This window comes from Microbacterium sp. K24 (genome assembly GCF_004794465.1).
In the GTDB taxonomy this organism is placed as follows: Bacteria; Actinomycetota; Actinomycetes; order Actinomycetales; family Microbacteriaceae; genus Microbacterium.
Window position 1 is genome coordinate 1 of sequence record NZ_SSDJ01000124.1, and the last position, 54,352, is coordinate 54,352.

Here is a 54,352-nt window from a genome sequence, read left to right on the forward strand (position 1 = left end):
CGGCATCCGGCTTGTCGGCAGCCTTCTCCGCCTTCGCGGCGGCCGTCGCCGTGGTGGCGCGACGCGGTGCGCGCTTGCGCGCCGGTGCGGCCGTCTCGGTGTCGGTCGCGGCCGCAGGTGCGGACGCGGCAGACGTCTGATCGTTCTGGGTCTCGGAGAGGTTCTCCACGAGTGCTCCCTTATATGTCATGGGGAATGAGCGTTGAACGCGCACAACGGGTGCTGCGCACGATCGCACGGGCTGACGCTCGGCGCCAGCCAGCCTCGGCAGGAGCTCTGGAAAGAGCAGTGCCACAGGGGTTTGCGTGCGGGTCTTGCAAGAGTTGCAATGGGGCCAGATTCACGAAACTACGTGGAGCCCTCCGCTCGATCCCCCACTGTACCACCACGCACGTCGACGGCGAGCAGGAGCGCCTCCCACGGGGTGTCGGTGATGCGATCGGCGAGTTCGACGGCGTCCTGCCGGCTTCCGGGGCCATCGGCCAGCACGAGCACGCTGGGGCCGGCGCCCGAGACCACGGCGGCGAACCCCGCGGCACGCAGCGCCTGCACCAGCCGCTGCGTCTCGGGCATGGCTCCGGCGCGGTAGTCCTGGTGGAGACGGTCCGCGGTGGCGTCGAGCAGCAGCTCGGGGCTCTGCATGAGGGCGGCGATCAGCAGCGCCGATCGCGACACGTTGAACACGGCATCCGCCGTCGACACGTGCGGGGGCTGCAGGGAGCGGGCCTGCGACGTCGACATCGTGTAGGCGGGCACCAGCACGAGCGGCGAGACTCCGCGGTGCACCAGGAGCTTCTTGTGCTGCGGACCGCGCTCCCCCACCCAGGCGATCGTCAGTCCGCCGAACAGCGCAGGAGCGACGTTGTCGGGGTGGCCTTCGAGCTCGGTCGCGAGGCGCAGGAGATCGGCGTCCTCGATCTCGACGTCGCCTTCCAGAAGACCCTTCGCGGCGAGGACGCCGGCGGCGACCGCAGCACCGGAGGAACCGAGCCCGCGGCCGTGCGGCACGCCGTTCTCTGCGACGATCCGCAGCCCCGGAACGGGCCGGCCCACGTCGGCGAACACGTACGCGATCGTGCGGACGATGAGGTTCGAGGCGTCCCGCGGGATCTCCTGCGCGCCGGAGCCGGAGACCTCGATCTCGAGCTGTCCGGCGGGGAGCGCCGTCACCTGCAGCGTGTCGTAGATGCTGAGGGCGAGCCCCAGAGTGTCGAATCCCGGGCCGAGGTTCGCGCTCGTGGCGGGAACGCGCACCTCGACGGTGCGGCCCTCGACGGGAGCCGGCGCCACCGTCACTCGCCTTCCACGCGCAGCACGGAGACGACCCGCTCCACCACCGCGCTGTCGGCGAGGGCGTCGACGGTCGCGCTGAGCGCCTGTTCGGTCGCGCGGTGCGTGCCGATGATCAGGCGGGCGGTCGGCTCGTCCTCGCCTTCCACGGTCTGCACGACCGTCGCGACCGAGACGCCGCCGTCGCTGAGCGTGCTCGCGACCGTGGCCAGCACACCCGGCGCATCCGCGACCTCGAGCGTGATCTGGTAGCGGGTGTGGACGTGGCCGATTGGGACGACGGGAAGGTTGGCCCTCGTCGATTCACCCACGCCGACTCCACCGGCGATGTGCCGGCGTGCCGCCGAGACGACGTCGCCGAGCACGGCAGAGGCCGTCTGCACGCCGCCCGCACCGGCGCCGTAGAACATCAGCGATCCGGCGGCTTCCGCCTCGACGAAGACCGCGTTGTTGGCTCCGTGCACGGAGGCCAGCGGATGCGAGGCCGGCACCAGCGCCGGATACACGCGCACCGAGATGGACTCCGCGCCGTCGACGTCGAGGCGCTCGCACACGGCCAGCAGCTTGATCACGAATCCGGCGGCGCGCGCCTCGTCGATCATGGAAGCCGTGACGGAGGTGATGCCCTCACGGTGCACGGCGTCCAGCGGCACAGCGGTGTGGAAGGCGAGGCTGGCGAGGATCGCGGCCTTCTGCGCGGCGTCGTATCCCTCGACATCGGCGGTCGGGTCCGCCTCGGCGTAGCCCAGGCGCTGCGCATCGGCCAGCACGTCGGCGAAGTCGGCGCCCTCGGTGTCCATCCGGTCGAGGATGTAGTTCGTGGTGCCGTTGACGATGCCCATGATGCGCACCACCCGGTCGCCGGCGAGCGAGTCGCGCAGCGGGCGGATGATCGGGATGGCGCCCGCGGCGGCCGCCTCGTAGTAGACCGAGGCGCCGACGCGATCGGCCGCCTCGAAGAGCTCGGGGCCGTGGGTCGCGAGCAGCGCCTTGTTGGCCGTCACGACGTCGGCGCCGGAGCCGATCGCCTGAAGGATGTTCGTGCGCGCCGGCTCGATGCCGCCGATGAGCTCGATCACGATGTCGGCGCCGAGGATCAATGTCTCGGCATCCGTCGTGAACAGCTCCTTCGGCAGGTCGACGTCGCGCGGGGCGTCGACGTCGCGCACGGCGATGCCGGCCAGCTCCAGCTCGGCACCTGCGCGGTCGGCGAGCTCGTCGCCGTGGCGCAGCAGGAGAGCCGCGACCTGCGAGCCGACCGCTCCGGCGCCCAGCAGCGCCACACGAAGTCGTCGGTAGTCAGTCATGGTTGCTCCTTCGGAGGTGGGTCATTTCTCTCCCTCGGGGGCCTGAGCCCCGTCGATGCCCGCGTCTCGGGCCAGCAGGTCGTCGATGGTCTCGCCGCGGACGATGACCCTCGCCCGACCGTCGCGCACGGCGACGATCGGCGGACGCGGCACATGGTTGTAGTTGCTCGACAGCGAGGCGCAGTACGCGCCCGTCGCGGGGACGGCGAGCAGATCGCCCGGCACGAGGTCGGCGGGCAGGTACTCGTGATCGACGACGATGTCGCCCGATTCGCAGTGCTTGCCGACGACACGGCTGAGCTGCGGCTCTCCGCCGCCGGCCCGTGAGGCGAGTCGTGCCGAGAACTGCGCGCCGTACAGGGCGGTGCGAGCGTTGTCGCTCATGCCGCCGTCGACGCTGATGTAACGGCGAACGGCGCCGGACTCGACCGTGACGTCCTTCGTGGTGCCGACCTCGTAGAGCGTGACGCCGGCCGTGCCGACGATCGCGCGTCCGGGTTCGAACGACAGGGCGGGAACGGGGATGCCGCGTGCGGCGCAGCCCTCGGCCACGGCCGTGACGATCTCGCCCGCGAGCACGTCGATCGGCGTCGGGTCGTCGACGCGGGTGTAGGCGATGCCGAAGCCGCCACCCAGGTTCAATTGCGGCACGGGCCCGCCGTCGAGGAGCGTGGCGTGCAGCTCGAGCACCCGCGATGCCGATTCGCGGAATCCGGCGACGCCGAAGATCTGCGAGCCGATGTGGCAATGCAGACCGGCGAACTCGAGTCCGGACAGTTCGCGGATGCGCGCGACCGCCTGCTCCGCCTCGGCGAGGGGGAAGCCGAACTTCTGATCCTCATGCGCCGTGGCGAGGAACTCGTGGGTCTCGGCGTGCACGCCGCTGATGACCCGCACCAGCACCCGCTGGACCGCGCCGGTGCGCGCGGTGATCGCGGCGAGACGCTCGATCTCGATCGCGCTGTCGACGATGATCGTGCCGACGCCGGCGACCACGGCCCGCTCCAGCTCCGCCGTCGACTTGTTGTTGCCGTGGAATCCGAGCGACGCCGGCGCCACCCCGGCGGCGAGCGCGACTTCGAGCTCTCCTCCGGTGCACACGTCGACTCGCAGTCCTTCGTCGACGACCCAGCGTGCGACGGTCGTCGAGAGGAATGCCTTGCCCGCGTAGTAGACCTGCGCCGTCGTGCCGTTCTCGGCGGCGGCCTGGTCGAACGCCGTGCGGAAGGCCCTGGCGCGGCTGCGCACCTCGTCCTCGTCGAGCACCAGCAGCGGCGTGCCGTAGGCGCGCGCGAGATCGTTCGCGCTCACGCCGGCGATGTCGAGGACTCCGTCTGCGTCGCGCACCGCGGAGGCGGGCCACACGCCGCGCGCGAGGTCGTTCGCATCTTCGGGGACGAGGAGCCATTCCGGGGCGAGCGAATCGGCAGGGGGAAGCACTGAGCACCAATCGTGGGACGGATCTCGGGCTGAACACGCACATCGAGGTTGACCCGATTCTAGGGCACCGCCTGCGACCGCCTTGTCACGGTGACGCCTGACGTCAAGCCCCTGCGGCGGTTCGTCGCGGGCTCATAGGGTGGGGTCGTGATGAACACCGAATCGCCTTCTGAGACCCCTGATCGCCCCGGCCTCATCGCGCGTGTCAGCGAGCCGCTCATCGCCTGGGCCCTGCGGCGGCGCCTCGTGCGCGCCGCTCTGCTCTACACCGAGCGTCGTGGCCCGATGCTGGCCGACAGCGTCACCTATCGCGCACTGTTCAGTGTCTTCGCCGGCGTGCTGCTCGGGTTCTCCATCGCGGCGCTCTGGCTGGCGGGAAACCCGGACGCGTGGCGGGCGATCATCGATTCCGTGCAGTCCGTCGTGCCGGGGCTCATCGGCGACGGCGGCGTGATCGATCCGGACGACCTGCAGCGACAGCCGGCATCCTTGTCGATCGCCGGCATCATCTCGCTCGTCGCCCTCATCGGTGCGGCACTCGGTGCGATCGGCTCGTTGCGCACCGCGGTGCGGGTGATCGCCGGGACCGTGCAGGACGACACCTTCTTCCTCTGGGTGATCCTGCGCAACCTCGCTCTGGCGATCGGCATCGGCGTCGCGTTCGTCGCCGCAGCCGCCGTCACTTTCGTCGGACGCCTCGGGGTCGACTGGATCAGTGATCTGCTCGGGCTTCCCGCCGACTCGCCGCTCGTCAGCTGGGCGGCACCGGTGCTCTCCCTCGTGGTGGTCTTCGCGCTCGACACGGTTCTCCTCGTCGCCGTGTTCCGTCTGCTCTCCGGCGTGCGCCCCGCGGGCCGCTCGCTCTGGGGCGGGGCGTTGCTCGGCGCCGTCGGTCTCGTCGTGCTGCAGCAGCTTTCCAGCCTGTTCGTCGGCGGCGCGACGAGCAATCCGCTGCTCGCGACCTTCGCCTCGCTGCTCGCGCTCCTGATCTGGCTGAACCTGTCGACGCAGGTGATGCTCCTCGCCTGCGCCTTCATCGTCACGACGGAGGAGGAGCGGACGGACCGCGTGCACCAGCGCTTCGGAGCCACCACCTTCCCGCAGCGGCGGCTGCAGCGCGCCGAGGTCGATGTCCGCATCGCGACGGCCGAGCTGCGCGCGGCGCAGAAGGCGGCCGGTAGTGGCACCGGCACGGACACCGACGAGGCCCGCGCGGACGACAAGACTTCCTGACCGTCCGACGTTGTGACCGGAAATGCTAATCTGGTCACAACGGGAGGACGGCATGGAACCTCGACGCGGACAGGTCGACGTCTCGGGCGCGGCCGTCTCCTTCCTCGAATGGCGGCCGGCCGAGGAGTCCGGATCGGTGGTGCTGCTCCTCCACGGAGGCGGCGCCGACAGCGCGGAACTCTCGTGGGGCGCGGTCGGGCCCGCGCTGGCGGACGTCGGCCATCGGGTCATCGCACCCGACCACCCCGGATTCGGGCGCAGCGCCCGCGCCGCCTGGCCACTCACGCAGGAGAATCTCGTCCGCTATGTCGGGGAGTTCATCGACGCGGCGAAGATCGACGACTATGCGGTCGGCGGGCTCTCCCTCGGCGGCGGCATCGCGCTCGGACACCTCCTCGCGCAGCCTGGACGCGCTCGCGCCGCGATGCTGCTCGGATGCTATGGACTCATGCCCCGGCTCGCCGACGGCCCGCGGGGTGCCGTGGTCCACTTCAGCAGCTACGCGCTTCTCCGCACCGGCCTCCTCGCCGCTCTCACGCGCTCGTACCTGCGCGATCGGTCGGCGATGGAGCGCGGCCTCCGCGACCTCGTCCGTGATCCTGCCGCCCGCACGCCCGCGCTCGTCGACGCGGTCCTCGCGGAGGCCGCCACCGGCACCGGCACGGCCGTCTTCGGCGAATGGCAGCGCGACCAGGTCCTCTGGAACCGTCTGCGCACCGACTACACCCCGCAGCTGCCGTCGATCCGCACACCGACGCTGCTCGTGCATGGCGATCACGACCGAGGAGTGCCCCTTCTGCGCATCCAGACGGCCGCAGAACTACTGCCCGACGCCGAACTGACCACCGTGATCGATGCAGGACACTGGGTGCAGCGCGACCGACCCGATGTCGTCATCCCGGCGATGCTCGCCCACCTGCGGAGGAACGACGATGCCTCGACCACTCATCCCGAATAGACGCGATCGCGTGCTCGACGCCGCTGAGCAGCTCGTGCTCGATCGCGGTTTCGATGCGATGAGCGTCGCGGCGATCGCCGCAGGCGCCGGAATCGGCAAGGGCGCGGTGTACCTGGAGTTCCCGGGCAAGAACGACATCCTCGATGCTCTCCTGCAGCGCGGCACGGCGCGCCTGCGCGAGCGGGTGCGGAACGAGATCGGTGAGCATCCACGCCTCGGCGACGCCTACCGTGCATCGGCACGCGCGCTGATCGAGGATCCGCTGATGACGGCCGCGTTCCTCGACGACCGTGGTGTGCTCGGTGATCACGTGATCGAGGTGCGGGACGGGCGCTATCGTGAGCGTCACCTCGGCGTCGTGGCGTGGCTGCGCGATCTGCAGGACAGCGAGCGCCTCGATCCGGAGGTCGATGCGGAGGCACTGGCCCTGGCCCTCTCGAGTGCGACGATCGGACTGCTCTCCGCGGCACGGCTGCTCGGCCCGCTCACGGCGGCGCAGCTCGACGGTGCCATCGATGCCCTGGGCCGCATGGCCGCTTCCGTCGAGATCGGGTGAACCAGGGTCGACGGCCCGGTCAGCGCGGGCAGACGCCCTTCTCCAGCAGTGCCGGATCGGTCGCGATCGCGCCGTCGACGTCGATGTCGATCACAGCCGCACTGCCGACGATCTCCAGCCCCGTGAGCGTGAGACCCGCCGGAAGCTGATCCGCGATGCAGACGCGCTGCGTCTGGGTGAGGCTGTCCGCCACCGACCCGAGCATCGAACCCACCCCGTCGACGTCGACGTCGAGCCCGCCGACCGACAGGCCCACCGGCGTCAGCTCGAGGTCGCCCTCGGCAGCACCGGGCGTGAGGGTGAGGGTGATCGGCACGGCAGTGCCGAAAACGGTGAACGATCCCCCGAGCGTGGCGTTGGGCGCATCGAACTCGACCGAGTCGACGGGCAGATCCGTGCCGGCGAGAAGCGTCGTGAACTCGGCCTGGTCGATCCTGATCGTTCCCGACGCCCCGCCCAGGTCGCCACCCTGGAGCGGGATGCCCGTCGCGGTGACATCCGCCGCTCCGGTGATGCCCTCGAGAGTCACGGCATCCGTCGACAGGTGCAGCTCATCGAGCCGTCCGCTGATCAGCTGCGGCAGCAGGATGCCCTCCGCCTCGACGTCGAGCTGCTGATCCGCCGGCAGGTCGAGCTGTTCGATCACGAGCGATCGCACGATTCCCGGCAGCACCGAGCGCGCGATGAACTCCGCCGCCACGACCAGCGCGGCCAGCAGCACCACGATGATCAGCAGCACCCACGGCCAGCGGCGTCGACGGCGCTTCCCCGGCGCAGCATCCGTCCCGCGGTCCGCATCGGAGCCCGGGATCACGAGCGTCGGATGCTCCGCGGAGGCGTCCGGATACGGCAGCGTGTGGTTGTCGTCGCTCATGCTGCCATCCTGCCCTACCGATATTCCGGCAGCGTGCGCTACATGCGCTCGGGAGCCGACACGCCGAGCAGCGCGAGCCCGTTGCGGAAGACCTGACCGGCGGCATCGTTCAGCCACAGGCGGGTGCGGTGCACGCTCTCGATCGGGTCGTCGCTCAGCGGGATCACGCGGCAGCTGTCGTACCAGCGGTGGTACAGGCCGGCGAGCTCCTCGAGGTAGCGGGCGACGCGGTGCGGCTCACGCACCTCGGCGGCGAACGCCACGATGCGCGGGAACTCCTGGAGCGCGCCGAGCAGCGCCGCCTCGGACTCGTGCGTGAGCGTCTCGGGGGCGAACTCGGAGCGGTCGACTCCGGAATCGGCGGCGTTGCGGGCCACGTTGTGCGTGCGCGCATGGGCGTACTGCACGTAGAACACGGGGTTGTCGTTCGTGCGCTTCTGCAGCAGCTCGGGGTCGAGCGCGAGTGGCGAGTCCGCCGGTGAGCGCTCCAGCGAGTACCGCAGGGCGTCGGTGCCGAGCCATTCGCGCAGGTCGTCCATCTCGATGATGTTTCCGGCGCGCTTGCTCAGGCGCGCGCCGCCCACCGAGACCAGCTGACCGATGAGCACCTCGACGTCCTTCTCGGGATCATCGCCGGCCGCCCCGGCGAGGGCCTTCAGGCGGTGGACGTAGCCGTGGTGGTCGGCTCCGAGCAGGTAGATCTTGTGCGCGAAGCCGCGGTCGCCCTTGTTCAGGTAGTAGGCGGCGTCGGCCGCGAAGTAGGTGTACTCGCCGTTGGAGCGGCGGATCACGCGATCCTTGTCGTCGCCGAAGTCGGTGGTGCGCACCCACACGGCGTCGTCCTGGTCGAAGACGTGGCCCTGCTCACGCAGTCGGTCGACGGCCTGGTCGACGAGGCTCACGCCGTCGGCGTTCTTCGCGTGGAGCGTGCGCTCCGAGAACCACACGTCGAAGTGCACGTTGAACTTCGCCAGGGACTCCTGCTGCTCGGCCAGCTGGTACTCGTAGCCCAGTTCGCGGGCGACCAGCACCTGCTCGGCGTCCGGCAGCTCGAGGAAGTCGGGTCGGGCCGCGACCACGCGGGCGGCGAGATCGTTGATGTAGCTGCCGGCGTAGCCGCCCTCCGGCGTGGGCTCGCCCGTGGCCGCGGCGACGATGGAGTGCGCGAAGCGCTCCATCTGCGCGCCGGCGTCGTTGATGTAGAACTCGCGGGCGACCGTGGCTCCGGATGCCGCGAGCACCCGGCCGATCGCATCGCCGAGCGCAGCCCAGCGGGTGTGACCGATGTGCAGCGGTCCGGTCGGGTTCGCGCTGACGAACTCGATGTTGATGCTGCGTCCGGCCTGGGTCTCGTTCGTGCCGTAGGCGGTGCCCGCGTCGACGATCGTCTTCGCGAGTGCGCCTGCTGCGGCGGCGTCCAGACGGATGTTGATGAATCCCGGGCCGGCGACTTCGGCACTCGCGACACCCTCGATGCCGGCGAGCCCGTCGGCGATCTGCTGCGCGAGCTCGCGCGGGTTCGTGCCGAACGGCTTGGCGAGGCGCATCGCGATGTTCGACGCCCAGTCGCCGTGGTCGCGGTTGCGGGGACGCTCGAAGACGATGTCGGATGCTGCGAGCTCCAGCGGCTCGCCGGGACGTCGTTCCTCGTTGATCGGTGCGAGGACGGCGAGGAGGGCTTCGGCGAGCGTTTCAGGGTTCATAGCCTTCCCAGTTTAGGGCGCGCGATGATGGTCTCCGACGCCGGTGCGGCGCGTGGAATTTGCGTTCGCGTTCCGGTGATCTACTCTCATGCAATGCACGCCTCCGCCGCCCGACGCCGACTGCGCACCGCGGGAATCGCCATCGCCCTGCTTCTCGCCGTCTCGGCAGGCGTTCTCGGCGTGTGGCGACCGTGGACTCCGCTCCCCGCGGCGGCTCCGATCGGTGCGGCGGCCGACGGTCAGGGAAGCGCGGCCTCGGTGGTCGCACCGGCACCGCTCAGCCTGCCCGATCATCCCCGCGTGCTGGTCTTCGGCGACTCCTGGACCTACGGTTCCGCAGCGACGGATCCGACGCTCGGCTACGCCTACGTCCTCGCCGATCTCATCGACGGAGAGACCATCGTCAACGGCGTCCGCGGCAGCGGCTACCTGAAGCCCGGACTGGACGGTCCGACCTTCGGCGAGCGCATCGCCCTGCTCGACCCGGCGCTCGCACCCGACCTGATCATCATCCAGGGATCGATCAACGACCGGGCGCAGGGTGTGGCCGGCTACCGCGAGGCCGTCACCGCCGCCTGGGACGCCCTGGTCGCGAAGTACCCGGATGCGTCGATCGTCGTGCTCGGACCCGCTCCGCACGAGCTTCCGGTCGGCGCCGCGACCGCGCGCATCGACACCGACCTGTCCGAGCTCGCTGCGGCGCGCGGCTGGTGGTACATCTCCCCCATCGCCTTGAACTGGATCACCGACCAGAACTATCTCTCTGTGATCGATGTGGACCTCGGGCACAAGCATCCGTCCACCGAGGGTCACCGCTACCTGGCCGAGAAGCTGGCTGCTGCACTCGGCGAGTTGCGCGGCGCTCCGGTCACCGAGGCCGGCGGGTCGGAGACCACCCCCGACGAGTGATATCGTCGTTCGGTACGCCTCCGTAGCTCAGTGGATAGAGCGCCGGTTTCCGGTACCGTAGGTCGCAGGTTCGACTCCTGTCGGGGGCACGGAATCGCAGAAGGGGACCGCCCGCCAGGGCGGTCCCCTTCTGCATTCTAGGTAACCCCCTACCGAGGGGCCCCAGTGAGCGGAGTCTGGCCGCGCTCTCACGCGATGCCGGTCGTGCCGAGCAGCGTGCCGATCGCGAATGTGACCACCAGCGCGATGGCCCCACCGAGCACCACCCTGATCGTCGGCCTCAGCGCGGGGTTCCCGCCGATCCGCGCACTGATGAATCCGGTCAGTGCGAGGGCCAGCAGCACCACCGCGAACGCGACCTGCACGCGGATCTCCGGAGGCGGGAGCAGGATCGCCAGCAGCGGAAGCATCGCCCCGAGGGCGAAGGCGAGCGCAGAGGCGCCCGCCGCCGCCCACGGGCTGACCACCTGGTCCTCCGAGATGCCGAGCTCCGCTTCGAGGTGTGCGCTCAGCGGGTCGTGCGCGGTGAGTTCCTCCGCCACGAGACGCGCCGTCGCCGGGCGCAGCCCCTTCGCCTCGTAGATGCCGACCAGCTCCTCGAGTTCGATCTCAGGGTCCGCGGCCAGCTCCCCGCGTTCCTTCTCGATCAGAGCCCGTTGGCTGTCTCGCTGACTGCTCACCGAGACATACTCCCCGAGCGCCATCGAGATGGCACCGCCGACGAGTCCGGCGGCGCCCGCGGCGAGCAGCGTCGCGGAATCCGTCGTCGCACCGGCGACGCCGACCACGAGCGATGCGACAGAGACGATGCCGTCGTTCGCGCCGAGCACCCCGGCCCTGAGCCAGTTGAGACGCCCGGCGAGGTCGCCACGGTGAGGTTCGCCCGGATGGATCGCCGACATCATCATCGTGCGACGGTCTCCGGCAGCACGGCGAGGGAGGTGGGGGAAGACGGAGTCATCGGGCAAGAGTACGCCCGCGTCCCGACGGATTCAGGGAGACGAATCCTCGAGCACGTCCTCATCCGCACGCGTGCGCGTCGAGCCCGCGCCGAGACTGATGGTGGAGAGCAGGCCCAGCGCGAGGAAGCTCGCCGCCGTCCACGCGGCGTACCGGGTGCCGTCCGAGAACGCCTGTTTGGCATCGTCGGCGATCGCCGAGGTCTCGGGTTTCGCCTCCAACCCGGCGATCGCCGCGCCCGCACTGTCGACGACCGCGGAGACCACCTGGTCCCGCTGCGCGGCCGGGAGCCCGCGATCGTCGAGCGCAGAGCCCAGCAGACCGGCCGTGCTGCTGAACAGCACCGTCCCGAGGATCGCGACGCCGAGCGCGGCCCCGAGCTGGCGCGACGTCGACTGGGTGCCCGAGGCGGCGCCGCTCTCTGCGACGGGGACGTCGGCGAGCACCACACCGGTCAGCTGCGCCGTCGCCAGGCCCACCCCGAGTCCGTACACGAACAGGAAGGGAAGCAACGGCACCCACGACGCATCCGGCCCGATGACGAAGCCGACGCCGGCGACGCCGATGATCTCGGCGATCAGCCCGACGCGCACCACCCACACCGGAGCCAGCTTCCCGCTCGATGCTCCCGCGACGCCACTCGCCACGAAGGAGCCGCCCGCCAGCGCGAGCAGCAGGAAACCGGTGTGCAGCGCATCGAAGCCCAGCACGAACTGGAGCCACAGCGGAAGCGCGAGGATGATGCCGAACTCCCCCAGGGAGACCACGGCGGCGGCGATGTTGCCGTTGCGGAACGACGGGATCGAGAAGAGGCGGAGCGCCAGCAGCGTCGATTTCCCCGCCCGTTCGCGGTGCACACCCCACACGATGAATGCGATGAGGGCCACGACGGCGAGCAGGAAGGCGAACGGGATGGGCGACAGGTCGAGCGGCCACGTCCAGTCGCCGAGCCTCGGTCGCTCGTCGACGAGCCACCAGCCGTAGGTGCGTCCCTCGATGAGTCCGAAGACCAGGCTTCCCATCGCCACCACGGAGAGCGCGGCGCCGACGACGTCGATCCGGGCGGTGCGGTCACTCCGCGATTCGGCCACGGTCAGCAGCACGCCGATGACGATGATGATGCCGAGCGGGATGTTGATCCCGAATGCCCAGCGCCAGGAGAACGCCGTCGTCAGCCACCCGCCGAGCAGCGGTCCGACCGCGGCCATCCCGCCGATCGTCGAACCCCACACGGCGAAGGCGATCCCCCGCTCGCGACCGCGGAACGTCGCGTTGATGATCGACAGCGTCGTGGGCAGGATCATCGAACCGCCGACGCCCTGCACGAGCCGGGCGAGGATCAGCATCCCGCCATCGGGTGCGAGCGATGCGAGAACGGATGCCGCGGCGAAGACGACGATGCCGATGAGCATCACCCGTCGTCGTCCGAATCGGTCGGCGAGGCTGCCGAAGACCAGCAGGAGCGCGGCGAAGACCAGCGTGTAGGCCTCCTGCACCCACTGCACCTCGGTCGAGGTGATGCCGAGATCATCGACGATCGCGGGGATGGCGACGTTGACGATCGTCGAGTCGACGATGATCAGCGAGACCGCGATGCTGATGAACACCAGCCCGATCCACCGGAGGCGAAGTTGCTTTTCCACAATCGCTAGCTTAGTTAGCTAAATCGCATCCGGATAGACCGGGTCTGTCAGAGGAGAAGATCCTCCAGTTCCTCCAGTGACAGTGTGCGCCCGCTCGCGGCAGGATTCCCGTCCTCGACGCGGAAGTGGTACTTGTCACCCTCGCGTGTCAGGTGAGCGGCATAGTCGATGTCGTGCGCGCGGTGCACGTCCCACTCACCCGGAGCGACGTACGTGAACCGGTAGGTGTTGTTCGCGCTGCTCCATTCGGTCACGCGATCGGGCAGGTCTTCCAGTTGGATCGAACTCATCCCCGAATCCTATGAGCAGTGCCATCGGGACCGCTCAGTCGTCGAAACCCGCCGACACCTTCGCCACGACGTCTGCGGCCTCGGTCTGCGCCAGGGCGAAGCGCTCGACAGCCGCGACCAGCGCCGGGTGATCCGCCCGTCGAGCTCCATGCCGTGCCGCCGTCTGCAGGTTCGCGCGGAGATTCGTCGATGCACCCCGGATGCCGGTCGCGAGGGCATCCGCGGCGATCGACAGGTCTGCCGCGAGGTGACGATTGCCGATCTCGACGAGCAGCCGCAGCTCGGGAAGAAGGCCCTCGCCCGCCTCGCCGAGTGCCGCAGAGGAGGCTGCAGCGCTCAGCGCGGCCCTCCGGACGGCGGTGTCACGGTCGGGATCCTCGGAGTCGAGCGCCAGTGCGGCGCCGAACTCGGCTGATCGCACCTCGTCGGCCTCTGCCGCGGAGAGGACGTCACTGCGCCGCCGTGCGAGCCGGACGGCGGACGCGGACGCCCGCTCATCGTCGGTGTACTCGGCGACCATCCGCAGCAGCGCCGCCGAGATCCCGAGCATCACCCCGCAGGCCGCTCCCCCACCGGGAGCGCCGGTGGGCTGAGCGAGTTCCGTCAGCCAGTCGGACAACGGCACGGACGTGGGAACGGGAACGGAGTCATCCATTCGCGCCACGATATCCGTTGCGGCCGCCCCCGGCACTTGTACAGTGAGCGCGTGGACCCCGTGACCGAGCCTCCGCCGCAGAAGCGCCCCGTCGTCGTCAGCATCGTCGTGGTCCTGGTCGTGCTGAGCGGGCTGTCGAACGCCCTGCTCGGCCTCACCGTGCTGCTGAGCCGCTACCAGGTGCCCGACGGCGATGTGCTGGTCGTGTCGCTCATCGGCGCCGGCGTGATCCTCTTCGGTCTTCTCACCCTCGCGGTGGCGGGGGGCATCCGGCGTGGCAGCAGGGGCGCCCGCCTGCTCGTCACGATCTATCTCGGCATCCAGCTCGCACTGCACGTGGTGACCGCCCTGACGACCGCCTGGGACTGGGCGGTGTTCGTCCAGGCCGTCGTGGAGCTGCTCGTGCTCGTCGCGGTCTGGGCGCCGCCCTCATCGCGACGGTTCTTCACCCGCTGAGACCTCGCTCGCTGAGACCTCTCCCGCCGCGGCCTTGGCGAGGAAGCGACGGTGCACGAGCCGCACGATCTCGATCGCGAGGATCGTGACGATCGTGATGAGCGAGATCAGATACGCGGCGCCTTCGCCCGGGTCGACCAACTGGAAGAACTCTCCCGCCAGCGGCACGGTGAAGAGGATCGACAGCGCGATGAACATCGCGCCGACGACGAGCACCTTGTAGCGGTTGAGCGGACGTGCGAGCACGGCCAGCACCCAGATGCCGACGATCGCCAGGATGATGGTCGACCCGGTCCGCAGCTGCGGTTCGGTGATGCCGAGCGCCATCGCGCCGCGGGTGTAGACGGTGAGCGCGATCGCGATCAGCAGCCCGGTCGGGATGGCGAAGGCCAGCGAGCGACGCAGGAACCCCGGGACGTAACGGCTCGCGTTCGGCATCAGGGCGAGGAAGAACGCGGGGATGCCGATGGTCAGCCCGTCGGTGATCGACAGCTGCCGCGGCAGGAACGGGAACTCCAGCACCATCACGCCGAAGAGGACCGCGAGCGTCGTCGCGTAGATGGTCTTCGTGAGGAAGAGCATCGAGACGCGTTCGATGTTCGCGATCACCTGTCGCCCCTCCGCGACCACGTCGGGAAGGTGCGAGAACTGCCCGTCGAGCAGCACCAGGCGTGCGACCGCCTTCGTCGCGGGCGATCCGGAGTTCATCGCGATGCCGATGTCGGCCGTCTTGATCGCCAGGGCATCGTTCACGCCGTCACCCGTCATGGCGACCGTGTGTCCCCGCGCCTGGAGACCGACGACCATGCGCTTCTTCTGCTCGGGGGTCACCCGGCCGAAGACGGTGTGCGCTTCGAGCACGGCGCCCAGTTCGTCGTCGCCTTCCGGAAGCTGCCGGGCGTCATAGCCCTCCCCCACGTCGAGACCGACCTGGCGGGCGATCGCCGCGACCGTGCGCGGATTGTCGCCGGAGATCACCCGGACGCCGACGCCTTGGGCTCGGAAGTACGACAGCGTCTTCGCAGCATCCGGCCGCACCTTCTCGCTGAACGTGATCACGGCCACCGGCGAGAGGCCGGCGGGGAGGTTTTCGCTCTTCTGGGCGGATGCCGGATACGGTTCGATCGTGCGGGCGAGGACGAGGGTGCGCAGGCCCTCGGCCGCCAAGCGCATGACGGCTTCGCCGACGTCGGTCGTGGCGTCGGTCGCCGCGTCGCCCAGAACCATCTCCGGAGCGCCGAGCACCCAGGTCTCGTCGTCGCGGTCCGCGAACGACAGGGCGCTCCACTTCCGGGCGGACGAGAACGAGATGTAGTCGGATGCCTCGCGCGGCCCCGCATCGGGGAACGGTTCACGCAAGCAGCGGGCGGTCGCATTCGCGTCCGGCGCACTGCCGAACCAGGAAAGCGCGTCCTTCCACCCGTCCACGCTCCGATCGATTCGGACCAGGTCGCGATAGGCCAGCTCGCCCTCGGTGAGCGTCCCCGTCTTGTCGAGACAGATGATGTCGACCCTCGCGAGACCCTCCACCGCGGGCAACTCGTTCACCAGCACCTGGCGCGCTGCGAGGCGAGCCGCGCCGACCGCGAAGGCGATCGAGGTCATCAGCACGAGGCCGAGCGGGATCATCGCGGTGAGCGACGAGATCGTGTTGACGATGGCCTGCGTCCACGTGCCGGTCTCCCACGCCGTCACCCACCCCCCGGCCACCATCATCTGCGCGTTGAGCACGAGCAGTCCGATCGGACCGATGCCCCAGCCGACCCATTTCAGGACGCGGTCGATCGAGGTGCGCAGTTCGGACGCCACGAGCGAGAACCGCTTCGCCTCCGCGGCGAACCGGTTGGCGTAGGAGTCCGCGCCCACCCGCACCGCACGGGCGATCCCTTCACCGGCGACGACGATCGACCCCGAGAGCGCTTCGTCGCCGTCCTGCTTGTCGACGGCATCCGACTCCCCGGTGAGCATGGACTCGTCGACCTGCAACGATCGGTGCTCGAGCACGACGGCATCCGCGGTGACCTGATCCCCGGCCCGCAGCACGAGGATGTCGCCCTGCACGACCTCCGCCGGGGCGATCTCGATGTCCTGCGAATCCCGGCGCACCCTGGCGCGCGGGGCGTTCAGCAGAGCGAAACGGTCGAGAGCTGCCTTGGCGCGGAATTCCTGCCAGCAGCCGATGATCGCGTTGCCGAACGCCGCGAGCCCGAACAGCGCATCCTGCCAGCGTCCGAGCACCAGCAGGATGAGGAAGCAGGTTCCGACGATGGCGTTGAACAGCGTGAAGACGTTGGCCTTGACGATGTTCCACGCGCTCCGGCTCGAATCACCGGTGAAGGCGTTGGTCTGGCCCTGCGCCGTGAGCTTCGCGACGCGCGCGGCCGTCAGTCCCGTTCCGGGATCGGTGTCGACCTCATCCGCATCCCGCACCGCCGCAGTCGCCTCCATGCGCCTCATCCTAGAGCGACGTCCATCTATTGAGTTGTGCACAATTGAATTGCGTGACATGGTTGAGGGATGGCCGTGACCGATGAGATGGTGTGCTTCTCGCTCTACTCCGCCGCCCGCGCCACCACGCAGGCGTACCGCACCCTTCTCGCACCCTGGGGACTCACGTATCCGCAGTACCTCGTCCTCGCGATCCTCTGGCACGAGGGCGATCAGACCATCGGCTCGCTCGGCGACGCCATGCAGCTCGACTCCGGCACGCTCTCCCCTCTCGTCCGCCGCCTCGAACAGGCGGGCCATGTCGCGCGCGCACGCCGGAGCGACGATGAGCGCGTGGTCACGGTCGCCCTCACCCCCGCCGGACAGGCGCTCCGCCACGACCTCGCGTCGATCCCCGCGCAGGTCGCGCGCCTCTCCGGCATCCGCGATGACGCGCACCGCCGCCGCCTGATCGCCGAACTGCAGGAGCTCACCGCTCTCCTCCAGGACGCCACGACCGACGCCGCCGCGCACGCGCGCAGCGGCGCATGACCACCACGACAGAAGGAAGAACCGCACCCATGGAAGCTCTCTACACCGCCGAAGCCCTCGCCACCGGAGCCGGACGAGACGGGCACGTCGCCACCAGCGACCGCCGCGTCGAGTTCGATCTGGCGATCCCGAAGGAGATGGGCGGCAGCGGCGACGGCGCGAACCCCGAGCAGCTGTTCGCCGCCGGATACGCGGCGTGCTTCCATTCCGCCCTGCAGAGCGTCGCGCGGGCGCAGAAGGTGCGACTCTCCGACACCTCCGTGGGCGCCCGCGTGCAGATCGGATCGAACGGACAAGGCGGATTCGGTCTCGCCGTCGAGCTCGAGGTCGTGATCCCCGAGCTCCCGCACGAGCAGGCCCAGGCCCTCGCGGATGCCGCGCACCAGGTGTGCCCGTATTCGAACGCGACCCGCGGCAACATCGACGTCACCATCACGGTCTCCGACGACTGACCCGAAAGGCACACACATCATGCGCGCACTCATCCACCCCGAATTCGGCGCCCCCGAAGACGTCCTGACCGTCGAGAACCGCCCGGTCCCCGAGCCCGGTCCCGGTCAGGTGCGCCTGCGCATCGTCCTCTCCCCCATCCACAACCACGACCTGTGGACCGTCCGCGGCACCTACGGCTTCACACCCGAGCTGCCCGCGGCATCCGGCACCGAGGCGCTCGGCGTCGTGGATGCGCTCGGCGAGGGGGTCGACAACCTCGCCGTCGGTCAGCGCGTCGCCACCGGAGGCACCTTCGGAGCGTGGGCCGAGTACATCGTCGCCAACGCGGCCGGCCTCATCCCGGTTCCCGACTCCCTGCCCGACGAGAGCGCCGCACAGCTCGTCTCGATGCCGTTCAGCACCATGACGCTCCTGCAGTTCCTTGACGTGAAGGAGGGCGACTGGATCGTCCAGAACGCGGCGAACGGCGCGGTGGGACGGATGCTCGCACAGCTCGGTCGAGCCCGCGGCGTCAACGTGCTCGGTCTCGTCCGGCGCTCCGCAGGTGTCGACGAGCTCCGCGCTCAGGGCATCGAGAACGTCATCGCCACCGACCAGGACGACTGGCGCGACCAGGTCGCCGCGATCACCGCGGACGCGCCCATCGTCGCCGGCATCGACTCGGTCGGCGGCGCCTCGGCCGGACAGGTGCTGTCGCTGCTCGCGGAAGGCGGCACCCTCGTGGCATTCGGTGCGATGGAGTCGCCCACCATGGAGATCGCCTCCTCCGACGTGATCTTCAAGCAGGCCACCGTGAAGGGATTCTGGGGCAGCAAGGTGATCCCCGCGCTCGAACCGGCGGTGCGGAACGCCCTGTTCGGAGAACTGTTCCAGCGCATCGGCGACGGCACGCTCACGCTGCCGGTCTCCGGCGTGTTCGATGCCGCAGACATCGCCGACGCCGTCCGCGCGAGCGGCACCCCCGGCCGCGTGGGCAAGGTGCTGCTGCGCTTCTGAGCGCGCCGGATGCCGAGATCGGGGCTCAGTCCTCGGTCTCGGCATCCTTCGTCTCGGCGCTCCCGATCTCGGCGAGCGCGGCGAGCGGTATCCGCACCCAGGTCGGTCGGTTGCGTTTCTCGTAGACGGCCTCGTACACCGCCTTGTCGGCGACGTACGCGTCGAGCAGCCGACGGTCGGCGCCATCGAGAAGAGGCACGCCGATCGCTGCCGAGTACGCATCGAGGAAATGCACGCGCGCGCGATGCGACCATTGCTCGCCCCGGGCCGCGCGGAGGTCGTCCTCGGCCTCCCCGTCGTCCGCCGGCACGGAGCGCGACAGCTGCACGACGCCCGGCGCGTAGTCGAAGGACCGGAGCATCCCCGCCACATCCCGCCAGGGCGAGTCGGGCAGCGCACGCTCGGCGAAGGGCCGACCGGGCTCGCCCTCGAAGTCGACGATCCGCCATCCGTGAGATGTGCGCAGCGTCTGACCGAGATGGAGATCGCCGTGCACGCGCTGCACGTCGATGCCGTCGAGCGCCGCAACCGCCTCGTACGCCGCGCGCGCACGGGGCGCCTGCGCCTCGAGTTCAGGAACCACACCGAGCGCGTGGTCGAGTCGCTCGTTCATCGCACGGGCCAGTGCGGCCGTCGCATCCGGTCCCCGACGCTCGGAGGGGAATCGATCGCGCAGCATCTCGTGCACCTGGGCGAGCGCCTCCCCCAACCTGGTCGCCTCGCCGGCGAAATCGCCGCCCGAGTCCGCGACCGACTGTGTGGGATCGGCCAGCAGCGTGCGTACGCTTCCGGTCGCGAGTTCGAAGCCGTCCGAAGCGGTGCGCAGGAACTCCTGCAGCATCGCCAGCTGCAGGACCTCGCCGTCGAGGTCGATCTCGACCCAGCCGTAGAGGGCGGCGATGCTCTCCACCGCTCCGCGCGTCAGCACTTCGTGGATCTCGATGTCGGGATTCACACCCGGACTCACCTTGCGGAAGATCTTCATGATGGCGGTGTCATCGAAGCGGACCGATGAATTCGATTGCTCACCCGACAGCGGGGATGCCCGGAGCGCCGGGTCGAGCGCCTCGCCCCCGGGAACACGCCGGAAGCGCAGGTCGCCGACCCGGGCCTCGCCGTCGGTCTCGGCCGCGACGAACGCCTCCAGCCACAGCGCCATGGCCTTTCGATCGTGCACGGCATCGAACACGTACCTCTGACCGCCCTCATGCTCGACGGCGCCGACGAACGCGTGCCCGATCTGCTCGATGTACTCGTCATAGCTCGCGAGAGGGACCTGATAGACCTCGGTCCCGCCCTCGGGGTCGGAGTACTCGATCGTGAGGAGGAGGATCGCGACCCTCACATCGCCGGCGTCGGCGGCGAGCCCGGCGATCGGCCGCATCCGGGCGACGCGGAACGGCCGCCCCTTGCCGGCGAACCATCGGGTGCGGACGAGGTACTCCTCGAGGACCGCGGGTTCGATGTGCATCACAGCATCCTCTGCTCTCCCGGCTCGTCCGCCGGTTCCTGAAGCTGGAACCAGAAGAAGCCGTGACCGCCGAGCGTGAGCAGGTAGGGCAGCTCGCCGATCCGCGGGAACGGCACCCCGCCGATGAGCTCCACCGGCATGAGGCCCTCGAATCGCCGCAGGTCGAGCTCCACCGGCTGCGGGAACTGCGAGAGATTGTTGACGCAGAGGATCACATCGACCGACCCGTCGTCGTTGGAGTGCTCTCGCGTGTAGGAGAGGACCGCGGGGTTGGAGCCGCCGAGGTCGTTGAAGCTGCCGAGACCGAACGCCGGGTGCTTGCGCCGGGCATGGATCATCTCGCGCGTCCAGTGCAGCAGAGAGGAGCGGTCCTCCTGCTGCGCTTCGACGTTCACCGCGAGGTATCCGTACACCGGATCCTGCACGAGCGGACGGGTCAGCTTGCCCGGGTTCGCCTTGGAGAACCCGGCGTTGCGATCCGAGCTCCACTGCATCGGCGTGCGGACGCCATCGCGGTCTCCGAGCCAGATGTTGTCGCCCATCCCGATCTCGTCGCCGTAGTAGAGCACCGGCGACCCCGGCAGGGACAGCAGCAGCGCCGTGAAGAGCTCGATGCGGTCGATGTCGTTCTCGAGGAGCGGCGCCAGGCGACGTCGGATGCCGATGTTCGCCTTCATGCGCGGATCCTGCGCGTACTCGCTCCACATGTAGTCGCGGTCCTCGTCGGTCACCATCTCGAGGGTGAGCTCGTCGTGGTTGCGGAGGAAGATCCCCCATTGGCACCCGGAAGGGATCGGCGGGGTGTCGGCGAGGATCTCGGTGATCGGATAGCGCGACTCCCGGCGGACGGCCATGAAGATGCGCGGCATCACCGGGAAGTGGAAGCACATGTGGCACTCGTCGCCTCCCACCTCCGGATCGCCGAAGTAGTCGACGACGTCGGCGGGCCACTGATTGGCCTCGGCGAGCAGGACGCGCCCCGGGTACTCCCTGTCGACGATGCGGCGGACCTTCTTGAGGAAGTCGTGCGTCTCCGGGAGGTTCTCGCCGTTCGTGCCCGGTCGCTCGTAGAGGTACGGCACGGCGTCGAGGCGGAAGCCGTCGAGTCCCATGTCGAGCCAGAAGCGCATGGCGTCGATCATCGCCTCGTGCACCTTCGGGTTGTCGAAGTTCAGGTCGGGCTGGTGGGCGAAGAAGCGATGCCAGAAGTACTGTTGCCGCACCGGGTCCCAGGTCCAGTTGCTGGGCTCCGTGTCGACGAAGATGATGCGAGCGTCCTCGTAGAGCTCGTCCGTGTCGCTCCAGACGTAGAAGTCGCCGTACGGGCCGTCGGGGTCCTTCCGACTCTCCTGGAACCAGACGTGCTCGTCGCTGGTGTGATTCATGACGAAGTCGACGATCACGCGGATGCCGCGTGCATGTGCGGCGTCGAGGAACTCCTGGAAGTCGGCCGTGGTGCCGAGATCGGACTGGATGCCGGTGTAGTCGGCGACGTCGTATCCCCCATCCCGCAGAGGCGACGGGAAGAACGGCGGCAACCAGAGGCAGTCGATGCCCAGCCACTTCAGATAGTCGAGTTTGTCGATGAGCCCCCGGAAGTCGCCCGAACCGTCGCCGTCGCCGTCCTGGAAGGAGCGGACGAGGACCTCGTAGAAGACCGCCGTCTTGAACCACTCCGGTTCGGGACTTCCGGGGGTGTCGGGGAACGGCTCCTCGGTGAGGATGGGGATCGATGCAGTCTGTGGGTGGGATTCGGCAGCACTCGTCACAGAGACCTCCTGACGCGGGACATGTCCCTCACGTTGCCTGATCGCCCGCCCCAGCGGAAGGCCCCTTGCGGGGATGCCGCCGCACGGTGTACTGGCGTTCCGGCGCCCCTCTCCGACGACGGGGATGGTGCGATGTCCGACGCCGGGGTCACAATCACCCCATGGAGATCACACTTGCTCAGCCCGAGGGGCTCGTCGTCAGCCCCGCATTCAGTCACGTCGCCGTCGTGCCGCCCGGCGCGACGATGATCTACGTCGGCGGCCAGAACGGCGTCGACACCACGGGCGCCGTCGTCTCGGCGGACGCCGCCGAGCAGTCGGCCCGCGCGGTCGAGAACGCCGGAGTCGCGCTCGAGGCCGCCGGCGCGAGCCTCGATGACGTCATCAGCTGGACCGTGCTCATCCACCAGGATGCCGACCTTCGCGCCGCCTACGGAGCGGTCGCCTCGAAGCTGGCCCGAGACGGCGCACCGCCTCTCGTCACGGCCGCACTGGTGGCGGGGCTCGGGGTGCCCGGGGCGCTCATCGAGGTGAGCGCCGTCGCCGCAGTGATCCGCGACTGACGGCACGCCCGAGACCCCTCACCGAGGGCCGTCTTCCGATATCCCGCCATTCTCCGACGTGCTCACTAGCGTTGTCGCAATCCGCAGGAACCTGCGGATCCAGAAGAAAATCGGAGGTGGGTATCATGGCCGGACAGCGCCCGGGTGGTGTCGTTCTCATTGCAGTTCTCGCGTGGATCGGGGCGATCGCTCAGATCGCCACGGGAGTCTTCATCCTGACGGGAGTAGTGGCTCCCGCGGGGGTTCCCACAGGGGCGGCGTGGGTCGCCATCATCGTCGGAGTCATATCGTTCCTCGTCGCCTTCTTCCTGTTCAGCGGCAGCGGCTTCGCCCGTGCGCTCGTGACGATCTCGTTCCTGCTGTCCCTCGCGTCGGCGATCTTCGCGATCATCGCGCACCCGGGGAACCTCGTCGCCCCGATCATCTCTGCCGCGCTCGCACTCATCGGCCTGATCCTGCTGTACACGAGGGCAGCCAACGACTACTTCACGGGCTGATCGAGAAGGATCTCGGCCTCCGCGGGGGCCTCAATGACGGATCCGGTCCTCTTCCTCGTCGACCACGGCGGCCAGGGCCGGATCCGTCCTCGTCCGGGATCGGTTCGCGCGGATCCGCTTGTCGAGCGATGCGGCGAGCCACGCACCGCTGAGGCCGAGGACGACCACCAGCCCGATCGTGACGAGCGCGTAGGCGCCGGACGTCACCGAGCTCTCGATCAGGAGCTTGCTCGCTCCCGGCGGGATGAGGATCAGGAGAAGCACGACGAAGGCCGCGGGGGTGCGCTCCCGCACGATCAGCCATCCGCCGAGGCTCACGAGCAGCGTGATCATGCCCTGGTCGGTGATGAACTGCCAGAAGCCGACCGGTTCGACGATGTTGCCGACGCCGCGTTCGATGCCGATCGTGGCCCAGAGCAGCAGCGTGACGCAGGCCAGTGTCACGGCGCCGAGCCGCCTCGCACCCGATGTCGGGAAGATCGCGAACGACACGACGTAGAGACCGAGGCAGACCAGGAACTCGAAGACGTCGACCGCGGGGACATCGGTGCCCAGCACCCCCGCATAGTTCTCCGCCTGGATGAAGGCATCGAAGTTGGTGATGATGTTCAGGTAGGCCGCGAACAGCACGCCGACCATGGACGCGCCGTACCGGGCATTCCTGTCGAATCGCACTCGCGCCGCCATGATGAGACCTTAGCGAATGCCATCCGATCCCCGGGTCAGCGGCGTTGCTACTATTGCGGCACGCGATCGGAGGCGCCGGTGGACGAAGCGACGAGCACCCACGCGGAGGGGGAGTCCTTGCCCCAGTCGCGCCGCGACTTCCTGCGCCGGGCGGGTCTCGGCGCCGCAGGGCTCGCGATCGGCGGTTCGGCAGGCGCCGCCGTCACGGCAGCGGCCACCGCCAACCCGCCCGAGTTCGCACCGCTGCCGACGAGGACGGTTCCCGGTTTCGACCACGTCGTCGTGGTCATGTTCGAGAATCGCAGCTTCGACAACATGCTCGGGCACCTCTACAGCGCAGACGAGAAGTCGAAGGATCAGTTCGACGGTCTCGCACAGGGCAGTTATTCGAATCCCGGGCCGGACGGCGAGGCGATCGAAGCGCACATCTACTCCGGTTCGACCGACCAGATCATGCAGTCGCCGCAGCCCGATCCCGGCGAGCACTTCCCGCATGTGAACACCCAGCTCTTCAGCACGGTCGACCCGCCGGGCAACTCCCACATCCGGCAGAACGGCCAGATGCCGCCCTTCAACACGCCGGCGACCGGAGCTGTGCCCACCAACGACGGGTTCGTGCGCGACTACATCATCAACTTCGAGCTCGACAAGGGCCGACCGCCGACGCCGGACGAGTACCGCGTGGCGATGGGCGGATTCAGTCCCGAGATGATGCCGGTGCTCTCCACTCTCGCGCGCGAGTTCGCCGTCTACGACGCGTGGCACGCCGCGGTGCCCTCTCAGACGTTCTGCAACCGCCTGTTCTTCCACGCCTCGACGTCGCACGGCTACGTCACGAATCACGGCGGCGACGGGTACTACAAGTGGATCGACGGCCCGGCAGCGCCGACCATCTTCAACCGGCTCGAAGAGGCCGGCATCCCCTGGCGCGTCTATTACGACGGGTCTCAGCTCGTCTCGCTCACCGGCCTCCTGCATTCACCGGTGCTGCAGCGCTACTGGAAGACGAACTTCCGCGAGATGCGTCAGTTCCACGACGACGCGCGCAACGGCGACCTCCCGGCGTACAGCTTCATCGAGCCCCGAATGGTCTTCAACCACAACGACATGCACCCGCCGTGGGGTGAGCACGTCCGCGAGACCGACCTCGAGATCGACGGTGAGAAGGTTCCGGTGTACAACAGCGCCCTCTCCGATGTGCGCTCCGGCGACCGGCTCGTGCAAGAGGTGTACGACGCGATCCGGACGAGCAAGTCCCGCAAAGGCTCGAACGCCATGAACACCGCCCTCGTCATCACGTTCGACGAGCACGGCGGCACGTACGATCACGTCGCGCCCCCGCAGACGACGCCTCCCGACCGGGGCGGCCCCGGTGAGATGGGCTTCGTGTTCGATCGACTCGGCGTGCGCGTGCCGGCGATCGTGGTGAGCGCCTACACCGCCCGCGAGACGGTCATCCACGATCAGATGCACCACGGGTCGATCATCAACACCCTCTGCCGTCAGCACGGTCTGGCTCCACTCACCCTGAGGGACCAGAGCGCAAACCCGATCTTCAACGCCGTGAACCTGTCCGAGCCCCGGCAGCCGTACACCTGGCCGAAGCCGCGCGCGCTCTACATCGGACGCAATCCCGAGGAAGACGATGCGACAGCGGCCGCCGTCAAGCACAAGCACCGTCCGCTCACCGCACCGGCCGTCGGTCTCACGGGCCTGCTCCTCGCCCGGTACAACCCGGGCGCGAAGGCGCCGAAGACATACAGCGAGGCCTACGAGGCGGTGACCCGCTTCGGAAAGGGACTCTTCGGGGTCTACGACGACTGAGTCGCGTCAGATCCGACCGCGCACCGGCGTGCGCTCGATCGCATCGCCCTCATCCGGCATCGCCATCTCCGCCCGCACGCCGAGGAGCCGCACCTCGCGCTCGGCGTCGAGCGTGGCGCCGAGCGCGAGGGCCGCATCGACGACGACCTGACGCTCGGTCGTCGGCGCCGCGAGCTTCCGCCCGAAGGTCTTCGTCTCGAACGGCGCGTACCGCACCTTGAGGTGCACCCGGATCACCGGCCTCCCCTCGGCGGCGCAGTCGTCGAACGCGAGCCCGGCGAGCTCTCGCAGCGCCTCCTCGACCTCGGCCGTGGTCGTGAGGTTCTGCTGATACGTGGTCTCCCGGCTGTGGCTGCGCGCGACCCAGGGCGTGTCGTCGACGACGCTCGGCCCGAATCCGGAACCGAGGCCGTGGTACCAGACGCCCATCTTCGGACCGAACTCCGTGACGAGTTCCTGCTCGTCGGCGTCGGCGAGCTCGCGCACGGTCGTGATGCCGTGCTCGGCAAGGCGCTTCTGCACCTTCGAGCCGACGCCCCACAGATCCCGCGTCGGCTTCGCGCCCATCACCTCGAACCAGTTCTCCGCGGTGAGCCGGAAGGTTCCCCGCGGCTTGCCGAACTCGGTCGCGATCTTCGCACGCACCTTGTTGTCGCCGATGCCGACGGAGCAGTGCAGCCCGGTCGCCTCGAGCACCGCGGCCTGCGCCTCACGGGCTGTCGCCTCCGGATCGTCGGTGATCACGCCGAGGAAGCACTCGTCCCAGCCGATCACCTCGAGCACCACGCCGGGGAGCGCCCGGAGCGCCGCCATGACCTCTGCCGACGCCGCACCGTATGCCTCGTGGTCGACCGGCAGGAAGACCGCGTTCTCCGGGGCCTTGCGGGCGGCGATCTTGAGCGGCATGCCGGAACCGATGCCGAACTCGCGAGCCTCGTACGAGGCGGTCGACACGACGGCGCGCTCGGTCGGGTCGCCGCGTCCGCCGACGATCACCGGAAGCCCGGCGAGCTCCGGACGACGCAGCACCTCGACGGCGGCGATGAACTGATCCATGTCCACGTGCAGCACCCAGTCGGCCATGCAACGAGTGTGGCGGCTGGTGGACCGGTTGTCACGCCGTCAGCTGATCGCGATGCCGATCGCCGTGCCGATGACGGCGAGAAGCGGAAGGGTGCCCTGCATCGCGGCGGCGCGGAGCTTGGTCCGGTCCGACAGCACGAGCACGAGGGCCGCGGCGACCATCATGCCGGTGCCGGCGAACACGAGGGTCAGTCCGACCGTGGCGGACCCGACGATCACGAGGCCGATGCCGAGGAGCGTCGTCAGCGCCAGGAACAGGTTGTAGAAGCCCTGGTTGAACGCCAGCTGCTTCATCGTGACGGCATCCGCCTCGCTGGCGACGCCGAAGATCTTCCTCGTCTCGGGATCGGTCCACCGCAGCGACTCGAGCGCGAAGATGAACACGTGGAAGGCCGCAGCGGCTGCGGCGAGGACGAGACCGACGATGAGCATGGGCCGATTCTCTCAGAACAGACGTGTCAGACGAGGAAGATCGGCAGAAGCCCGGGATTGTGCGCGTGCACGAGGACGGCGAACACCACGGCATCGAACAGCAGGTGCACGGTCACCACGTATGCGAGGGAGTGTGTCCGCAGGAAGATGAATCCCTGCAGCAGGGCGAAGGGAATCGTGAGCAGCGGCCCCCATTCCCGGTACCCGAGCTCCCACAGGAACGAGACGAACACGATCGCCTGCAGCACGTTGGCGACCATGTCGGGGAAGTGCCGGCGGAGCAGGGCGAACACGGTGCAGATGAAGAACAGCTCATCCCAGATGCCGACCGCGCCGACGCCCACGAACAGACGCGCGATCAGCTCCGGCGAATCGACGACCGGCCAGTTCTGGTACACGCCGCTGGTGATGAAGTAGAACGGCAGGATCAGCCAGCCGAGCACGAGCACCGCGACCAGCCACCCCCACTGGAGACGCCCCCACCGCTTGCGGGTGCGCCACGGGAAGCTGATGGCGCGGTCGCGGTAGACGAAGCGGGAGATCACGTAGGGCACGACGACCGCGCCGCCGAGCGCCAGCGTGAATCGCAGCATGGCGAGGTTGTCGAGTTCGGCCGCCAGGGGGATGATGCTGACGATCAAGAGGCCGATCGCGATCAGCGAGAGGTCCCGGGTCAGCGAGGGCTCGGATGCGGTGACCCTCCCCCGCTCCACCAGCCATGCGGCGCCGATGCCGAGCGCGAGCAGCACCCATCCGAGCCAGGGGATCTCGAGCACGAAGAACGCGGGAGCCGCCGCGCAGACCAGGATCGCCGGGGCGATGCCCATCTGCAGCGACGTGCGGCTCGCCGTCTCGGTCATGGGCGGTCCCGGCGTCGGTAGACGAGGTCGCGGATATCGCGGCCCTTCGCGATGCCCTTGCGCTCGAACGCCGTCATCACTCGGCCGTCGAAGCGCTCGGCCCACTCCCCCTCGAACACCCGCTCGAACAGCGGATCGGCATCGAGCACGTCGCGCATCTGCAGGGCGTAGTCCTCCCAGTCGGTCGCGAGCCGGAGGAGCCCGCCGTCACGCAGCGCGCGCGCCGCGGTGTCGCCGAAGCCGGCCCGTACGAGACGCCGCTTCGTGTGCTTCTTCTTGTGCCAGGGGTCGGGGAAGAAGATCCACACCTCGCGGGCCGCGCCCTCCGGCAGGAACGACGCCAGCACCTCCGGGGCGTTCGCCTCGACGACGCGGAGGTTGCGCGCGCCCTCGCGGTCGGCGTCGAGCATGGTGCGGGCGAGCCCGGCGCGGAAGACCTCGACGGCGAGGAAGTCGTCCGCCGGACGAGCGGATGCCGCTGCGACGATCGCATGCCCCTGCCCCGAGCCGATCTCGATGTACAGATCGGCGTCGCGGCCGTACTCCGCCGCAGGATCCAGGCGCGCCTCCGGATGCACCGACGTCCACGCCACGTCACGCGGGACATCGAGCAGATAGTGCGGGGCGAGCTCGATGAAGGCGCGGTCCTGCGCCTCGGACATCCGGCCGCTCCGGCGCACGAAGGACACCGGCTCATCACGGAAGGTGCGGGGTTCGGGCATCTTCCCAGGGTAGTCGTCGGGACTCAGCGCGCCGGTTCGGTCACGAAGTCGATGAGCTCCTCGACTCGTCCGAGCAGCGCCGGCTCCAGGTCGCGGTAGGTCGTCACCTTCGAGAGGATGTGCTGCCACGCCCGTCCGGTGTCGGCCGTCGTCTCATGGGGCCAGCCGAACGCCCGGCAGATGCCGGTCTTCCAATCGGTGCCGCGCGGGATCTCCGGCCACTTCACGATGCCGAGGGCCCGCGGTGTGACGCACTGCCACACGTCGACGAACGGATGCCCGACGATGCGGAGGTGGCGGCCGTGCGGACCTCGGGCGACGGCATCCGCGATGCGCGACTCCTTCGAGCCGGGCACGAGGTGGTCGACGAGCACCCCGTAGCGGCGACTCGCGCTCGGCGGCTCCGCGGCGAGCAGCTCGTCGAGCAGGTCGATGCCCTGCAGGAACTCGACGACCACGCCCTCGACGCGCAGATCCGCGCCCCAGACCTTCTCGACGAGCTCGGCATCGTGCTTGCCCTCGACGAGGATGCGGCTGGGCAGCGCGACGCGTGCGCGCTGATCGGCCACGACGAAGGACCCGGATGCCGTGCGTCGCGGTCCCTGCTCCTTGGCGGCGGGCACGACGAGACGCACCGGGGCGCCGTCGATGAGGAAGCCGCCCCCCAGCGGGAACAGGCGCTTGCGGCCGAGGCGGTCCTCGAGCTCGACGTTCCCGCCCTGCACCCGGGTGACGGCACCGCAGTAGCCGTCGTCCGCGACCTCCACGACGAGATCGGTCTCGGCGGGCACCTGCGGCACCTTCTTCGCTCCGCGGTCGCGCCAGCCCGACGCCAGCACGTCCGATCCGTACCTGTCATCCATGCCTTCCAGCGTATGTGTCTCCGCTGATGGCGAACGGAGATCAGCCGTCGAGTGCTGTCGCGTGTCGGCCTCTGTGCATAGACTCGTGACATGGGGCTCGGCTGCCGGTCGGAGGGAACAGCATGACGAAACGGTGGCTCACGCTGGCCGCGCTGGCCGTGGCCGCCGTCGCCGGAGCCTTCTCCGCTTCCGCGGCCTCCGCCACCGATCCGGTCACTCTCGATTCCGGGTATGTCACCGACGACGCCGGCGTGCTGAGCGCCGCTGAAGAGGCCGACGTCGAGGCCCGGCTGACAGAGCTCAGCGAGAACTCGAACGCCGACCTGTTCGTCGTGCTCGTCGATGACTTCTCCTCCCCCTCCGACAACGCCCAATGGGCCGACACGGTCGCCGAGGCCAACAACCTCGGATCCGAGCAGTACCTGCTGGCGATCGCCGTCGAAGGACGGAGCTTCTACATCTCCGCCGCCCCCGACGGCCCCTTGAGCGACGCGAAGCTCGACGACGTCGAGAACAAGATGGTGCCGCTCGCCTCGCAGGACGACTGGGTCGGCACGATCACCCTCGCGGCCGATGAGATCCAGGGCGACGGTGGTGCCGGGGCTCTCCGGGTGGCTCTCATCGTCGGCGCGATCGTCGTCGTGGGCCTGCTGGTCTGGCTCGTCATCGCCCTCGTCCGACGCTCTCGACGCAATGCCGAGATCCGCAGGCGCGGCGCCATGCCCGAGAACCCCGACCCGAACGATCCGTTCTCCACTCTCACCGACGAGCAGGTCGAGACCCAAGCCGGCGTCGCCCTCGTGCAGGCAGACGATGCGATCACCTCGAGCAAGGAGGAACTCGGGTTCGCGGTCGCCCAGTTCGGCGAAGGCGCCACGGCCGAGTTCACGCGTGCGGTCGATGCGGCGAAGGCCAAGATGTCCGAGGCCTTCGACCTCAAGCAGAAGCTCGACGACGAGATCGAGGACACCATCCACGATCGCCGCGCCTGGCACATCCGCATCATCCAGCTCGCCGACGAGATCGACGACGTGCTCGACGAGAACACCGAGGCGTTCGACGCGCTGCGCAAGCTCGAGCAGAACGCTCCGCAGGAACTCGAACGCGTGCGCGGCGAGCGGGGCGCGCTCTCCCCCGTCCTCGCGGCGGCGGCGCCCGCCCTGGCGACCCTGTCCACCACGTACGACGCGGCCGCGCTCAGCACCGTCGCCGACAACCCGGCTCAGGCGCAGGAGCGCGCGGCCCTCGCCGACCGTTCCATCGAGGCCGCAGCGCAGGCGATCGCTGCCGGACGGTCCGGCGAAGCGGCATTCGCGATCCGCACCGCCGAGCAGTCGGTCGCGCAGTCCGCGCAGCTCGCCCAGGCCATCACGGCGCTCGGACAGGAGCTCGCGACCATCGAGACGCAGGCGCAGGCCCTGATCGCCGAGCTGCAGGGTGATCTGGCGGCTGCGCAGCAGCTTCCCGACACCGGCGGCACGATCGCGGCAGCGGCGTCCGCCACCGCACAGCAGCTCCAGGTGGCGCAGACGCAGCTCACCACGGTGCCGCGCAACCCGCAGAGCGCTCTCGATACCCTGACCGCGGCGAACGCCCAGATCGATGCCGCGCTCGCGCAGGGACGCGAGACGGTGGAACGTGCACGTCGAGTGCAGCAGATGCTCGACCAGACCCTCACGCAGGCAGCCTCCGAGATCCGCGCAGCCCGCGAGTACATCGAGACCCGGCGCGGAACGGTCGGCTCCACGGCGCGAACGAGGCTCGCCGCAGCCGAAGCCAGCCTCACGCAGGCTCAGAGTCTCCGTGCGACCGATGCGGATGCCGCGCTGGCCGAGGCGAACCGCGCGGTCGAACTCGTTCGGCAGGCCACATACTCCGCGCAGTCGGACGTGCAGTCCTACAGCAACCAGGACAACTACCAGGACAACAGCTGGGGCGGCGGGCTGTTCGGCGGCTCCGGCTCCTCGTCGGGCGGCTCGGGACTCGGCGGCGACATCCTCGGTGGCATCATCGGCGGCCTCCTCTCGGGTGGGGGCGGCGGTGGCGGCTCCTCTCGCAGCAGCAGCTGGCGGTCCGGCGGGGGCGGCGGCTACCGCAGCTCCGGCTTCGGCGGCGGCTCGCGGAGCAGCTCGCGCAGCAGCTCCCGCAGCAGCAGCGGTCGCAGTGGACGATCCGGAGGTAGGCGCTTCTGATCCGCACATCGACATGTACCCCAGGCTCACGATTCCGTCCCTCTGAAAGGAACCACGCATGACCAAGCAGTCCATCTTCGGACGTATCTCGACCCTCGTCCGCGCGAACATCAACTCGCTCCTCGACTCTGCGGAAGACCCGCAGAAGATGATCGATCAGCTCGTCCGCGACTACACGAACAGCATCGCCGACGCCGAGTCCGCGATCGCCGAGACCATCGGCAACCTGCGCCTGCTCGAGCGCGACCACGAAGAAGATGTGCAGGCGGCCACCGAGTGGGGCAACAAGGCCCTCGCCGCGAGCCGCAAGGCCGATGACGTGCGTGCGACCAACCCCGCCGATGCCGACAAGTTCGACAACCTCGCGAAGATCGCCCTGCAGCGCCAGATCAGCGCCGAGCGCGAAGCTCGCGGCGCCGAGCCGACCATCGCCTCGCAGACCGAGATCGTCGACAAGCTCAAGAGCGGCCTGAACGGCATGAAGGAGAAGCTCGGCGAGCTGAAGAACAAGCGCAGCGAGCTGCTCGCCCGCGCCAAGGTCGCCGAGGCTCAGACGAAGGTGCAGGACGCTGTCGGGTCGATCAACGTGCTCGACCCCACCAGCGAGCTGGGACGCTTCGAGGACAAGGTCCGCCGCCAGGAGGCTCTCGCCCAGGGCAAGATCGAGCTCGCGGCCTCCAGCCTCGACGCGCAGTTCGAGAGCCTGGAAGACCTCGGAGAGCTGACCGAGGTCGAGGCCCGGCTCGCCGAGCTCAAGGCCGGCGGCTCCGCCCCGCGCCAGGCCATCGAAGGCAACTGACACCACCCGCTCTGATGCCCCGGACATGAAGAGTCCGGGGCATCAGCGCTTCTCCCCCGGAGGCAACAATGGTGCGATTCCTCGTCGTCCCGCAGTGGCAGGGCTCGCCTGCACCGCGTGCGATGCTCCTCGTCGACGGCGCCTCCGCGATCGCCGGCGACCTCCCTCGTGCGGCCACGACCGTGCTCGACGTGCCGGTCGAGGCCGGCGAGTCGCTCGGCACGGGCGTGCGTCGCCTGAGCGCCCTGTTGCGCACGCGAGAACTCGTGCGCGAGCACCTCGAAGCCGACACCGTCATCATCGGCGGCGACTGCAGCGTCACCGTCGCCGCGCTCTCTGCACTGCCTGGCGGCACGGACGACCTGGCTGTCGTCTGGTGCGACGCCCACGCCGACATGCACACGCCGGAGACCTCGCCGTCTGGAGCGTTCTCCGGGATGGCCCTGCGCGCGGTGCTCGGCGAGGGCGAGGAGCAGCTCGTCCTCTCTCCCGGGATCAGCCGCGACCGTATCGTCACGGTCGGCATGCGCGATCTCGAGGATGCCGAAGTCGATCAGATCGACTCCCTCACCCAGCTCTCGGTCGATGATCTCGAGCGCACCGATGCGCTGGCCGAGGCGGTGCGCGCGACCGGGGCCTCCCGCGTCTGGGTGCACATCGATGTCGACGTTCTCGACCCGTCGGACCTCGCCGGAGTCTCCTCCGCCGCGCCGTTCGGCGCATCGCCGGCAACCCTGAGCGCCGCGATCCGCCGACTGCGGGACGAGGTGCCGCTCGCCGGAGCGACGATCTCCGGATTCGCCCCGCGCTCACCGGCCGATGCGGTCGACGACCTCGGCGCGCTCCTCCGCCTGGTCGGGGCTGTCGCGTGACCGCGGACTGGCGACCGTCGGCCGACGCCGCACTAGCTCGCGGGCGCCGCTTCGATCGCCGCATCCCCTCGTTCCTGCTCCGATCGCCGATCAGCCGGGTCGGCTACTGGTGGGGCACCGCCGTCGGCTGGCTCTGGGGTTCCCTCTGGAGCACCGGTCCGGTCGAGCGGCGCGCGGGCCTCTGGATCTTCCAGGGCATGCCGGAGTGGACCTTCAACCGGGGCGGAGTCTGCGTCGGCGGCTGCTTCCTCACCGGGGATTCGCGTCCGACGGATGCCGTGCTGCGCCATGAAGCGGTGCACAAGGAGCAGTGGCTGCGTTACGGCTTCCTGATGCCGGTGCTCTATCTGTTCGCCGGACGAGACCCGCTGCGCAATCGCTTCGAGATCGAGGCGGGCCTGGAAGACGGCAACTACGTGCGCCGCCCACGCTGAGGCTGTCGCCCACGAGAGAGTGCGGCGACGACGAGTTCAGCGGTCGGCGGGAAGCAGGCCGAAGCGCTCGGGAGCGTGGATGAGCGCCGGCGCGATGTCGAGCGTCGTCGTCAGGTGGTCGACGATGTCGGCGGTGCCGAGGTACCCGCCGAGAAGCGTGACATGGGTCTCGATCTCGCCGTCGCACATCATCTCGTCGGCCCATGCGCAGGTGGCGCGGGCCAGAGCCTGACCCGGTGCGCAGGATCGGCCGGAGCCGGGAGCGCCGGAGCGCTGCCCGCGGGCGAGCCAGGTGACGGTCATCCGTCCGGGTGCATCGATCACGCCGATGTCGGACGCGTCGGGCACCTCGATGAAGATGCGGCCGGAGGCGCAGAGAGGAAGGGTGGCCAGGAACATCTCGAGGTCGGCGAGCGAGTGCTCGTCAGCGGTCACCAGGTGGTGTGCGCGGCGACGCGCTTCGCGGCGCTGGGCACGCGTGCTGCGGAGCTCGACGGAGGTGTTCATGGTGATCCCATCGTACACCAAGTGAAGGCTTGCCTAACCTTCCTCGACGAGCGCCTTCTTGAGCGCAGCCAGCTCCTCGTCGGCCATCCCCTGTGCGCGGAGGTACCCGGCCGCGGAGCCCCACCGTTCGTCGACCTGTTCCAGCAGATGACGCATCACCGGCGCCGGGGACTGGGTCGCGAGCGCCACCGCGTGCAGTGCCTCCGGATGCTGCGCACGCAGGTAGTCCGCGATGCGCTGGGAGCGCTGGGCGGGCAGCTGCGATTCGGTGAGCGCGTAGTCGGCGATCACGGCTTCACGATCGGCACCGACGGCGGACAGCGCGAGGGCGACCGTCACACCGGTGCGATCCTTGCCGACCGTGCAGTGCACGAGCGTCGGCCTGCCCTCGGCGATGATCCGGATGGCCTCGACCAGGCGCTCACCGCTCTCTTCGAGCAGATGCAGGTAGAGGTCGTCGAGACTCGTGTCGTTCTCGAAGAACGAGCGCACCGAGCCGAGGAACAGCGGAAGGTGCGTTGTGTCGGGTCCGTCGATCTCGGTCGGCTCCGCAGCGACCTCTTCGCCGTCACGCAGGTCGACGATGTGCTGCACGCTGCCGCGGAGGGCTTCGATGCCCGCGGCCGTCGCGCCGGAGAGCTGCCCGGATCGCAGCAGCACGCCGGCGCGGATACGCCCGCCCTCGGCAGGGATGCCCCCGACGTCGCGAACGTTGTTGACGCCGTCGATGTCGAGGACCGTCATGCTGTCGCCTGGGGTGTGCGCGGCGGCACCGGGTAGCGACCGGCGATGACGACGCGGTTGAAGGCGTTGATCGAGATGCACGCCCAGCTCAGCGCCGCGTACTCCTTCTCGGTGAAGACGCTCCCGACAAGGTTGTACACCTCGTCGGAGACGCCCTCCTCGGAGATGAACGTGAACGCCTCGGCGAGCTCGAGCGCCGCGCGCTCCCGGTCGCTGAACACGCCGCTCTCCCGCCAGGTCGGGATCTGCGTGATGGTGTCGGTGTCGAGGCCGGCCTTGAGCGCCCGGTCGACATGGAGCCGCGCGCAGTAGCTGCAGCCGTTGAGCTGCGAGCTGTGGATCATCACGATCTCCTTGAGGCGATCGTCGATGCCGTTCGCAGCGCAGATCTCCCCGACCGTCCTCGCGAAGGCGTCGAGCGCCTGGTAGGCCGCCGGCTCGGTCTTGGACAGATGCACGCGCGTCTCGCTCATGCATCCATGATATTCGTCGCCCGAGCGGCGCGCTCGCGAGCGATCAGTGGGGTGAAATGCATTCCGCACACCAGAAAACCTCATGAATGAGCAAATATGAAAGCATATGAGGCTTTCCATTTGTCACACTGCTCCCGAATTTCTCGCGACTCGTTTCAGGGAGCAGAATGTGGACGTGGCGATCGATATCACCGAGTTCAGCTATCTTCCCGCACAGGCCGAGGCCTTGGGCGTCCCGCTTCCTCCCGTGGAGCGCATCACCCTCACACTCGCAGACGGACGCACCGTGAGCGCACTGCGCTTCGGCACCGATGCCCCGCGCGTCACCCTCCTCCACGGCGCCGGTCTCAACGCGCACACGTGGGACACGACGTCGCTCGCCCTGCAGCAGCCTCTGCTGGCGATCGATCTCGCCGGACACGGCGACTCCTCCTGGCGCGCAGATGCCGACTACACGCCGCGCACCCTCGCCCGGGACGTCGCCGCAGCACTCGACGCCTGGACGACGCAGCCGCAGCTCGTCGTCGGGCAGTCGCTCGGCGGTCTCACCGGAGCGGCCCTCGCCGCCTCCCGTCCCGACCTCGTCGCAGAACTCGTCATCGTCGACATCACGCCCGGCATCGACGTCAGCGCAGGCCCGGCAGCGTTGCGAGCCTTCTACGAGGGTCCCACCGATTTCGCCACGCGCGACGAGCTCGTCGACAAGGCGATGTCCCTCGGCTTCGGCGGCACGCGTCCCGAAACCGAGCGCGGCGTCTTCCTGAACACGCGCGTCCGCGCCGATGGGCGCGTCGAGTGGAAGCATCACTTCGCGCATCTCGCCGCACAGGCGCTCGCGGCGCACGACCCCGGGTCGGCGGCTGCACCATCCGTGCTGCACGAGACGGGATGGGACGACCTCGCCGCCGTGCGCGCACCCCTCACGCTCGTGCGCGCCATCCGCGGCTTCGTGAGCGAGACGGATGCCGAAGAGCTGCAGCGCCGCGTCCCTCAGGCGCGTGTCGTCGCCTTCGATGCGACGCACAACGTGCAGGAGACGGCCCCGACCGCCCTCGCCGATCTCATCGCCTCGCTCGCGCCTGCCGGCCAGGGAATATGACGAATCGTTCCACAGCCGACCCGGACCCCTCCGCCCATCTCTAGGCTCGATCCAACGGCACACAGCACCTGCCGCACCGAGAGGAAACGCCTTATGTTCCGACGCACCCGACGTCTCGCGCTGATCTCCGCTCTCGCGGCCACGGCCGTGATCCTGAGCGCCTGCTCCGGCACCCCCGCGCAGGAGCCGACCGCGTCTCCCGGAAAGCCCGACCCTGATGCGACGCTGCACGTCGGTCTGGTCCTGGAGCCGACCAACCTCGACATCCGGCACACCAGCGGTGCCGCGCTCGAGCAGGTCCTCATCGACAACATCTACGAGGGTCTCGTGACGCGCACGCAGGACAACGAGATCGAGGGCCGGATCGCCTCCGACTACGAGGTGTCCGACGACGGACTGACGTACACCTTCACGCTCAACGACGGCGTCCTCTTCCACGACGGCACCCCGCTCACATCCGCAGACGTGGTCGCCTCCTACGAGGCGGTGCGCACCGATGCGACGATCCAGGGCAACGCCGAGTTCGCCTCGGTGGCATCCGTCACCGCGCCCGACGCGACCACCGTCGAGATCGTCCTCGCAGCGCCCAACCAGAACTTCCTGTTCGCACTGACGGGTCCCGCCGGCCTCGTCTTCAAGGCGGGCGACACGACCGACCTCAAGACGGCGGAGAACGGCACCGGTCCGTTCACCCTCACACGGTGGAACAAGGGCAGCGCCATCACCTTCGCCCGAAACGACGACTACTGGGGCGAGAAGGCCGGCGTGGCCGAGGTCGAGTTCCAGTACATCCCCGATTTCACGGCCGGCGTCAACGCCGCGCTCGCGGGCGATGTCGACGTGCTGACGGCGGTCGACCCGAACCTCGCCCCGCAGCTCGAGGATTCCGGCGACTTCACGCTGACGAAGGGTCGCACCACCGACAAGGCGACGTTGGCGTTCAACAACAAGAAGGCTCCCCTCGACGACGTCCGCGTGCGAGAGGCACTGCGTCTGGCGATCGATCACGAGGCGCTGATCGAGGCCGTCGGCGCCGGCACCACGCTGTACGGGCCGATCCCCGAGCTCGACCCGGGCTACGAAGACCTCTCCGACGTGATCTCGTACGACCCGGAGAAGGCCAAGGAGCTCCTCGCCGAAGCCGGCCAGGAGGATCTCGAGCTCACCCTCACCATTCCGAGCTTCTACGGGACGACGGTGCCGAAGGTGCTGATCTCGGACTTCGCCAAGGTCGGAGTCACGCTCGAGGTCGACTCGGTCGAGTTCCCGGCCTGGCTGGAAGACGTCTACACGAACCACGACTACGACCTCAGCTTCGTGCTGCACGTCGAGCCGCGCGACTTCGGCAACTTCGCCAACCCCGACTACTACTTCGGCTACGACAACGCTGAGGTGCAGGATCTCTACGAGCAGGCTCAGGCCGAGGTCGATCCCGACAAGTCCGCCGACCTGCTCGCGCAGGCCGCGCGGATCGTGTCGGAGGACCACGCCGCGGACTGGCTGTACAACGGCGAGACGATCACGGCCGTGAGCCCGATCGTCGCGGGCTTCCCCGAGGACTCGATCAACTCGCGCATCAACCTCGCGGGCGTGACCGTCTCCCCGGAGAAGTAGGCGGCGGTCCCTTCTCCGTGCTCCGCTACGCGCTCGTCCGAGGAGCCCTGCTCATCGCAGGGCTCCTCGTGTCGAGCGTGCTGATCTTCCTCACGCTGCGCGTCTTCCCCGGCGACGTGGCCCAGCTGATCGCCGGCACCCAGGCCTCCCCCGCCGAGGTCGACGCTCTCCGCGAATCGCTCGGGCTGAACCGTCCGCTCCTCGCGCAGTACACCGACTGGATCGGCGGCATCTTCCGCGGCGACCTCGGCACCTCGCTGCTCTCCGGCGCCTCGGTGGGCGAGGAGCTGTTCCTCAAGGCGCAGGTCACCGTGCCACTCGGGATCATGTCGCTCCTCATCGCCGTCCTCATCGCCCTGCCGTTCGGCATCCTCGCCGCGCTCCTCCGCGGACGCCGCGGCGGAACGGCCCTCAGCGTCGGCGCGCAGACGCTCGCCGCCGTGCCGGTGGTCTGGGCGGGCATGATGCTGATCGTGGTCTTCTCGGTCTGGCTGGGATGGCTGCCGCCACAGGGATTCCCTCGCACCGGCTGGTCGACGCCGGGGAAAGCGATCGAGGCACTTCTGCTCCCCGCCCTCACGATCGGGATCGTCGAAGGCGCGATGCTCATGCGCTTCGTTCGCAGCGCCACCCTGCAGGCGGCCAGTCAGGACTTCGTCCGCACCGCCGCCGCGAAGGGTCTGACGCGCACGCGCGCGCTGATCCAGCACGGCATCCCCGCGGTCGGACTCTCGATCGTCACGGTCCTCGGGCTGCAGGTGGCCGGCATCATCGTCGGCTCGGTGGTCATCGAGCAGCTGTTCACGCTCCCCGGCATCGGACGGATGCTGGTCGCCGACGTCGGCACCCGCGACCTGATCAAGGTGCAGAGCGAGCTGCTCGTGCTCACCGGCTTCGTGCTCGTGATCGGCTTCCTCGTCGATCTGCTGCACCGGGCGATCGACCCCCGACAGCGGGAGGCCGCATGACCGCCCGCTGGCTCTCGAGGCTCTGGAGCACCGCGACGGGACGCTTCGGACTCATCGTCGTCACGGTGATCGCCGTGACCGCGATCGTGTCGCTCTTCTGGACGCCGTTCGATCCACAGTCGTCGGACATCGGCGATCGCTGGCTCCCGCCGAGCTGGCCCCACCTGCTCGGCACGGACGACACGGGCCGCGACATCCTCAGCCTGATCATGGCCGGCGCGCGGACGACGGCGTTCGTGAGCGTCGGAGCAGGTGTCGTCGCCACCGTCATCGGCATCGCCCTCGCAGCACTCGGCGCGCTCACCACCCGGTGGGTGCGGGAGACGGTCGCCGTGTTCGTCGACATCCTCATCGCCTTCCCGGTGCTGCTGATCGCGATGATGATCTCCTCGGTGTGGGGCGGATCGCTCTGGGTCGTCATCTGGGCGGTCGGCATCGGCTTCGGGGTCAACATCGCCCGCGTCACCCGACCCGAGCTGCGGCGGGTGCAGCAGAGCGACTTCGTGCTCGCCGCCCGCGCCTCGGGCCTCACGCCGGGCCAGAGCCTGATGCGCCATCTGCTTCCGAACGTCGCTCCGGTGTTCATCGTGCAGCTCTCGTGGTCGATGGCCGTCGCCGTGCTCGCCGAGGCCGGGCTGTCGTACCTCGGATTCGGCGCCTCGGTGGTCGAGCCGAGCTGGGGCATCCTGCTCGCCGACCTGCAGCGGTACATCGGCGTGCACCCGCTGTCGGTGATCTGGCCGGGACTCGCGATCACGATCACGGTCCTCGCCCTGAACCTCCTCGGCGACGGCCTGCGCGAAGCCACAGATCCGACTCTGCGCCACCGTGCTGCGGAGATCCACACCCCGGCGGTGGTCGCATGACGCTCACCGTCGAGAACCTGGTCGTCGAGATCGACGGCCGTCGCGTGGTGGACGGCATCTCGTTCGAGGTGCCGGACGGCTCGCGTCTCGGGCTGATCGGAGAATCGGGTTCCGGCAAGTCGCTCACCGCCCTCGCCGTGCTCGGCCTCCTTCCCGACGGCGCCACCGCGAGCGGCAGCATCCGCTGGAACGGCACAGAGCTGATCGGGATGCCGGATCGCGAGCTCGCGAAGCTGCGCGGCGACGACATCGGCATCGTCTTCCAGGAGCCGAGGACCGCTTTGAACCCGATCCGCACGGTCGGTCGGCAGATCGCGGAGTCCATCCGCATCCACGAAGGGATCAGCCGGCGGGAGGCCCGCGAACGTGCGGTCGCCGAGGCGGCACGCGTGCGGCTGCCCGATCCCGAGGCGATCGTCGACCGGTACCCGCACCAGCTCTCCGGCGGGCAGCGTCAGCGCGTGGCGATCGCCATGGCTCTCGCCTGTCGGCCGAAGCTGCTCATCGCGGATGAGCCGACGACGGCCCTCGACGTGACCATCCAAGCCGAGATCCTCTCGCTGTTGCTCGCGCTCGTCGAAGACGAGGGAATGTCGTTGATGTTCATCACGCATGACCTCGCCGTGCTCGCCCAGGTCGCCACCGAGGGCGTCGTGCTCGAACACGGACGGGTGATCGAAGCGGCGCCGGTCTCGACCCTGTTGACTGCTCCGACCTCGCCCGTCACGCAGGGGCTGCTGCGCGATGCGACGGCGACCCTCTGGCGCCCGGATGGAGGCACCCCGTGAGTCTCATCGAAGCACGAGGACTGAGCCGGGACTTCTTCGTCCCGAAGCGCTCCACGTTCGAGCGCACCCGCAGGCAGACCGCACTCGCGCCGACCGACCTCGACGTCGTCGAAGGCTCGTCGGTCGGCATCATCGGCGAGTCGGGGTCCGGCAAGTCCACGCTCGTCCGCCTGCTGCTGGGACTCGATCGCCCGACGGCGGGCACGGTGAGCGTGGACGGACGGAGAGTGGATGCCGCGGCATCCGCCCAGAGCCTGCACTGGCTTCGCCGCGAGACGGGACTTGTCTTCCAGGACCCGTACGCGTCGCTCGATCCGCGGATGTCAGCCGGGCAGATCGTGCGTGAGCCGTTATGGGCACTCGACATCGAGGGCGACCACCGAACGAGGGTCCGCGAGGTGCTCGAGCAGGTCGGACTCGAGCCCGACATGGCCGACCGCTATCCGCACGAGTTCTCCGGCGGACAGCGTCAGCGGATCGCCCTCGCGCGGGCGATCGTTCATCGGCCGCGCATCCTGGTCGGCGACGAGCCCCTGTCGGCCCTCGACGTGACGGTGCGCGCGCAGATCCTCGCACTGCTGATCGAGTTGCGCCGCACGACCGACCTGACGCTGCTGCTGGTCTCGCACGACATCGGCGTCGTGCAGAACCTGTGCGACACCGTGGTCGTGATGAAGGACGGCCACATCGTCGAGCGCGGGGCGACGACCGACGTGCTCCTGCATCCGCAGCACGACTACACGAAGGCGCTGCTGTCGGCGATCCCGGTCATTCCCGGCACCACCGGTCGTTGAGCGAGCGCCAGCCTGACGAAACGTCTCAGCGCTTCGACCCGAACAGGCTCCCCCGCCGTCGCCCGACGGGCTTGAGCACGCGCCTCATGTACACGGTCCCGAGGTCGCGCCCGAACTTGTACCCGACCCGCCCCATGCGTCCGGCCTGGACGAAGCCCAGCTTGGCGTGGAGGCGGATCGAGGCCTCGGCACCGCTGTCGCTGATGACGGCGACCATCTCCCGCAGTCCGATCTGCTCGCAGGCGTCGATGAGCGCCTGAAGCAGCGCCGCGCCGAGCCCTTTGCCGCCGGCGCCGGGACCGAGATAGATCGAGTCCTCCACGGTGTACCGGTAGGCGTTCTTGCCCGCCCACGGCTGCGCCAGCGCGTAGCCGATCACCTCGCCGCCCGACGAGACCGCGACGAGGAAGGGCAGTTTCAGCTTCTCGAGGAGCGCGAACTTCTCGCGCCAGTACGGAATGCTGCTGCGGCGCTCGTCGAGCGTGACAGCGGAGTTGCTCACGAAATGGTTGTAGATCTCCCGGATGTGGGCGAGGTCGTTGGCTCGCGCCGCACGGATCGTGTACGAGAAGACCTCGGGCGCCGGTTCCGGACGCAGGTGACGTGGCAGGACGCGGCGACGGTCCCCGGGCTCGAACTGCATGCGCTCAGCTTAGGGAGGAAGGCGCTTCGCCCTCCACCCTCCAGTCCACCGGATCTGCGCCGAGCTCTTCGAGCAGCGCGTTCGCCCGCGAGAACGGCTTCGAGCCGAAGAACCCTCGGCTGGCCGAGAGCGGCGACGGATGGGCCGACGCGATCACGGGCGTGTCCCCCAGCATCGGCTGGAGATTCGCGGCATCCCTCCCCCAGAGAATCGCGACGAGCGGCTGGTCCCGGGCCACGAGTGTTCTGATCGCGAGCTCCGTGACGGCTTCCCAGCCCCACCCGCGGTGCGATGCGGCATTGCCCGGCTGCACGGTCAGAACCCTGTTGAGCAGCAGCACTCCCTGGTCGCTCCACGCCGTCAGGTCGCCGTGCGGAGCGGGCGGGATGCCGAGATCGCTCTCGCGCTCTTTGTAGATGTTCGCGAGGCTGCGAGGAAGCGGGCGCACGTGCGGGTCGACGGCGAAGGAGAGTCCGATCGGATGCCCGGGTGTCGGATACGGATCCTGCCCCGTGATCAGCACCTTGACGTCGGCGAGCGGGCGCTGGAACGCGCGGAGCACGTTCGCTCCGGCCGGCAGGTAGCCACGACCGGCGGCCTGCTCCGCGCGCAGCCGTTCCCCCAGCGCGGTGATCTGCTCCTGCACCGGGGCGAGCGCGTCCGCCCAGCCGGCGTCGATCTGCCCGCTCTCTGCGAGCTCGGCGAGGGTGCTGGCCATGGTCAGTCGATGGATCGCACGCGCAGCGGACCGCGGGCGAGAAGGTGCTGGGCCGACTGGGCGACCGGCCGCATCGTGATCTGGTCGAGGTTGACGTGCGCCGGCGACTCCAGCGCGTACGCGATGACGTCGGCGACATCTTCCGCCACCAACGGCGCCTCGACGCCGGAGTACACGGCCTCGGCCGCGACGGTGTCTCCACCGAGACGGTTGAGGGTGAACTCCTCGGTGTGCACCAGTCCCGGCGCGATCTCGACCACGCGGATGGGCTCGCCGTTCAGCTCCTGGCGGAGCACCTTCGCGAGCATGCTCTCGGCCGCCTTCGCGGCGTTGTAGCCCGCGCCGCCGGCATAGGGCGTCTGGGCCGCGGTCGACGTGATGAAGATCGCGTCGGCGTGACCGTCGGATGCCGCGGCGCGGCGCAGCAGCGGAAGAAGTCCGGCCACGAGTCGCTGGGACGCGAGCACGTTCGCGTCGAACATCCACTGCCAGTCGTCGATCGAGGCATCCTCGACGCGGTCGGTCCCGCGAGCGCCGCCCGCCACCTGCACGAGGGCATGCACGGGCCCGGACTTCTCGAGCTCGGCGACGAGCGCGTCCACCGCGGCGCCGTCGGTGAGGTCGCAGGCGATGGCGGAGGCACCGGTCTCCTCGGCGAGCGCCGTGAGCCGATCCTCGCGCCGTGCGACGCCGACGACGTCCCATCCGCGTCCACGGAGCGTGCGCACCGTCGCCGCGCCGATCCCCGAGCTCGCACCTGTCACCACTGCACGTCTGATCACCATGCCTCCACCGTACGATGTCCGCCCGGGATTTCGCGGTCCGGCACTGTTACGTCACATTTCCCATCCCCTGTTGACACAAGCCGATATTCCGTACTCTCGCTGCAACGGCATCCGCCATCCAGCCTTCAATCGTTTCCAGGGGGAACACATGACCGCACCCGAGTCCTGGCGCTTCGAGACCAAGCAGATCCACTCGGGTGCCGCACCCGATCCGGTCACGAAGGCCCGCGCCACGCCCATCTACCAGACCACCTCGTACGTGTTCGACAGCGCGGACCACGCCGCCAACCTCTTCGCCCTCGCGGAGTTCGGCAACATCTACACGCGCATCCAGAACCCGACGCAGGACGTGCTCGAGCAGCGCCTCGCCGCACTCGAGGGCGGCACCGGAGCCCTGGTCCTCGCCAGCGGCCAGGCCGCTTCGACCTTCGCGGTCCTGAACATCGCCGAAGCCGGCGACCACTTCGTCGCCTCCAGCTCGATCTACGGCGGCACCTACAACCTCTTCAAGTACACGCTCGCGAAGCTCGGCATCGAGGTCACCTTCGTCGAGAACCAGGACGACCCCGAGGAATGGCGTCGCGCGGTACGCCCGAACACGAAGCTGTTCTTCGCGGAGACCATCGGCAACCCGCAGATCAACATCCTCGACATCCGCACCGTCGCCGACGTGGCGCACGAGAACGGCGTGCCCCTGATCGTCGACAACACGATCGCGACGCCGTACCTGATCCGTCCGTTCGAGTTCGGTGCCGACATCGTCGTGCACTCCGTCACGAAGTTCCTCGGCGGCCACGGCACGACCATCGGCGGCGTCATCATCGACGGAGGGAAGTTCGAGTGGTCGAAGAACGTCGAGAAGTTCCCGGGTCTCACGGTCCCGGACCCCTCGTACCACGGCGCCAGCTACACCGCCGCGGTCGGCGACCCGCTCGCCTACATCATCAAGGCCCGCGTGCAGCTGCTCCGCGACCTCGGCTCGGCCATCGCCCCGCAGAGCGCCTGGAACCTCATCCAGGGCGTCGAGACCCTGTCGCTGCGCATCGAGCGCCACGTGCAGAACGCGCAGGAGATCGCCGAGTGGCTCGACGGCCGTGACGACGTCGCGACCGTCAACTACTCGGGTCTCCCCTCCTCGCCGTGGTACGCCAAGGCGAACGAGTACGCCCCCAAGGGCGTCGGCGCGGTGCTGTCGTTCGAGCTGAAGGGCGGCGTGGAAGCCGGTCGCGAGTTCGTCAACAGCCTGTCGCTGTTCAGCCACCTCGCCAACATCGGCGACGTGCGCTCGCTGGTCATCCACCCGGCGTCCACCACGCACGCACAGCTCACCCCCGAGCAGCAGCTCACGGCCGGCGTCACGCCGGGCCTGGTCCGCCTCTCGGTGGGCATCGAGAACGTCGACGACCTGAAGGCCGACCTCGACGAGGCTCTCGCCGCGGCCCGCCGCGTGTCGGAGGCCGCTCGCGCCTGACCTGTCGTCGGAGAAGTGCCCCGGGCCGCGGCTCGGGGCACTTCTGCGTCTCCGCGCCGCACACGGTGCGCGCACAGCCGACAGGTCCAGAATGGAAGGTCCTGTCCGAGGAGCTTCCGATCGACGTCATGCATCAACGACCGCCCCGCCCGCGCCCGGTGTCGCGGCGCTCACGCGCGCGCTCGGGACGGATCCTCGCGGTGTCGGCTCTGGTCCTGCTGCTCGTCGTCATCGGCAGCTGGGTGCCCGGGTTCGTCGGCACGGCCGCGGCCGCCGTCCTGCCCTGGTGCGGGCTCGCCCTCGCCCTCGTGGCCGTGCTCGCCCTCTTCTCCGCACGTCGCGTACTTCTCGTCATCCTGCTCCCCGCCCTGGTCTGGGCGCTCGCGATCTTCCCCTCTCTGCCGGGCTTCGGGGCTGCGCCCTCCGCGGATGCCGCACCGCTGACCGTCGTGAGTCAGAACGTGCGCGCACATTCCGGGGGCGCAGCGGCCTCGGCGGCCGAACTCGCCGGCCACGGCGCCGACGTCATCGCTCTCACCGAACTCGACGCCGACAGCCTGACGGCCGCGCGTGACGCTCTCGCCGCGGAGTACCCGTATTCGTACGCGATCGGGACGGTCGCCGTCTGGAGCCGGTCCCCGCTCGCGAACGCCCAGCCGCTGACGCTCGGCCTCGACTGGAGACGGGCGCTCCGGGTCGAGGTGCAGACTCCGGCTGCCGCAGTCGCGGTCTACGTCATGCATGCCGCGTCCGTGCGTCCGGGGCACCAGCAGGACCGCGACACGATGCTGTCCGGCATCGCCGACGCCGTGGCATCCGATCCCGCCGAGTCGATCATCGTCGTCGGGGACTTCAACGCCGCCTCCGCAGACCCGGCCCTCGGTGCCATCCGCTCCCAGCTGGACTGGGTGCGCCCGACCGACGGCACCCTCGGGATGACCTGGCCTGCTGCGCTCCCCCTCGCCCGCATCGACCAGGTCTTCGTGCGCGGTCTGGACGTGCAGAGCTCCACGACGCAGCGCGCGGGGAACAGCGACCATCTCGCGACGGTGACGAGCGTCAGCGTGCGCGGCGGCGATTCCGACCCCGCACCGTAACGTTCGCCGGGCGAGTCCCCCGCCAGGCGACAATGGAAGCATGGACTGGCAGACGACCTCCGAGGACACGGTGCCCTCAGCGCCCGTGACGGAGGCGGACGTGCGTCTGCTCCGAGCCCGACCACCGGCGACCGGCGCCTGGCGCGACGGAGACCCGGTCGGCGGCCGCCGTTTCGGCAGTTTCGGGCCGTTCACGACCGAGAGCGGTGCTGTCCTGCCGGGGATCCGTCTCGCCTACGAGACGTGGGGCGAGCTCAACGAGGCCCGCGACAACGCGATCCTCGTGCTGCATGCCCTGACCGGCGACAGCCACGTGCGCGGCGCGGCCGGTGCAGGCCATGCGACCGCCGGATGGTGGGACGACGTCACCGGTCCCGGCGCACCTCTCGACACGGATCGCTGGTTCGTCATCGCGCCGAACATGTTGGGCGGATGCCAGGGATCCACCGGGCCCGCGAGCATCGCTCCCACCGGCTACGAGTGGGCATCGCGCTTCCCCTACCTCACGATCCGCGACCAGGTGGCGGCGCAGGTGCGCCTGGCCGACGGGCTGGGGATCGACCGCTGGGCCGCCGTCGTCGGCGGCTCGATGGGCGGCATGCACGCCCTGGAGTGGGCGATCGCGCACCCCGAGCGCGTCGAGCGACTCGCCGTGCTCTCCTCGCCCCCGGTGACGACCGCCGATCAGATCGCGCTCAACACGGTGCAGCTGGAGGCGATCCGGATGGACCCGCGCTTCCAGGGCGGCGAGTACTACGATCTCGCCGATGGTGACGGTCCGCACCGCGGCCTCGCCCTGGCCCGGCGGATGGCCCTGCTGAACTACCGCAGCCCGATCGAGCTCAACCAGCGGTTCCAGCGGTCGTGGCAGTCCGGCGTCTCGCCGCTCGGCCACGGCGGACGTTTCGCGGTCGAGTCGTACCTCGACTTCCACGGCAACAAGTTCACCCGCCGCTTCGACGCGAACAGCTACATCACCCTCGTCGAGGCGATGAACTCGCACGATGTCGGGCGCGACCGCGGCGGCGTCGAAGAGGCTCTGCGTGCCGTCACCGCCACGACCCTCGTCCTCGGGATCGACAGCGACCGCCTCTTCCCCGTCGACGGGCAGCAGCGCATCGCGAGGAGCATCCCGAAGGTCATCGGCGGCGAGGCCGTCGTGCTCACCAGCGACTTCGGCCACGACGGCTTCCTGATCGAGACGGAAGCCGTGGGTTCGCACCTCCGGCAGCTGCTCGACAGCTGAGTCGCTGACGTCACCTGCCGAGCGGCCCCTCTGTGCGCGAACGGCCTCTCTGTGGACGCCGACAAAGGGGCCGTTGGTCCGCAAAGGGGCCGTTCGGCGAGACGAGTGAGACGGTCAGGCGGGCAGGAAGCGCCAGGGAAGCTCCGCGGCCTCGAGGACGCCCTGCTCCCAGGCGAACGCCCGACCCGCGTCGGTGTCGACGACGCGCGTCTGGAAGAGCTGAGCGGATCCGGCGGATGACAGCGCCGCCTCCGCGTCGGCGAACACCGCGAGCTGGTGCAGGGTCAGCCAGGTGGGCGGGAACAGCGTCCACTCGCCGGCGGCGTGACGCGCCAGCGCCTCGTGGGGGCTCACCCAGGCGATCTCCGCGACCTCGTCCGCCGACGGCACGAGAACCTGATCCGGAGCCTTCGCGAGGAAGAACCAGGTGCGGATGCGCGTGGGCGCCCCGGCCGGCGGTCGCCACTCGGACAGCAGCACAAGGTCGTCGATCGTCAGCCCGACCTCTTCCTGCGTCTCGCGGATGCCGGCCCGACGCGCATCCTCGCTCTCGGACGCCCCGGACCGCCGATCGTCGGGCTCGACCTTGCCGCCGGGGAACACCCAGGCGCCGGCGAACGAACCGCGATCCGGTCGGCGGATGAGCAGGACCTCGAAGCCCTCCTCGACGGTGCGCAGCAGCACGACCGTGCCCGCCACGGGCAGGGAATCATCGGGGGAACTCACCCCGACACTCTACGACGCGACGAGCTCCGGGACGACGGCCCGACGCGCCTCGAGGCGATACGACAGCAGGGCGATGAGCAGGCCCGCCACTGCGAGCGCGGCGCCGGTCCAGGCGGGAGCCGTGAATCCCCAGCCGAGGGCGATGACGACGCCCCCGAGGAACGCTCCGAGGCTGTTCCCGATGTTCAGTGCCGAGTGGTTGAGCGCCGCCGCGATCGACTGGTTGTCGCCGGCGACGTCCATCAGCCGGGTCTGGATGGTCGGGCTGAGGACCGACGAGACGAAGCCGACGACGAGCACCATGAGACAGAGACTCACGATCCAGAACGACAGCACGGCCTGGACGGCGAACGTGGCGGCCATGACGGCGAGGCCGATCAGCAACGTCCGGCGCAGATCGATGTCTGCCAGGTGTCCTCCGACGAGGTTGCCCACCGTCATCCCGATGCCCATCAGCACCAGCACGATCGGCACGACCCATTCCGGCGAACCCGCGACCTCCGTGACGACCGGGGCGATGTAGCTGTAGACGGCGAAGAAGCCGCCGAAGCCGATGGCCCCCACGCCGAGGGTGAACCACACCTGCGGGATGCGGAAGACGCCGAGCTCCTGGCGCATGGTGCGTCCGGGAGACCCGGGATGCGCGGGCACGAACAGGGCGATGCAGAGAGTCGCCAGGGCGAAGACGAGCGCCACGACGGCGAACGCCGTGCGCCAGCCCCACTGCTGGCCGAGGAAGGTGCCCAGCGGCACGCCGACGACGTTGGCGACCGTGAGGCCGGTCAGGATGAAAGCGACGCCCTTCGCCCGGTTGCCGGGCCCCATCACGTCGGCGGCGACGAGCGCGCCGATGCCGAAGTAGGCGCCGTGCGGGAGACCGGCGAGCAAGCGCGAGGCCCCCACGAGCTCGAAGGTCGGCAGCACCACGGTGAGGGCATTGAACACCGTCAGGGCCAGAGCCAGCACGATCATCACGCGATGCCGCGGATACCGGGCGACGAAGCCCGCGATCGTCGGCGCACCGATGACCACGCCGAGCGCGTACAGCGAGATCAGCCATCCGGCCTGGCTCAGGGCATCTTCCGGGCTCGAGGCCCAGAGGGTGGGCAGCAGGTCGCCGGCGATGTCGGGCAGCAGGCCCATGACCACGAACTCGGTCATGCCGATGCCGAAGCTGCCGATGGCGAGAGAGAGGAGCGCCCTCTTCGCCGCACCCCTCGATTCTGTCGAGGGATTCACCGGTTCAGCTTAGCGGTCTGTCGGCATGCGCCCCGACGCCCGGTGGGACGCGGCGAATGCGGCCGGGGTCGAGCCGAGGACGCGACGGAAGTGGCGCGTGAGGTGCGCCTGGTCGTGGAACCCCGCCTCGACGGCGGCGGACGCCGGTCGGATGCCGTCGACGAGCAGTCGTCGCGCGATGTCGACGCGCCGACTCACGACGTACTGATGCGGGGCGAGCCCGAATTCGCGGGAGAAGGCCCGGATCAGGTGACTGGGATGCGCGCCGACCCCGGCGGCGATCTCGGCGAGGGTGAACGACTCCGTGAGGCGTTCGTCGAGCACGATACGCACGCGGCGGGCCAGCGGGGCGTCGCGTGCCACCGCATCGGGCGTGCCGAGATGAGCGAGGAGGGAATCCCGCAGGATCAGCATCCCCTGTTCGGCCGCCAGGATGTCGCCCGGATGCTGCAGCGCCGCGTGGATCCGCTTGACGGTCATCAGCGGCGCTGCGGAGGCCAGCGTCGGCGAGGCCTCTGCCGGCGCGATCGCCGTCGGAGGGAGCCAACCGCTGTCGGTGTAGATCACGCGCTTCCGATACGCCTGCCCGCCCTGCACCGACCGGCCGTCGTGCGGGATCCCCGGGGGCAGGAGCGTGACGGCGCCGGGCGCGGCGATGTGCCCGGTGCGGTGCAGATCGTACGACACAGCACCCGCGTCGACGATCATCACGGTCCAGCCATCGTGAGCGTGCATGGGATAGGCGTGATCTAACGTCGCGTGATAGACCTCGCGGACGGCGGGCACCGACGGATGCCAGGCGTGCACGTGATCGACCATGCAAGAAACGTACAAGACCCTGAGCCGCGTCGGCGCGATCGTGGAGACATGAGCATGACACACACCGCCCCCGGGGATCCGACCGCACCTGTCCGTTTCGACACCAAGGTCGTCGTGGTCCTGAATCAGGATCTCGCCGCGTGGCAGGAGCTGAACGTCACGGCGTTCCTGATGTCGGGAATCGCGGTGAGCGCTCCCGGTACGACAGGATCCCCCTACATCGACGCCGACGGCACGACCTATCTGCCGATGCTGCGCCAGCCGGTGCTGGTGATGACCACCGATGTGGCATCGCTGCGATCCGCGCGCGCGAAAGCGGCCGCGCGCGATGACATCGCCCTGGCGATCTACACGCGCGAGCTGTTCGCGACCGGTCACGACGAAGCCAACCGGGCTGCCGTCGCCGCCGTGGGCGCCGACCATCTCGACCTGGCCGGCGTCGCCCTCCGCGGCCCTCGCAACGCGGTGGACCGCATCGTGAAGGGTGCGCGCATGCACGACTGAGGACGCCGGTGCTGAGGGTGTGCCTAGCGGTCGTCGGACTCCTCGATCGCCGCCTCGAGCCGCTCGATCTTCGCGTCGAGCTCGCCCGAGTAGCCGGGACGGATGTCGGCCTTGAGCACCAGCGAGACGCGCGAGCCGAACGGTATGACGGCTTCGGTCGCCCGCTTGACGACATCCATCACCGTGTCCCAGTCGGGACCCTCGATCTCGGTGAACATGCTCGTGGTGCGGTGCGGCAGCCCGGACTCCCGCACGACGCGCACGGCGGCGGCCACCGCATCGTGCACGGAGTCGTCGGAGCGCGCGGCTCCCTCGGCGGGGGTGCCGCTCGGGGCGACGGAGAAGGCGATCAGCATGTTCACTCCCTGGTTTTCGAAGGACGGTAGGCGGGGACCCGCACGAGAGCACGGATGCCGACGGCGAGGAGGACGAGGAGCAGCACATTGCGCAGTGTGAGGACGAGCACGGGCAGCAGCTCCGCACGCAGCAGCGCGTCATAGCTCAGCGGGTAGACGAGGCACGTCAGCGCGCACAGGGCGAGCACGAGCACCGCGGGCACCCGCGCTCGCAGGCCGTCGACGGCGATCCAGAGGATCACCGGGGCGATCAGCCAGGTCTGGAACTGCGGCGAGCCGACCTTGTTGGTGACGATGAGCACGACGACCAGAGACAGGGCCAGCGGCGGGAAGAGCCGGGGGAAGGATGCTCCGCGCACCGCCTTCATGGCCCCGATCGCCGTGACCGCGAGGGCGGCCAGCACCATCAGCGGCGTCAGGACTGCCGTGACGGCATCCGTCCCGACGCCGGTGATCTGGAACGTGAGGATCTCGAAGCTGTACTCGATCCGCGCGGCGCCGGCGACCGCCAGCCAGAGGAAGGGCGTCGCCGCCACGGCCTCGATCTGCAGGCCGCGACCGGTCTGCTCGGTGAGGAAGCCGAAGATCTCCGTGTCCGCGCCCAGCACGAGCAGCACCACGATGACGCCGGCGGTGACGGCTGCGGCGGCGAGCAGCATCCGGATCCGGGCTCTGCCTGCCACGACGGCGGCCAGCACCAGAGCGCCGGGCCAGATCTTGATCCAGGCGCCGACCGTCAGCAGCGCGGTCGCGACGACGGGCCGCGACGCGAGCCAGAGCCCGCCGATCACGGCGAGCGGCACGGTGACCGCGTCGATGCGGTAGATCGCGATGGGGCCGAGCAGCAGCAGGGCCGCGCACCAGAACCAGGCGGATATGCGTCGCGGCCGCGAGGGCGTGCGTCCGACCAGCACGGCGAAGGCGACCGCATCCAGCGCCGTGATGAGGACGGCCCAGGCGACCAGGTACGCGCCGGAGACTCCCAGCAACGGCACGAGCGGCACAGCCACGGCCTTGGCGATCAGCATCGGCACGAGGGCGAGCTGCGGGTACACCCACGATTCGGTGACCCCGACGATCGGCCCGCCGCCGAGGGCCGCCGACGCCCAGGGCTCGTAGACGAGCACGACGTCGCCCATGGGCTGACTCGGGTACACCCAGCCCACCGCGGCCGTGACGAGATGCGCGAGGAGGAACACGCTCCAGAGCACGACCACGCGGGTCGCCCGGCTGCGACTCACGCCAGGACGTCCGCGATCGCGGACGGAAGGGCGTCGGCGACGTCCATCGCGACGATCGGATGCCCGGGGGCGCCGTCGACCACGCCGGCCGCGATCCGGGCCGCATGCCCGTGCAGCCATGCGCCGGCGGCCGCGGCCTCGGCCAACGACTCCCCGGGATTCGCCGCGGCCACCGCGCCGAGCACGCCGGCGAGCACATCGCCGGTCCCTGCCGTCGACAGCCAGCCCGTTCCCGCTTCGACGACGAGGACCGTCCCCGAGGGGTCGGCGATCAGCGTGCGTGCACCCTTCAGCAGCACCGTGCCGGAGATCTTCGCCGCCATCTGCGCCGCGGCCTCCGAGCGGTCGTCATCCGACGACGGGACCCGCAGACGCTCGCGCAGCTTCGCGAACTCTCGGGCGTGCGGCGTCACGACGAACGGAGCGCGCGTGCCCGGCGCGAGATCGAGCGCGCCGGCGTCGATGATCACCGTCGCCGACCCGGAGAGGATGTCACGCAGCGCCAGGGTCTCGGCGTCGCTGCGCTCCCCCGGATCCGTTCCGGAGCCGATCACCCACGCATCCGCCCGCGTGCCCCCGGTGTCCGGACCGGTGACCGTCTCCGGACGGCGCGCGAGCACGGCATCCGCGACCGATGGCGCTCCGACGAAACGAACGAAGCCCGCACCCGCGCGCCATGCCGCTTCGACGCCGAGCACGGCGGCGCCGGGGTACGCGGGCGACCCGGTGCGCAGGGCGACGACGCCGCGGGAGTACTTGTCGTCATCCGGTGCGGGAGCGCGGAAGAACCGCGCGGTGTCGCTCCGTGACCATTCGCGCACCTCGACCATGACTCCACGTTAGCGGGACGACCCTCGGGGCACTCGCGCGGGCGTAACGTCGAACGGTGAGCTTTCTCTTCTCTCCTCTGACCATCCGAGCCGTCACGGTCCGCAACCGCCTCTGGGTGTCGCCGATGTGCATGTACAGCGCCGTCGACGGTGTGGTGCAGGAATGGCACCACACGCATCTGGCCCAGTTCGCCTCCGGCGGCGCGGGACTCATCGTCGCCGAGGCCACCGCGGTGCTGCCCGAGGGGCGGATCTCGCCGCGCGACGCCGGCCTGTGGAACGACGAGCAGCGCGACGCCTGGGCGCCGATCGTCCGGGCGATCCACGACCGCGGGGCGGTCGCGGGCATCCAGCTCGCGCACGCCGGACGCAAGGCGTCGACCTGGTGGCCGTGGGCTCCGGCACGCGGCTCCGTGCCCGCGACGGACGGCGGATGGACGACGACCGCACCGTCGGCCGTGGCCTACGACGGCTTCGCCGCGCCGATCGCACTGGATGCCGGGGGCATCGACGACGTCGTGCACGCGTTCGCGGCGGCCGCGCGTCGCGCCGTGGATGCCGGGTTCGACGTGCTCGAACTGCACGGCGCCCACGGCTACCTGCTGCACCAGTTCCTCTCGCCCCTGTCCAACCTGCGCGACGACGAGTACGGCGGACCGCTCGAGAACCGGGCACGCCTCCTCCTGCGGGTGATCGACGCGGTCCGCGCCGAGGTCGGCGAGGACGTGCCGCTGTTCGTGCGCATCTCCGCGACCGACCACGCCGAAGGCGGCTTCACCTCCGACGAGGCGGCGACCGTCGGAGACTGGGCCGCAGAGCACGGCGCCGACTTCATCGACGTCTCCAGCGGCGGACTCGTCGCCCATCAGCAGCTCGACGTCTTCCCCGGCTACCAGGTCCCGCTGGCCGAGACCGTCCGTCAGGGCGGGCGCATCCCCGTCTCGGCCGTCGGCCTCATCACGGCCGCGGCGCAGGCGGAGCAGGTGCTCGCGGACGGCGCGGCCGACGCGATCTTCGCCGGTGCCGCGAACGTCGGTGAGGAGTCTCTCGCCGC

General features: G+C 69.5%; 57 protein-coding genes and 1 tRNA gene. 27 read left to right on the forward strand and 31 right to left on the reverse strand.

Annotated elements, in window-relative coordinates:
• From DW306_RS12205 to lysA, 4 genes are all read right to left on the reverse strand, one after another.
• On the reverse strand, nucleotides 1-190 hold a 190-nt coding region (locus tag DW306_RS12205), incomplete at its 3' end, for a hypothetical protein (protein ID WP_205814165.1).
• A gap of 158 nt (nucleotides 191-348) precedes the next feature.
• Nucleotides 349-1,296 carry a homoserine kinase gene (gene thrB, locus DW306_RS12210; RefSeq protein ID WP_136055865.1) on the reverse strand — a complete coding sequence of 316 codons (948 nt, stop codon included), beginning with the start codon at nucleotides 1,294-1,296 and terminating at the stop codon, nucleotides 349-351.
• Nucleotides 1,293-2,597: a homoserine dehydrogenase gene (locus tag DW306_RS12215; RefSeq protein WP_136055866.1), complete on the reverse strand. Its 1,305-nt coding sequence runs from the start codon at nucleotides 2,595-2,597 to the stop codon at nucleotides 1,293-1,295. Before DW306_RS12215 ends, thrB begins: the two co-directional genes overlap by 4 nt.
• Nucleotides 2,598-2,618: 21 nt before the next feature.
• Nucleotides 2,619-4,037, reverse strand: a complete 1,419-nt coding sequence (gene lysA / locus DW306_RS12220; protein WP_136055867.1) for a diaminopimelate decarboxylase — start codon at nucleotides 4,035-4,037, stop codon at nucleotides 2,619-2,621.
• A gap of 150 nt (nucleotides 4,038-4,187) precedes the next feature.
• On the opposite strand from lysA, the gene DW306_RS12225 reads away from it, so the two are divergent.
• The 3 genes from DW306_RS12225 to DW306_RS12235 are packed head-to-tail and all read left to right on the forward strand — an operon-like array spanning nucleotide 4,188 to nucleotide 6,784.
• Nucleotides 4,188-5,270, forward strand: a complete 1,083-nt coding sequence (locus DW306_RS12225) for a YihY/virulence factor BrkB family protein (RefSeq protein WP_136055912.1) — start codon at nucleotides 4,188-4,190, stop codon at nucleotides 5,268-5,270.
• A 52-nt stretch (nucleotides 5,271-5,322) separates the two neighbouring features.
• Complete coding sequence (locus DW306_RS12230) at nucleotides 5,323-6,228, forward strand: alpha/beta hydrolase (RefSeq protein WP_136055868.1); 906 nt, start codon at nucleotides 5,323-5,325, stop codon at nucleotides 6,226-6,228.
• A gap of 10 nt (nucleotides 6,229-6,238) precedes the next feature.
• On the forward strand, nucleotides 6,239-6,784 hold the full coding sequence (locus tag DW306_RS12235) for a TetR/AcrR family transcriptional regulator (RefSeq protein WP_240747177.1): 546 nt from the start codon (nucleotides 6,239-6,241) through the stop codon (nucleotides 6,782-6,784).
• 19 nt (nucleotides 6,785-6,803) lie between these two features.
• Here DW306_RS12235 and DW306_RS12240 read toward each other — a convergent pair whose 3' ends face one another.
• Together DW306_RS12240 and argS are read right to left on the reverse strand one after the other, a co-directional pair.
• Nucleotides 6,804-7,658 carry a DUF2993 domain-containing protein gene (locus DW306_RS12240; RefSeq protein ID WP_136055870.1) on the reverse strand — a complete coding sequence of 285 codons (855 nt, stop codon included), beginning with the start codon at nucleotides 7,656-7,658 and terminating at the stop codon, nucleotides 6,804-6,806.
• Between the two features lie 38 nt (nucleotides 7,659-7,696).
• The gene (argS, locus tag DW306_RS12245) at nucleotides 7,697-9,361 is read right to left on the reverse strand and encodes an arginine--tRNA ligase (RefSeq protein WP_136055871.1); all 1,665 of its coding nucleotides are present in this window, start codon (nucleotides 9,359-9,361) and stop codon (nucleotides 7,697-7,699) included.
• 93 nt (nucleotides 9,362-9,454) lie between these two features.
• On the opposite strand from argS, the gene DW306_RS12250 reads away from it, so the two are divergent.
• Both DW306_RS12250 and DW306_RS12255 read left to right on the forward strand, forming a co-directional pair.
• Nucleotides 9,455-10,270 (forward strand): SGNH/GDSL hydrolase family protein, encoded by an 816-nt coding sequence (locus DW306_RS12250; protein WP_136055872.1) that lies wholly within the window; start codon nucleotides 9,455-9,457, stop codon nucleotides 10,268-10,270.
• Nucleotides 10,271-10,286: 16 nt separating this feature from the next.
• Nucleotides 10,287-10,359 (forward strand) — tRNA-Arg (locus tag DW306_RS12255).
• A gap of 99 nt (nucleotides 10,360-10,458) precedes the next feature.
• Here DW306_RS12255 and DW306_RS12260 read toward each other — a convergent pair.
• The 4 genes from DW306_RS12260 to DW306_RS12275 all read right to left on the reverse strand — a co-directional run bounded on the left by DW306_RS12260 (nucleotide 10,459) and on the right by DW306_RS12275 (nucleotide 13,818).
• Entirely contained in the window at nucleotides 10,459-11,172 is a 714-nt protein-coding gene (locus tag DW306_RS12260) for a VIT family protein (RefSeq protein ID WP_136055913.1), read from the reverse strand.
• A 90-nt stretch (nucleotides 11,173-11,262) separates the two neighbouring features.
• Entirely contained in the window at nucleotides 11,263-12,873 is a 1,611-nt protein-coding gene (locus DW306_RS12265) for a DHA2 family efflux MFS transporter permease subunit (RefSeq protein WP_136055873.1), read from the reverse strand.
• A 47-nt stretch (nucleotides 12,874-12,920) separates the two neighbouring features.
• Complete coding sequence (locus DW306_RS12270; protein WP_136055874.1) at nucleotides 12,921-13,163, reverse strand: hypothetical protein; 243 nt, start codon at nucleotides 13,161-13,163, stop codon at nucleotides 12,921-12,923.
• 34 nt (nucleotides 13,164-13,197) lie between these two features.
• The gene (locus DW306_RS12275; protein WP_136055875.1) at nucleotides 13,198-13,818 is read right to left on the reverse strand and encodes a cyclodeaminase/cyclohydrolase family protein; all 621 of its coding nucleotides are present in this window, start codon (nucleotides 13,816-13,818) and stop codon (nucleotides 13,198-13,200) included.
• A gap of 51 nt (nucleotides 13,819-13,869) precedes the next feature.
• Between DW306_RS12275 and DW306_RS12280 the strand changes: the two genes are divergently transcribed.
• Entirely contained in the window at nucleotides 13,870-14,274 is a 405-nt protein-coding gene (locus tag DW306_RS12280; RefSeq protein WP_240747178.1) for a hypothetical protein, read from the forward strand.
• On the opposite strand, the gene DW306_RS12285 is transcribed toward DW306_RS12280, so the two are convergent.
• Entirely contained in the window at nucleotides 14,248-16,722 is a 2,475-nt protein-coding gene (locus DW306_RS12285; protein WP_136055876.1) for an HAD-IC family P-type ATPase, read from the reverse strand. The two genes, DW306_RS12280 and DW306_RS12285, sit on opposite strands and share 27 nt — an antisense overlap.
• A 69-nt stretch (nucleotides 16,723-16,791) precedes the next feature.
• Between DW306_RS12285 and DW306_RS12290 the strand changes: the two genes are divergently transcribed.
• Genes DW306_RS12290 through DW306_RS12300 form a run of 3 tightly spaced genes read left to right on the forward strand, consistent with a single transcriptional unit; the run spans nucleotide 16,792 to nucleotide 18,702 of the window.
• Complete coding sequence (locus DW306_RS12290; protein WP_205814166.1) at nucleotides 16,792-17,253, forward strand: MarR family transcriptional regulator; 462 nt, start codon at nucleotides 16,792-16,794, stop codon at nucleotides 17,251-17,253.
• Between the two features lie 29 nt (nucleotides 17,254-17,282).
• Nucleotides 17,283-17,705 (forward strand): organic hydroperoxide resistance protein, encoded by a 423-nt coding sequence (locus tag DW306_RS12295; protein WP_136055877.1) that lies wholly within the window; start codon nucleotides 17,283-17,285, stop codon nucleotides 17,703-17,705.
• 19 nt (nucleotides 17,706-17,724) lie between these two features.
• A complete protein-coding gene (locus tag DW306_RS12300) occupies nucleotides 17,725-18,702 on the forward strand; it encodes a zinc-binding dehydrogenase (protein ID WP_136055878.1) in 978 nt (325 codons plus the stop codon).
• Nucleotides 18,703-18,727: 25 nt separating this feature from the next.
• On the opposite strand, the gene DW306_RS12305 is transcribed toward DW306_RS12300, so the two are convergent.
• Both DW306_RS12305 and treS read right to left on the reverse strand, forming a co-directional pair.
• Entirely contained in the window at nucleotides 18,728-20,173 is a 1,446-nt protein-coding gene (locus DW306_RS12305; RefSeq protein ID WP_136055879.1) for a phosphotransferase, read from the reverse strand.
• On the reverse strand, nucleotides 20,173-21,903 hold the full coding sequence (gene treS, locus DW306_RS12310) for a maltose alpha-D-glucosyltransferase (RefSeq protein WP_136055916.1): 1,731 nt from the start codon (nucleotides 21,901-21,903) through the stop codon (nucleotides 20,173-20,175). The genes DW306_RS12305 and treS overlap by 1 nt, the downstream gene beginning before the upstream one ends.
• Before the next feature lie 200 nt (nucleotides 21,904-22,103).
• Between treS and DW306_RS12315 the strand changes: the two genes are divergently transcribed.
• Entirely contained in the window at nucleotides 22,104-22,505 is a 402-nt protein-coding gene (locus DW306_RS12315; RefSeq protein ID WP_136055880.1) for a RidA family protein, read from the forward strand.
• A 125-nt stretch (nucleotides 22,506-22,630) separates the two neighbouring features.
• Nucleotides 22,631-23,002: a hypothetical protein gene (locus DW306_RS12320; RefSeq protein WP_136055881.1), complete on the forward strand. Its 372-nt coding sequence runs from the start codon at nucleotides 22,631-22,633 to the stop codon at nucleotides 23,000-23,002.
• Between the two features lie 30 nt (nucleotides 23,003-23,032).
• Here DW306_RS12320 and DW306_RS21620 read toward each other — a convergent pair whose 3' ends face one another.
• Nucleotides 23,033-23,689 carry a hypothetical protein gene (locus tag DW306_RS21620; RefSeq protein WP_240747179.1) on the reverse strand — a complete coding sequence of 219 codons (657 nt, stop codon included), beginning with the start codon at nucleotides 23,687-23,689 and terminating at the stop codon, nucleotides 23,033-23,035.
• A 78-nt stretch (nucleotides 23,690-23,767) separates the two neighbouring features.
• Here DW306_RS21620 and DW306_RS12325 point away from each other — a divergent pair, with 78 nt between their 5' ends.
• Entirely contained in the window at nucleotides 23,768-25,513 is a 1,746-nt protein-coding gene (locus DW306_RS12325) for an alkaline phosphatase family protein (RefSeq protein ID WP_240747180.1), read from the forward strand.
• A 6-nt stretch (nucleotides 25,514-25,519) separates the two neighbouring features.
• Here DW306_RS12325 and DW306_RS12330 read toward each other — a convergent pair whose 3' ends face one another.
• From DW306_RS12330 to DW306_RS12350, 5 genes are read right to left on the reverse strand one after another with little or no spacing between them, the layout of a single operon-like run.
• Nucleotides 25,520-26,596, reverse strand: a complete 1,077-nt coding sequence (locus DW306_RS12330) for a DNA polymerase IV (protein ID WP_205814167.1) — start codon at nucleotides 26,594-26,596, stop codon at nucleotides 25,520-25,522.
• A 39-nt stretch (nucleotides 26,597-26,635) separates the two neighbouring features.
• A complete protein-coding gene (locus DW306_RS12335; RefSeq protein ID WP_136055883.1) occupies nucleotides 26,636-27,028 on the reverse strand; it encodes a DUF1304 domain-containing protein in 393 nt (130 codons plus the stop codon).
• 26 nt (nucleotides 27,029-27,054) lie between these two features.
• Nucleotides 27,055-27,888 (reverse strand): CPBP family intramembrane glutamic endopeptidase, encoded by an 834-nt coding sequence (locus DW306_RS12340; RefSeq protein WP_136055884.1) that lies wholly within the window; start codon nucleotides 27,886-27,888, stop codon nucleotides 27,055-27,057.
• The gene (gene trmB, locus DW306_RS12345; RefSeq protein WP_136055885.1) at nucleotides 27,885-28,610 is read right to left on the reverse strand and encodes a tRNA (guanosine(46)-N7)-methyltransferase TrmB; all 726 of its coding nucleotides are present in this window, start codon (nucleotides 28,608-28,610) and stop codon (nucleotides 27,885-27,887) included. The genes DW306_RS12340 and trmB overlap by 4 nt, the downstream gene beginning before the upstream one ends.
• Nucleotides 28,611-28,633: 23 nt before the next feature.
• The gene (locus DW306_RS12350) at nucleotides 28,634-29,473 is read right to left on the reverse strand and encodes a DUF3097 domain-containing protein (RefSeq protein WP_136055886.1); all 840 of its coding nucleotides are present in this window, start codon (nucleotides 29,471-29,473) and stop codon (nucleotides 28,634-28,636) included.
• Between the two features lie 122 nt (nucleotides 29,474-29,595).
• Here DW306_RS12350 and DW306_RS12355 point away from each other — a divergent pair, with 122 nt between their 5' ends.
• From DW306_RS12355 to DW306_RS12370, 4 genes are all read left to right on the forward strand, one after another.
• Entirely contained in the window at nucleotides 29,596-31,665 is a 2,070-nt protein-coding gene (locus tag DW306_RS12355) for a TPM domain-containing protein (protein WP_136055887.1), read from the forward strand.
• Nucleotides 31,666-31,723: 58 nt separating this feature from the next.
• Nucleotides 31,724-32,464 carry a PspA/IM30 family protein gene (locus DW306_RS12360; protein ID WP_136055888.1) on the forward strand — a complete coding sequence of 247 codons (741 nt, stop codon included), beginning with the start codon at nucleotides 31,724-31,726 and terminating at the stop codon, nucleotides 32,462-32,464.
• A 68-nt stretch (nucleotides 32,465-32,532) separates the two neighbouring features.
• Nucleotides 32,533-33,336 carry an arginase family protein gene (locus DW306_RS12365; protein ID WP_136055889.1) on the forward strand — a complete coding sequence of 268 codons (804 nt, stop codon included), beginning with the start codon at nucleotides 32,533-32,535 and terminating at the stop codon, nucleotides 33,334-33,336.
• Entirely contained in the window at nucleotides 33,333-33,770 is a 438-nt protein-coding gene (locus DW306_RS12370; RefSeq protein ID WP_136055890.1) for a Fe-S oxidoreductase, read from the forward strand. The genes DW306_RS12365 and DW306_RS12370 overlap by 4 nt, the downstream gene beginning before the upstream one ends.
• 36 nt (nucleotides 33,771-33,806) lie before the next feature.
• Here DW306_RS12370 and DW306_RS12375 read toward each other — a convergent pair whose 3' ends face one another.
• The 3 genes from DW306_RS12375 to DW306_RS12385 are packed head-to-tail and all read right to left on the reverse strand — an operon-like array spanning nucleotide 33,807 to nucleotide 35,494.
• Nucleotides 33,807-34,277, reverse strand: a complete 471-nt coding sequence (locus tag DW306_RS12375) for an SIP domain-containing protein (RefSeq protein WP_136055891.1) — start codon at nucleotides 34,275-34,277, stop codon at nucleotides 33,807-33,809.
• A 33-nt stretch (nucleotides 34,278-34,310) separates the two neighbouring features.
• Nucleotides 34,311-35,021, reverse strand: a complete 711-nt coding sequence (locus tag DW306_RS12380; RefSeq protein ID WP_136055892.1) for a tyrosine-protein phosphatase — start codon at nucleotides 35,019-35,021, stop codon at nucleotides 34,311-34,313.
• The gene (locus DW306_RS12385) at nucleotides 35,018-35,494 is read right to left on the reverse strand and encodes a carboxymuconolactone decarboxylase family protein (RefSeq protein WP_136055893.1); all 477 of its coding nucleotides are present in this window, start codon (nucleotides 35,492-35,494) and stop codon (nucleotides 35,018-35,020) included. The genes DW306_RS12380 and DW306_RS12385 overlap by 4 nt, the downstream gene beginning before the upstream one ends.
• A gap of 169 nt (nucleotides 35,495-35,663) precedes the next feature.
• Between DW306_RS12385 and DW306_RS12390 the strand changes: the two genes are divergently transcribed.
• From DW306_RS12390 to DW306_RS12415, 6 genes are all read left to right on the forward strand, one after another.
• The gene (locus DW306_RS12390) at nucleotides 35,664-36,593 is read left to right on the forward strand and encodes an alpha/beta hydrolase (RefSeq protein ID WP_240747181.1); all 930 of its coding nucleotides are present in this window, start codon (nucleotides 35,664-35,666) and stop codon (nucleotides 36,591-36,593) included.
• Between the two features lie 93 nt (nucleotides 36,594-36,686).
• Nucleotides 36,687-38,207, forward strand: coding sequence for an ABC transporter substrate-binding protein (locus DW306_RS12395; RefSeq protein WP_136055895.1), 1,521 nt, complete (start codon nucleotides 36,687-36,689; stop codon nucleotides 38,205-38,207).
• Between the two features lie 17 nt (nucleotides 38,208-38,224).
• Nucleotides 38,225-39,175, forward strand: a complete 951-nt coding sequence (locus DW306_RS12400) for an ABC transporter permease (RefSeq protein ID WP_136055896.1) — start codon at nucleotides 38,225-38,227, stop codon at nucleotides 39,173-39,175.
• A complete protein-coding gene (locus DW306_RS12405) occupies nucleotides 39,172-40,041 on the forward strand; it encodes an ABC transporter permease (protein ID WP_136055897.1) in 870 nt (289 codons plus the stop codon). The genes DW306_RS12400 and DW306_RS12405 overlap by 4 nt, the downstream gene beginning before the upstream one ends.
• The gene (locus tag DW306_RS12410) at nucleotides 40,038-40,829 is read left to right on the forward strand and encodes an ABC transporter ATP-binding protein (protein WP_136055898.1); all 792 of its coding nucleotides are present in this window, start codon (nucleotides 40,038-40,040) and stop codon (nucleotides 40,827-40,829) included. The genes DW306_RS12405 and DW306_RS12410 overlap by 4 nt, the downstream gene beginning before the upstream one ends.
• On the forward strand, nucleotides 40,826-41,623 hold the full coding sequence (locus DW306_RS12415; protein WP_136055899.1) for an ABC transporter ATP-binding protein: 798 nt from the start codon (nucleotides 40,826-40,828) through the stop codon (nucleotides 41,621-41,623). The genes DW306_RS12410 and DW306_RS12415 overlap by 4 nt, the downstream gene beginning before the upstream one ends.
• 25 nt (nucleotides 41,624-41,648) lie before the next feature.
• Here the strand turns inward: DW306_RS12415 and DW306_RS12420 are convergent, their stop codons facing one another.
• From DW306_RS12420 to DW306_RS12430, 3 genes are read right to left on the reverse strand one after another with little or no spacing between them, the layout of a single operon-like run.
• A complete protein-coding gene (locus DW306_RS12420) occupies nucleotides 41,649-42,266 on the reverse strand; it encodes a GNAT family N-acetyltransferase (protein ID WP_136055900.1) in 618 nt (205 codons plus the stop codon).
• Between the two features lie 4 nt (nucleotides 42,267-42,270).
• The gene (locus tag DW306_RS12425) at nucleotides 42,271-42,984 is read right to left on the reverse strand and encodes a uracil-DNA glycosylase (protein WP_136055901.1); all 714 of its coding nucleotides are present in this window, start codon (nucleotides 42,982-42,984) and stop codon (nucleotides 42,271-42,273) included.
• 2 nt (nucleotides 42,985-42,986) lie between these two features.
• Complete coding sequence (locus tag DW306_RS12430; protein WP_205814168.1) at nucleotides 42,987-43,769, reverse strand: SDR family oxidoreductase; 783 nt, start codon at nucleotides 43,767-43,769, stop codon at nucleotides 42,987-42,989.
• A gap of 148 nt (nucleotides 43,770-43,917) precedes the next feature.
• On the opposite strand from DW306_RS12430, the gene DW306_RS12435 reads away from it, so the two are divergent.
• From DW306_RS12435 to DW306_RS12445, 3 genes are all read left to right on the forward strand, one after another.
• The gene (locus DW306_RS12435) at nucleotides 43,918-45,240 is read left to right on the forward strand and encodes a bifunctional o-acetylhomoserine/o-acetylserine sulfhydrylase (RefSeq protein ID WP_136055902.1); all 1,323 of its coding nucleotides are present in this window, start codon (nucleotides 43,918-43,920) and stop codon (nucleotides 45,238-45,240) included.
• 200 nt (nucleotides 45,241-45,440) lie between these two features.
• On the forward strand, nucleotides 45,441-46,337 hold the full coding sequence (locus DW306_RS12440; RefSeq protein ID WP_168429315.1) for an endonuclease/exonuclease/phosphatase family protein: 897 nt from the start codon (nucleotides 45,441-45,443) through the stop codon (nucleotides 46,335-46,337).
• A 40-nt stretch (nucleotides 46,338-46,377) separates the two neighbouring features.
• On the forward strand, nucleotides 46,378-47,583 hold the full coding sequence (locus DW306_RS12445; protein ID WP_136055904.1) for a homoserine O-acetyltransferase: 1,206 nt from the start codon (nucleotides 46,378-46,380) through the stop codon (nucleotides 47,581-47,583).
• A gap of 114 nt (nucleotides 47,584-47,697) precedes the next feature.
• Here DW306_RS12445 and DW306_RS12450 read toward each other — a convergent pair whose 3' ends face one another.
• Genes DW306_RS12450 through DW306_RS12460 form a run of 3 tightly spaced genes read right to left on the reverse strand, consistent with a single transcriptional unit; the run spans nucleotide 47,698 to nucleotide 50,367 of the window.
• The gene (locus DW306_RS12450; RefSeq protein ID WP_136055905.1) at nucleotides 47,698-48,309 is read right to left on the reverse strand and encodes an NUDIX domain-containing protein; all 612 of its coding nucleotides are present in this window, start codon (nucleotides 48,307-48,309) and stop codon (nucleotides 47,698-47,700) included.
• A 9-nt stretch (nucleotides 48,310-48,318) separates the two neighbouring features.
• Nucleotides 48,319-49,548 carry an MFS transporter gene (locus tag DW306_RS12455; RefSeq protein ID WP_136055906.1) on the reverse strand — a complete coding sequence of 410 codons (1,230 nt, stop codon included), beginning with the start codon at nucleotides 49,546-49,548 and terminating at the stop codon, nucleotides 48,319-48,321.
• A 9-nt stretch (nucleotides 49,549-49,557) separates the two neighbouring features.
• Nucleotides 49,558-50,367 (reverse strand): AraC family transcriptional regulator, encoded by an 810-nt coding sequence (locus tag DW306_RS12460; protein ID WP_136055907.1) that lies wholly within the window; start codon nucleotides 50,365-50,367, stop codon nucleotides 49,558-49,560.
• Between the two features lie 48 nt (nucleotides 50,368-50,415).
• Between DW306_RS12460 and DW306_RS12465 the strand changes: the two genes are divergently transcribed.
• Nucleotides 50,416-50,871 carry a DUF2000 domain-containing protein gene (locus DW306_RS12465; protein ID WP_136055908.1) on the forward strand — a complete coding sequence of 152 codons (456 nt, stop codon included), beginning with the start codon at nucleotides 50,416-50,418 and terminating at the stop codon, nucleotides 50,869-50,871.
• A 23-nt stretch (nucleotides 50,872-50,894) separates the two neighbouring features.
• Here the strand turns inward: DW306_RS12465 and DW306_RS12470 are convergent, their stop codons facing one another.
• From DW306_RS12470 to DW306_RS12480, 3 genes are read right to left on the reverse strand one after another with little or no spacing between them, the layout of a single operon-like run.
• A complete protein-coding gene (locus DW306_RS12470; protein ID WP_136055909.1) occupies nucleotides 50,895-51,227 on the reverse strand; it encodes a thiamine-binding protein in 333 nt (110 codons plus the stop codon).
• A gap of 2 nt (nucleotides 51,228-51,229) precedes the next feature.
• The gene (locus DW306_RS12475) at nucleotides 51,230-52,468 is read right to left on the reverse strand and encodes a hypothetical protein (protein ID WP_240747183.1); all 1,239 of its coding nucleotides are present in this window, start codon (nucleotides 52,466-52,468) and stop codon (nucleotides 51,230-51,232) included.
• Nucleotides 52,465-53,298: an NAD(P)H-hydrate dehydratase gene (locus DW306_RS12480; RefSeq protein ID WP_136055910.1), complete on the reverse strand. Its 834-nt coding sequence runs from the start codon at nucleotides 53,296-53,298 to the stop codon at nucleotides 52,465-52,467. The genes DW306_RS12475 and DW306_RS12480 overlap by 4 nt, the downstream gene beginning before the upstream one ends.
• Nucleotides 53,299-53,354: 56 nt before the next feature.
• Here DW306_RS12480 and DW306_RS12485 point away from each other — a divergent pair.
• Nucleotides 53,355-54,352 (forward strand): NADH:flavin oxidoreductase/NADH oxidase (locus DW306_RS12485; protein ID WP_136055911.1); only part of this gene is annotated, 998 nt, incomplete at its 3' end.

Bases quoted from the DNA above. Each gene is read 5' to 3' on its own strand.
- DW306_RS12215 (WP_136055866.1), bottom strand. From the start codon at position 2,597: ATGACTGACTACCGACGACTTCGTGTGGCGCTGCTGGGCGCCGGAGCG.
- DW306_RS12225 (WP_136055912.1), top strand. From the start codon at position 4,188: ATGAACACCGAATCGCCTTCTGAGACCCCTGATCGCCCCGGCCTCATC.
- DW306_RS12230 (WP_136055868.1), top strand. From the start codon at position 5,323: ATGGAACCTCGACGCGGACAGGTCGACGTCTCGGGCGCGGCCGTCTCC.
- DW306_RS12240 (WP_136055870.1), bottom strand. From the start codon at position 7,658: ATGAGCGACGACAACCACACGCTGCCGTATCCGGACGCCTCCGCGGAG.
- argS (WP_136055871.1), bottom strand. From the start codon at position 9,361: ATGAACCCTGAAACGCTCGCCGAAGCCCTCCTCGCCGTCCTCGCACCG.
- DW306_RS12250 (WP_136055872.1), top strand. From the start codon at position 9,455: ATGCACGCCTCCGCCGCCCGACGCCGACTGCGCACCGCGGGAATCGCC.
- DW306_RS12260 (WP_136055913.1), bottom strand. From the start codon at position 11,172: ATGTCGGCGATCCATCCGGGCGAACCTCACCGTGGCGACCTCGCCGGG.
- DW306_RS12270 (WP_136055874.1), bottom strand. From the start codon at position 13,163: ATGAGTTCGATCCAACTGGAAGACCTGCCCGATCGCGTGACCGAATGG.
- DW306_RS12275 (WP_136055875.1), bottom strand. From the start codon at position 13,818: ATGGATGACTCCGTTCCCGTTCCCACGTCCGTGCCGTTGTCCGACTGG.
- DW306_RS12285 (WP_136055876.1), bottom strand. From the start codon at position 16,722: ATGGAGGCGACTGCGGCGGTGCGGGATGCGGATGAGGTCGACACCGAT.
- DW306_RS12290 (WP_205814166.1), top strand. From the start codon at position 16,792: ATGGCCGTGACCGATGAGATGGTGTGCTTCTCGCTCTACTCCGCCGCC.
- DW306_RS12295 (WP_136055877.1), top strand. From the start codon at position 17,283: ATGGAAGCTCTCTACACCGCCGAAGCCCTCGCCACCGGAGCCGGACGA.
- DW306_RS12300 (WP_136055878.1), top strand. From the start codon at position 17,725: ATGCGCGCACTCATCCACCCCGAATTCGGCGCCCCCGAAGACGTCCTG.
- DW306_RS12305 (WP_136055879.1), bottom strand. From the start codon at position 20,173: ATGCACATCGAACCCGCGGTCCTCGAGGAGTACCTCGTCCGCACCCGA.
- DW306_RS12315 (WP_136055880.1), top strand. From the start codon at position 22,104: ATGGAGATCACACTTGCTCAGCCCGAGGGGCTCGTCGTCAGCCCCGCA.
- DW306_RS12320 (WP_136055881.1), top strand. From the start codon at position 22,631: ATGGCCGGACAGCGCCCGGGTGGTGTCGTTCTCATTGCAGTTCTCGCG.
- DW306_RS21620 (WP_240747179.1), bottom strand. From the start codon at position 23,689: ATGGCGGCGCGAGTGCGATTCGACAGGAATGCCCGGTACGGCGCGTCC.
- DW306_RS12330 (WP_205814167.1), bottom strand. From the start codon at position 26,596: ATGGCCGACTGGGTGCTGCACGTGGACATGGATCAGTTCATCGCCGCC.
- DW306_RS12335 (WP_136055883.1), bottom strand. From the start codon at position 27,028: ATGCTCATCGTCGGTCTCGTCCTCGCCGCAGCCGCTGCGGCCTTCCAC.
- DW306_RS12340 (WP_136055884.1), bottom strand. From the start codon at position 27,888: ATGACCGAGACGGCGAGCCGCACGTCGCTGCAGATGGGCATCGCCCCG.
- trmB (WP_136055885.1), bottom strand. From the start codon at position 28,610: ATGCCCGAACCCCGCACCTTCCGTGATGAGCCGGTGTCCTTCGTGCGC.
- DW306_RS12350 (WP_136055886.1), bottom strand. From the start codon at position 29,473: ATGGATGACAGGTACGGATCGGACGTGCTGGCGTCGGGCTGGCGCGAC.
- DW306_RS12355 (WP_136055887.1), top strand. From the start codon at position 29,596: ATGACGAAACGGTGGCTCACGCTGGCCGCGCTGGCCGTGGCCGCCGTC.
- DW306_RS12360 (WP_136055888.1), top strand. From the start codon at position 31,724: ATGACCAAGCAGTCCATCTTCGGACGTATCTCGACCCTCGTCCGCGCG.
- DW306_RS12365 (WP_136055889.1), top strand. From the start codon at position 32,533: ATGGTGCGATTCCTCGTCGTCCCGCAGTGGCAGGGCTCGCCTGCACCG.
- DW306_RS12375 (WP_136055891.1), bottom strand. From the start codon at position 34,277: ATGAACACCTCCGTCGAGCTCCGCAGCACGCGTGCCCAGCGCCGCGAA.
- DW306_RS12380 (WP_136055892.1), bottom strand. From the start codon at position 35,021: ATGACGGTCCTCGACATCGACGGCGTCAACAACGTTCGCGACGTCGGG.
- DW306_RS12385 (WP_136055893.1), bottom strand. From the start codon at position 35,494: ATGAGCGAGACGCGCGTGCATCTGTCCAAGACCGAGCCGGCGGCCTAC.
- DW306_RS12395 (WP_136055895.1), top strand. From the start codon at position 36,687: ATGTTCCGACGCACCCGACGTCTCGCGCTGATCTCCGCTCTCGCGGCC.
- DW306_RS12405 (WP_136055897.1), top strand. From the start codon at position 39,172: ATGACCGCCCGCTGGCTCTCGAGGCTCTGGAGCACCGCGACGGGACGC.
- DW306_RS12410 (WP_136055898.1), top strand. From the start codon at position 40,038: ATGACGCTCACCGTCGAGAACCTGGTCGTCGAGATCGACGGCCGTCGC.
- DW306_RS12420 (WP_136055900.1), bottom strand. From the start codon at position 42,266: ATGCAGTTCGAGCCCGGGGACCGTCGCCGCGTCCTGCCACGTCACCTG.
- DW306_RS12425 (WP_136055901.1), bottom strand. From the start codon at position 42,984: ATGGCCAGCACCCTCGCCGAGCTCGCAGAGAGCGGGCAGATCGACGCC.
- DW306_RS12430 (WP_205814168.1), bottom strand. From the start codon at position 43,769: ATGGTGATCAGACGTGCAGTGGTGACAGGTGCGAGCTCGGGGATCGGC.
- DW306_RS12435 (WP_136055902.1), top strand. From the start codon at position 43,918: ATGACCGCACCCGAGTCCTGGCGCTTCGAGACCAAGCAGATCCACTCG.
- DW306_RS12445 (WP_136055904.1), top strand. From the start codon at position 46,378: ATGGACTGGCAGACGACCTCCGAGGACACGGTGCCCTCAGCGCCCGTG.
- DW306_RS12460 (WP_136055907.1), bottom strand. From the start codon at position 50,367: ATGGTCGATCACGTGCACGCCTGGCATCCGTCGGTGCCCGCCGTCCGC.
- DW306_RS12465 (WP_136055908.1), top strand. From the start codon at position 50,416: ATGAGCATGACACACACCGCCCCCGGGGATCCGACCGCACCTGTCCGT.
- DW306_RS12470 (WP_136055909.1), bottom strand. From the start codon at position 51,227: ATGCTGATCGCCTTCTCCGTCGCCCCGAGCGGCACCCCCGCCGAGGGA.
- DW306_RS12480 (WP_136055910.1), bottom strand. From the start codon at position 53,298: ATGGTCGAGGTGCGCGAATGGTCACGGAGCGACACCGCGCGGTTCTTC.